Below are 50,115 nucleotides of genomic sequence, written 5' to 3' on the forward strand. Positions count from 1 at the left end.
CCCCCCCACCCCCCCCCCCCCCCCCCCCCCCCCCCCCCCCCCCCCCCCCCCCCCCCCCCCCCCCCCCCCCCGCGGCGGGGCGCGGGGGGCGGGGGGCGGCCCCCCCCCCCCCCCCCCCCCTCCTCCGGGGCGGGGGGGGGGGGGGGGCGCCCGCCCCCCCCCCGACCGCCATGCCGATCATCGGCACCGAGGCGATGCCGAACGAGAACGCGATCGAGGTCAGCAGGAATTCCAGCCGCGCACCGATGCCGTAGCCGGCCAGGATCGCCGTACCGAATTTCGCAAGCATGTGGGTGAAGATCGAGATCGTCAGCACCGATTGCAGCGGCGAGAAGCAGGCGATGGCGCCCACTTTGAGGATGTCGAAAAACATCGCCCATTGGATGCGAAGTCCGCGCAGCTTCGGCGTCACGCGGGCGCGGCCGGAGAACAGGTACCAGCCCATCACGCCGATATTCATGCAATAGGCAATCAGCGCGCCGGCGGCGACGCCGCGCATGCCGAATTGCGGCACCGGACCGAGCCCGAGGCCGAGCGTGCCGCCGAGCACGATCTGCCAGGCCGCAGAATTGAGGATCAACAGCGACGGCAGCTTCATGTTGCCGGTGCCGCGCAGGACGCCCGCCATCGTGTTGAGCAGCCAGGGCAGCACCGCGCCGCCGAAAAACACCTGGGTGTAGGCGATAGCATGCGTCAGCACATCGCCGCGGCCGCCGAGCATTTCCAGAACGCGCGGCCCGAAGATCAGCATGCCCAGCATGAAGACGAGGCCGAAGCTGATGCCGATCAGCAGCGCGTGCGCGGCAAGCGTCCCGGCACGCTCGCGATCGCCGGCCCCGAGCGCGCGCGCGATGGCGGAGGCCACCGCGCCGCCCATCGCACCGCCAGACATGGTCATGGTCAGGATCACTGTCGGAAACACCAGCGCCATCGCGGCCAGCGCTTCCACGCCGAGCCGCCCGATATAGGAGGTCTCCGCAATCACCGTGCAAGTGCCGGCGGAGAGCGCGACCACGTTGGGCCAGGCAAGTCCGAGCAGCGTGCGCAGGATCGGCCCGTCCATCAGCGCGCTCCTCACGGGGCGCGGAGGCGGCGGCAGCGGACGCTCCTGTTCATCGACCGGAATCTCGGCGATGTCTGACATGTCCTCTCCGGGAGAAAGCGCCATTTGCGGCGCGGCAATGCGTAGGTGTGCCAATGAATTGGTTCGCGCGCAGGGCGCAACGAGAGGCTTGTTAGCACGACACGCAGCGATTCCTCCTGCGCCAGGTGCAGGCGTGCCCTGCGGCAGCGCATTTCAGCCCGTGGAATTGCGACTCTCAGTCTCCGTGGGGCCATCCTTCGAGACGCCCGCTTCGCGGGCCCCTCAGGATGAGGTCTTGTTTCGCGGTGACATGTCGGACCCTCATGGTGAGGAGCCCGCGAAGCGGCCGTCTCGAACCACGAGGCCAACGCCCGCACGGCATTACCCAATCGTCCAGACCAATGGCGGACGGCCGGGCGGTGTCGGGGACAGGTGCACGCCGATGTGCCGCCCGCATCCGGCCGCAAGCCCTTCGAACAACCCCGCCAGTACTTTGGCGCAAGCAGGGTGGTTATCGGCGACGCCGTCCATCAACTTCCAGCTCTGCTGACGGATTTCGAACGTGCCTTCGGATTGCGTCGTCTCAGCCACATCGTCCTGCGCGACAAACAGCGCGTCGAGGAACGTCGCGAACTCGCCCGCACCGCCGCGGCCCATCGACAGCGCCGCAGCGACCTCATCGAAATATTGCATCCCGATCAGCTTGCCGGTGAGGTGCAGGAGATAGCCCGCATCCTCCGGACCGAACAGCTGCACCATCACGGGCGCGGCGGTGCGCACATATTCCATCGCATAATTGCGATAGGCTTTTTCCAGTCGCGGTCTTGGCCAGCTTGCGACCGGCAAGGCCGGAGCCGCGGCGGCATCGAACAGCGGCGCTTCGAGATGCCTCGCGAACACGAGGCGCTGGTCGAGCTCGAGCGGTTGGTCATATTGGTGATAGTAGCCTTCGAGCCCGTCCTGGCCGTCGACGCTCTGCTTGGTGCAGACGAACCCCAATCTGGTATCGCCGAGCGCCACACCATTGTTGGCGTGCCAGCCGCGCAGCATCGCGCGCGAGACTTCGCCCGGCACGCCGCAGATGGCAGTGCCTTTCCAGATCCAGCGCGGCGGCGGATAGCGGATCCAGGCTTTGCGGTCGCTCTCATACATGTATTCGACGTGCACGCCGCCGATCCAGTTCGAGAGGTAGTGATATTGCGCGGCGGCGACTGCCGGCGGCAGATGGCTCAGCCCGAGCTTCTCCAGCCCCGGCAGAAAGCGCTCCTGCTGCTGGCGGCGGAACACGCGAAAGACGAACTCCGCAGCATCCGCCGTGCCACGACGCGTGACCACGGTGAGGATCAGGCCGGTGAAATAGGCGTGATAGAGATCGGCAACGGCGCGCCAGCGTTTCCATTGAGCTTCCTGCGCGACGTCTGATGCGGCGGTCATGTTCGCTCCCGATCGTTGTTTTGATGGAGTGTGTCACTGCATCCGGCGACGGACAAGCCGAGCCGCACGCGGGGCGCCCTGCACGCCGGCGCGCCAATTCCGCATCACGAAGTTTGCGCAGGCTTAGTTTTGCGCAGCTTTGGCGGCACGCTCGCGCTCGATGCGCTCGGTGACGTCGCGTGCCATCGCCACCGATCCCTGCACCACGCCAGCGGCGTCCCGCACCAGCGCAAAGGTCATCTCGATGTAGAGCTTGCGTCCGCCCTTGTGCAGCGCGCGGGTCAGTGTCGGTTTGCCGGCAAGCTTCATCGCGCCGCTGGCAAGCGCGGCCTCAAAGCCCTTCCAGTGCGCGGCGCGCAGATGTTCGGGAATGATCAGGTCGAGATTCTGGCCCAGCGCTTCGTCCGCGGAGAAGCCGAACAGCGCGGACGATGCGCGATTCCAGCGCATGATGGTGCCGGAGCGATCCGAATAGATCAGCGCATCCGCGACGTCGTCGAGGATTTTTGCGTCGAGTTCGGATGAATTGGTCATGTCAGCACCTTGTAGCCCGGATGGAGCGCAGCGTAATCCGGGATCGTGCCACAAGTGAGACTTTCCCGGATGACGCTTGCGCTCCATCCGGGCGAGGGGTGATCGCTACACCCGGAAATGCTTGCTCAGCTTCAGCCCCTGCGCCTGATAGTTCGAGCCGATGCGCTGACCGTACATGGCGTCGGGGCGCGCCAGCATCTTTTCATAGACGAGGCGGCCGACGATCTGGCCGTGCTCGAGGATGAACGGCACCTCGCGCGAGCGCACTTCGAGCACGGCGCGCGAGCCCAGCCCGCCGGCGCCGGCATAGCCGAAGCCGGGATCGAAGAATCCGGCATAATGCACGCGGAACTCGCCGACCAGCGGATCGAACGGCACCATCTCCGCGGCGTAATCGGGCGGCACCTGCACCGCCTCTTTCGACGCGAGGATATAGAACTCGCCTGGATCGAGGATCAGGCTGCCGTCGGGGCGGGCCGAGATCGGCTCCCAGAACTCCTCGACGGAATAGCCTGCGCGGCGATCGACGTCGATGACGCCGGTGTGGCGCTTGGCGCGGTAGCCGACGAAGCCCCCGCTCTTCTCGCCGGAAAGATCAACAGAGACGGCGACGCCGCCGGTGAGATCGGCATCGTCGATATCGACGAGACGCTCGGTCGCATGCAGCGCCTCGAGGTCGTCGATGTTGAGGATGGCATCGCCGGTGCGGAAGCGCACCTGGCTCAAGCGCGAGCCCTCGCTGACCAGCACCGGGAACGTCTTCGGGCTGATCTCGGCATAGAGCGGGCCGTGATAGCCGGCACCGATCATGTCGAAGCGGCGGGTGCCGTCGGCGATCACGCGGGTGAAGACGTCAAGCCGGCCGGTCGAGCTCTTCGGGTTGGCGGCCGCGACGATCTCCGGCGGCAGCGCGAGGCTTTCGAGCAACGGCACGATGTAGACGCAGTTGGTCTCCAGCACCGCGCCGTCGGCGAGGCTGAACTCGTGCAGCTTCAACTCGTCGATGCGCTCGGCCACGGTGGCGCCGGGACCGGGCAGGAAGCTGGCGCGCACGCGATAGGCGATGTCGCCGAGACGCAAATCGAGGCTCGCCGGCTGGATCTGGCTTTCGACGAAGTCGTAAGCGGGCAGGATGAGACCGCCCTCCGCCATCGCCGCGATCATGCGGTCGGGCAGGATACCATTGGCGTCGGCGGCAACCGTGAACGTCAACCGGGGGTCCTCAGCAGGGATCAAACACATCCCGACATGCGGGAAATATGAGCGTTTTACGGCTATCCGATGGACGTCTTGACGGAAAGGGCATTGCGGAATATGAGCATGACTTATCCCGTGGTGATTTGAGCCGGCCGGCTTGCAGCCACGTTAAATAAGTCGCTAAACAGGCCGGGGACCTCTGTGATCCCGGCCCGTGGAGATGTTCCAGGCCGGTTTTTTTGTGACCATTTTCGGTGGTCACTTCAGGAGGTCCTATGTCGAAGTCCCCGGCGCCAACCGCCCACTACCGTCCCGAAACCCGCCTGGTCCATTCCGGCACTTTGCGCTCGCAATATGGCGAGACCTCGGAGTCGCTGTTCCTGACCCAGGGCTACGTCTACAACAGCGCCGAGGAGTGCGAGGCGCGGTTCAAGGGCGAGGACCCCGGCTTCATCTATTCACGCTACTCCAATCCGACCATCTCGATGTTCGAGCGGCGCATGATCGAGCTCGAAGGCGCCGAAGCGGCCCGTTCGGCGGCGACCGGCATGGCCGCGGTGACGACCGCGATCCTGGCGCCGCTCAAGGCCGGCGATCACGTCGTGGCTTCGCGCGCGCTGTTCGGCTCGTGTCTCTACGTCGTGCAGGATTTGCTGCCGCGCTACGGCATCGAGACCACGCTGGTCGACGGCCTCGATCTCGACCAATGGCAGCGCGCCATGAAGCCGAACACCAAGACGTTTTTCCTGGAGAGCCCGACCAATCCGACGCTCGACGTGCTCGACATTCCCGGCATTGCCGAGATCGCGCACAGCGGCGGCGCGCGGCTCGTCGTCGACAACGTGTTCGCCACTCCGATCTGGCAGAGCCCGCTCGCGCTCGGCGCCGACGTCGTGGTCTATTCCGCGACCAAGCACATCGACGGCCAGGGCCGCTGTCTCGGCGGCATCATCCTGTCCTCGGAAGCGTTCATCGCCGAGCACATCCACAATTTCATGCGCCAGACCGGCCCGTCGATCTCGCCGTTCAACGCCTGGGTCCTGCTCAAGGGCCTGGAGACGCTCGCCGTGCGCGTGCGCGCGCAGACCGAGACGGCGGCGCGCATCGCGGACGTGCTGGCGAGCCATCCGAAGATCTCACGGCTGGTGTTTCCCGGCCGCGCCGATCATCCGCAAGCTGCATTGGTGAAGAAACAGATGCGCGGTGGCTCGACGCTGGTCGGCCTCGAGGTCAAGGGCGGCAAGCAGGCGGCGTTCCGCGTGCTCAACGAGCTCAAGCTTGCCAAGATCTCGAACAATCTCGGCGACGCCAAGAGCCTCGTCACGCATCCGGCAACGACGACGCATCAGCGCCTCAAGCCGGAAGACCGCGCCGCGCTCGGCATCAGCGAAGGCTTTATCCGCTTCTCGGCGGGGCTCGAGCACGCGGACGATCTGATCGAGGATCTGACCGCGGCGCTGGAGAAGGCGTGAATTATTGTCGTCCCGGCGAAGGCCGGGACCCATAACCACAGGAAGCAGTTTGGCGAAGACCCAGAGTTAAGGGGGGGGAGCGGTACGAACACCGCGCACCATTGATGGATCACGCGGTATGGGTCCCGGCCTTCGCCGGGACGACAAGTCACATCGGCCGGTAGGTCCGCACGTCCGCGGGCACGTTGACGCCGAGCTTGATCTGGCCGACGGAGCGGATGATGTCGTCGCCGAGGAGCTGGGCGAAGCAGGCGTAGCCCCAATCGTTCATGTGCAGGCCGTCGGCGATCACGAAACTCTCGACCGGAAGCGATTGCTTTTCGTGCCAGTCGCGCATCACCTCGAAGCGCGGAAAGATGCCGACGTGACGGAGCTCGGCGACCTTGCCGAGCAGCTTCACCATCTTGCCGGCGCTGTCCGCGCGCTGGTTGACGGCGGGCGAATATTGCGGATCGACCAGCACGACGTCGGCATCGCCGGCGGCCTGGATGCGGCTGATGCCGTCCTCGACCAGTTTGGCGGTATCGCCGGGATCGAGATTGCGCAGCACCGCATTGGTGCCGACCTGCCAGATCACCAGATCCGGATGCACGTCGATCACCTCTTTCTGGAGACGCTTCATCATCTCGGGCGCGTCCTCGCCGCCGACGCCGGCATTGACGACGGTGATGTCGGCGGTCGGATAGTGCCGGCGCAGCTGCGCGGCAAGGCGATTGGGATAGTTGAACTCCGGCGAGCTCGCGCCGAATCCCGCGGTCGAGGACGAGCCGAACGCGACGATGACGACGGGCTGGCCGGCGACGAGCTTGCCCGCGACGTGCGGCAGCGAGCCCATCGCCTTCGCGCCGCCCTTCGGCGACAGGCAGGGCACGCGGCTGAAGACGTCGCCGGCGGATTTCGCGACCTGCTTCACCTTGTCGATGGCGCGCGCCGTGATGCCGCGCTGGTCGGGGGACGTCGCTGCGACTGTGGTCTGGGACGGTGAAGCGGGAGCCGGATCAGCCGACTGCTCCGGGGCCGGCGTTGCCTGTGCGGCCTGCGTCTGCGCGTGCGACTGCGAGGCCGGACTCAGCACCAGCAGCAGCGCTGCTGCGGGCACAGCCAGCCATGCCGTCAGGCAAAAAGGGCGGAGAGAACTCATTAACGCTAGACCTCAATTTTGCTGCTGGGCCGGCTCCAGATGCGCAGCGTCGATCACGAACTGTGCCAACGCCCGGCCGAGGCAATCATGGACCTGTTTCGCCAGCTCAGGCCCGCGCGACGGGCTGAACAGGTCGAACTGCCCCTGATCATTCCACTGCCGCATGATCGCGAACCGATCGAACAGCGGAATATCGTGCTCCTGCGCCACCACCCGCATATTGTCGAGGTATGGCGGCACCGAGATCATGGTTTCGGTACGCGGACTGTACTGCAAGTTCATCAAGACGACGTCAGCCCCTGCCTTTTGCAACGCAACAACCCCTTCGGTCACCGCGCCACGAAAATCATCGGGATCGATGGCTCGGATAGCATCGACGGTCCCGGTCTGCCAGATGACCAAAGTAGGCGTTTTTGCTTCCATCAGCTTAACGAAGCTGGCGGCCGCCTCCTCGGCCGTCTTCTTGCTCTGTATTTCTACGGAGACGTGCACCGTCTCGGACGGCGGCAGCTTGTCCTTCAGGATGGTCTGCATCCGCGCCGGATAAGAGGCGTCCTCGGAAGCCGGGATCGTGGTCGAGCGACTGCCGATGACCAGGATTTCGAGCGGCTTGCCGGCCTTGATGGCATCGGCGACCTTGGGAAGCTGGCTTTCGCTGGTGAGCAGATAGGAGGGCACTTCACAGGCTGCGGGCACGGCTGAAGCAGCCGGCGCAGCATCATCCGCGCGCGCCGGAGGCGCGGCGAGACCACCGCACAGCAGGATCAGGCTCAGGAAAACCTTCGCCTTCATCAGCCCCCTCCCGCCATATCGGCGCTGCCGACGGCGCTTTTGGTTTTCGAACCGCTCTTGTCAGCCACCCGCTTGTACCACGAAATCAGCCAGGCCATGGCCCACATGATCAGGATTCCGGAGAGGCTAATTAGCGCATGCATGACCGGGCCGCCCGAGACTTCGGCCAGGATGAAATGTCCGGCAAAGGCGAGGAAGACGCCGAGACAGAATATCTCCAGGGAATGCGATCCGCACAGGATCAGCGGCCGCAGCCAGGGCGATTTCAGGCCGGGCCAGTCCCGCGGCAGGACGCGCACGGTGAGCGCGGCCAGCGCCAGGAAATGCGTGAAGCGCAGCACGTCCAGGTCGGCCTTGTCGATCGGATACATCCACTGCTCGAGCCGCTTCGGCATGAAGTGGGAGAGCTGCGGCACATACCAGGTCAGCGTCACGTAGAATGCCGCGACCAGATAGGCGATCGCGATCCACATCGTCACCCGCGAAGCCAGGATGCGCGACATCCGTCGCGCACCTCCGAGCGCGCACCATGCCCCGAACACGAACAGCAATTGCCAGGCGAAGGGATTGAAGGCCCAGAAGCCGTTCGGATAGGCCGACAGGTAGAGATCGTATTCCCAGGTCACCGCGTAGAGCGCGACCGAGAGGCCGAGCGTCACGTCGGGGCGCCATTTCATCAGCCACAGGATCAAGGGCAGCGCCAGCATCAGCACGATGTAGAGCGGCAGCACGTCCATGTTGACGGGACGGAAGCGCAGCAGCAGCGCCTGCACGATCGTGACGTCGGGCTGCTTGAGGAAATCCATGATGCCCATCTCTTCGGTGTAGAGCGGGTTCTCGAACCTGGTCGCGACGTAGGAGATTTCGGCAAGGAAGATCGTGAACAGGAAGACGTGGGCGACGTAGATCTGCCAGACGCGCCGCAGGATGCGCGCGGTGGCGACGACGATGCCGGACTCCAGCATCGCCCGACCGTAGACGAAGGCGGCGGTATAGCCGGAGATGAAGATGAAGATCTCGGTGGCGTCGCTGAAGCCGTAATTGCGGATCGTGAACCAGGTCAGAAGGCTCGGCGGCAAATGGTCGATGAAGATCAGCCACAGCGCCAGGCCGCGGAACAGGTCCAGCCGGAGCTCGCGCTCGCCGATGGCGGGCAGCGAAATCGCCGGCGCGGCCGCGCGCCGCTTCGCCCCCGCGGACTTGACCTCCACAGGTTTAGCGGTTCCGGCGATCGTCGATCCCGTCACTTGGTCGGCAATGGTCATCGGGGGCCTAAAAACCCTTCCGCAAATCGCGACGTGGCAAGGAGTGTACCGGTCCGGCCGTCATCTCGCAAAGCGACCGGATCACATGCAAGTACACTTTGACGTACCCTTGGACGTGTACTTCCCTGCGAATTCGGGCGGGACGATGTCGCCAGGACCGCCTCCAGCGTTTGGTTCCAGAGCGGTTTTCGGTATGATGGCAATCATGTACCGCGCCGTGACCCGCCAGATCGAAGTGACCGTCGAGCCGAACTTTGTTCCGGAGCAGTCGTCGGCCGACCGCTCCCGTTATTTCTGGGCCTACACCGTCGTCATCACCAATTCCGGCGACGAGACCGTGCAGCTCAAGACGCGGCACTGGATCATCACCGATGCCACCGGCCGGCAGCAGGAGGTGAAGGGCGAGGGCGTCGTCGGCGAGCAGCCGACGCTCGCCCCCGGCGAACGCTTCGAATACACCTCCGGCGTGCCGCTCACGACCGCCTCGGGCTTCATGACCGGCCGCTACCAGATGGTCAGCGCAACCGGCGAACGCTTCGAGATCGACGTGCCGACGTTCTCGCTGGACAGCCCGGACAACAAGCGGGTGTTGAATTGAGGGTGGCGGCGACGCGACCTTTTGGGGCAGGGCTTCCCCGATAGCGTCCCGACTCTCGTGTCCCGGACAAGCTGCAACGCGCAAGCGTTGCTGCGCGGAGCCGGGACCCAGGGGCGACACGGCCCAATGCGGATAGATGGGCCCCGGCTCTGCAGCGCACCGTCGAAGGGACGCTGCGCCGCGTCCGGGGCACGAGAGCGGATCGTCTTCGCGTTCATCTTCGACTTGCAGACACGCCTTTTCGTTCTCGCGGCCGATTTCGCCCGAGCCTTGCTTCGTCGCACCACCCTCAAATCCAAGAGGGCGCAGGGAAGGCCGGGTGCCGGCTGGCACCCACGGTCTGCTGCGCGAAAGGTGTAGCGCAAGAAGACCGCACAGCAGCATACAGGTGTAGCCAATCACTCGGCCTTCCCTGCGCAGTGGTTGGACGGCTTATGCCGTGCTCTCCCGGGAGCCGAGTTCCTTTTGGCCTCCCTCGCCCTCGCGAAATTCACCGGCATCGCGCCGGTTGGCGCAAGTGCCGCATTCGCCGGGGCTTGACCGTAGCAACGACGGCCAGGACCACACGGTTTTGCCGTACGCACGGCCCGCCATTTCGCCGCAGTTTTCCCAGCCCTGTCGACGGAGCCGGAAACTTACAGACGAGACGAAGCCTGACAGCGCCGCTCGTCGGAACGAAGCCTTGGGCTCACGGAGAGCAATCCGCCCTGCCCACGCCTTTCGCACCCGAACGCTGCCGCGTCCACCGCAAGCCCGGCTCGCGAACATGACGACCACAAGATCGCCCCTCAAGGATGAGCCGGGATGAGCGACATATACGCGATTTCCGAATTTCGGTAAAGTGGAATATTTTTGTGCGTATGGATTGACAGAGGGGCGACACAGAGGAGGTCCCGTAGCCCGGATGGAGCGCAAGCGTAGTCCGGGAAGGTGCCGAATGCCGGGCGAGCGGCCCCGGATTGCGCTGCGCTCCATCCGGGCTACGGGCTAACGTCTCACGCGTCCTCGACGCCCGCCTCATCCGGTGTGAACTCGTACACCGAGCTGCAGAACTCGCAGGTCACGACGACCTTGTCGTCCTTGACCATGGCGGCCCGGTCGTCGGACGAAAAGCTCTTCAGCATCGATGCCACCGCGTCGCGCGAGCAGGAGCATTGCGCCTTCAAGGGCAGCGGATTGAACACGCGCACGCCGCGCTCGTGGAACAGGCGGTAGAGCAGCCGCTCGCCGGACAGCTCCGGATCGATCAGCTCGACGTCTTCGACGGTCTCGATCAGCGAGCGCGCCTCGACCCAGGCATCGTCTTCAGCGACGGCATGCACTTCGACGCCCTCGGGCGCATCGCCGGGATGCAGATCGGCCTGCCGCGCGCGCTCGGGCGCCTTCGGCAGGAACTGCATCAGCATGCCGCCGGCACGCCAGCGATGCTTGCCGCCGTCATTCGAACGCCATTCCTCGCCGACGGCGAGGCGCACGCGGGTCGGGATCTGCTCGGAGCGCAGGAAATATTCGTGAGCGGCGTCTTCGAGGCTGCCGCCGTCGAGCGCGACCAGGCCCTGGTAGCGGCTCATGTCGGGGCCCTGGTCGATGGTCATGGCGAGATGACCGTGGCCCAGCAGCGCGCCGGAAGTCTTGCCGGAATCCTGGACTTCGCCGAGGCGCGCGGCGTCGTAGCGCGCATAGGCGCGCAGGCGATCCGGCGCCTGGTAGTCCACGACCAGGAACGACACCGGACCGTCGGTCTGCGCCTGGAGGATGAAGCGGCCCTCGAATTTCAGCGAGGAGCCGAGCAGCGTAGTCAGCACGATGGCCTCGCCGAGCAGCTTGCCGACCGGCGCGGGATAATCGTGCTTGGTCAGGATCTCGTCGAGCGCCGAACCAAGCCGCACCAGCCGACCGCGCACGTCGAGCGCGTCGACCTCGTAGGGCAGCACGGCGTCATCGATCGGAACCGCGGATGGCGCGCGAACCGGGCCTTCGGGCCCGGTTTTCATGTCAGGGGATTGGGAAACCATGGCGCTTATCTGGGGTCGGAAGGCGGAATTGGAAGGGGGGTTGGGGAACTGTACGAAGCAACCTCAACCTCGGTGTCGTCCCGGACAAGCGCTAGCCGCAGATCCGGGACCCATAACCACAGGATTACGCTACTGCGCGAGATGACAACTCCGAATCCTCGCCAAACGACTTCCTGTGGTTATGGGTCCCGGATCGGCGCTCCGTTCTGGACAACGCTACGCGTTGCCAGAAGCTGCGCTTGTCCGGGACGACGATCATATGTGAGGTGGCCGCCGGGATTCCAGCGAGATCACTTCACCTCGTCGAAGCACCAGGCCAGAATGCCCTTCTGCGCGTGCAGGCGGTTTTCGGCCTCGTCGAACACGACGGATTGCGGACCGTCGATCACCTCGTCGGTGACCTCCTCGCCGCGATGGGCGGGCAGGCAGTGCATGAACAGCGCATCGGGCTTGGCCAGCGACATCAGCTGGGCATTGACCTGATAGGGCTTGAGCACGTTATGGCGGTGCTCGCCTTCCTTGTCGCCCATCGACACCCAGGTGTCGGTCACGACACAATCGGCGCCGCGCACGGCGGCTTCGGCATCCGTGCCGAGCATGATCGGCGCGCCGGTCGCCTTGATGAAGTCGCGCATCGCTTTTTTCGGCGCGAGCTCCGGAGGCGTCGCGACATTGAGCTGGAACTTGAAGCGCTCGGCGGCGTGCGCCCAGGAGGCGAGCACGTTATTGTCGTCGCCGGTCCAGGCCACGGTCTTGCCCTCGATCGGGCCGCGATGTTCCTCGTAGGTCATGAGGTCCGCCATCACCTGGCAGGGATGCGAGCGCCGCGTCAGGCCGTTGATGACGGGGACGGTAGCGTTCGCAGCGAGCTCCAGCAGCGCATCGTGATTGAGGATGCGGATCATGATGGCATCGACGTAGCGCGACAGCACGCGCGCGGTGTCGGCGATGGTCTCGCCGCGACCGAGCTGCATCTCGGCGCCGGTGAGCATGATGGGCTCGCCGCCGAGCTGGCGCATGGCGACATCGAAAGACACCCGCGTCCGCGTCGAGGGGCGCTCGAAGATCATCGCCAGGGTCTTGCCTTCGAGCGGCCTGACCGGCTGATGCGCCTTCTGCTTCGCCTTCATCGCGGAGGACGCGGCCAGCATGCGCTTGAGCTCCGACAGCGGCAGCTCGTTGATATCGAGAAAGTGCTTCGGTGTTTTCTTGGGTGCTTTATCGGGCGACTTGCTCATCAGCTTGCCGCCCGCTTGTTGCCGGACAACGCGGTGCAGGCGCGCTCGAGCCGCCCGACGCTGTCCTCGATCTCGGCTTCGGTGACGATCAAAGGCGGCAGGAAACGCACGACATTGTCGCCGGCACCGACGGTGAGCAGCTTTTGGTCGCGCAAGGCGGCAACGAGATCGCCGGAAGGCACCACGGCCTTGATGCCGATCAGGAGGCCCTCGCCGCGCACTTCGCTGACGACATCGCTATGACGGTCGATCACGGAGGCGAGCTTCTGCTTCAGCAGCAGCGACATCCTCTGCACGTGGTCGAAGAATCCGGGCTTGAGCATGACGTCGAGCACGGCGTTCGCAGCGGCGATCGCGAGCGGATTGCCGCCGAAGGTCGAGCCGTGCGAGCCCGGCGTCATGCCGGACGCCGCTTCCGCGGTCGCAAGGCAGGCGCCGATCGGAAAGCCGCCACCGAGCGCCTTGGCCAGCGACATCACGTCGGGTTCGACGCCAAGGCGGCGGTACGCGAACAGATCGCCGGTGCGGCCCATGCCGGTCTGCACCTCGTCGAAGGCGAGCAACAAACCCTTCTCGTCGCAGAGCTGGCGCAACGCCCTCAAGAAGGCGGGCGTTGCCGAACGCACACCGCCTTCGCCCTGGATCGGCTCGATCAGGATGCCGGCGGTCTGCGGACCGATCGCCTTTTTCACCGCGTCGAGATCGCCATGCGCAACCTGGTCGAAGCCCTCCATCGGAGGGCCGAAACCTTCGAGATATTTTGCCGAACCCGTCGCGGCCAGCGTCGCCAGCGTGCGGCCGTGGAAGGCGCCTTCGAAGGTGATCATGCGATAGCGGTCTGGATGGCCCTTTGCCGCGTGATAGCGGCGCACGACCTTGATCACGCATTCCAGCGCTTCGGCGCCGGAATTGCAGAAGAACACGAAGTCCGCGAAACTTTCATTGCACAGGCGCGCGGCGAGCTTTTCGCCGTCCGGGCTCTGGAACAGGTTCGACATGTGCCAGAGCTTCGTGGCCTGCTCCTGCAACGCCGCGACCAGCGCCGGATGGGCATGGCCGAGTGCATTCACCGCCACCCCTGAGGTGAAATCCAGATAGCGCTCGCCATTGGTCGCGATCAGCCAGCAGCCTTCGCCACGCTCGAAACCGAGGTCGGACCTGGCGAAAACGGGGAGCAAATGCGGCGCTGCGCTGTTAGTCATGACGGTCACTTGAATGTTGCGGACGGCGTGAGCGTGCATTGCGCAACGCACCATCGACCGGCCCGGAAAACGAAACGTGCCGCCTCTTGAGGGCGGCACGCACGACTATCTTAGGCCTGGTGAAACGGGTGTCAATGCCGCCCGGAAAGCCTCGCGAAACGCTGAATCCGTAGTCTTGCGGTGCCGATTTTGCGGGATTTAGCCACGGAACATGTGGAAGCGAGTCGGCGGACTCTTGCGCGGGAGTCACGCCATATTGTAGCGTTTGGATTGTCAGATACGACATCTCGTGCAGTGGTTCTGATCTTTAAGTCCTTATGTACCGGCGTAAACGTTCGGGCGTTCAAGACGCGCCCGGCGAGCCTTAAGGGATTCTGGCGGCACGGGTTTTTGAAGGCTTAGGCATTCGCTGCGAGGCCCCAGGATGGCTGGCGCGCAGCGAGGGAAAGGGTGCAATGACGGTTTTGACCTGGTCCGATGATCGCGTCGAGCAGCTGAAAAAGCTCTGGGAGGCCGGACTTTCGGCCAGCCAGATCGCGGCGGAGCTCGGCAATGTGACCCGCAATGCCGTGATCGGCAAAGTGCACAGGCTCGGCCTTTCGGGCCGCGCCAAGAGCCCATCATCGGCAGCGCCCCGGCCGCGCAAGGCGCGCCCCGCGCAGCACATGATGCGGGTGAGCCGCCCGATCTCGCGCGGCAACACCGCGCTGGCGCAGGCGTTTGAGGTCGAGGCGGAGCCGGATCCGGTCACCTACGACAACGTGGTGCCAATGAGCCAGCGGCTGTCGCTGCTGGAATTGAACGAGGCGACCTGCCACTGGCCGGTCGGCGATCCCTCCAGCCCGGACTTCTTCTTCTGCGGTGGAAGGGCGCTGTCCGGCCTGCCCTATTGCGCCCAGCACTCGCGCGTCGCGTACCAGCCGGCGTCGGATCGGCGCCGCGCACCGGTGAAGCCGGGTCCGCGCTAATCACGGCAAGTCGTCGCGCGAAGACAGTTCAATTGGAGTGTCGTCCTGGCGAAAGCCAGGACCCATACTCCGAGCACGCAGTTGTTGCGCGGAAGGGGTCACTCCGAGTCTTCGCCAAACCACGTTCGGTGGTTATGGGTCCCGGATCGGCGCTCGCTTCGCTCGCTTGTCCGGGACGACGTCGGAGAATTCGGGGACAGCTCGCCAGCAAACAAGCCTGCAACCCTACACCTGCTCCGCCTTCGCGAAGCGATCATCCAGCGCGTAGCCGGCGCCGCGGACGGTGCGGATCGGGTCCTGCTCGCGGCCGAGATTGAGCAGCTTGCGCAGGCGGCCGATATGCACGTCGACGGTGCGCTCGTCGATATAGATGTCGCGGCCCCAGACGCTGTCGAGCAGTTGCTCGCGCGAGAACACCCGCCCCGGGTGCTCCAGGAAGAACTCCAGCAGGCGATATTCGGTCGGACCGAGATCGATCGGCCGGCCCGAGCGCGCCACGCGGCGCTTGTCGCGGTCGAGCTCGATGTCGCCAAAAGCAAGGACGGTGGCGAGCCGCTCCGGGCTTGCGCGCCGCAGCAGGCCCTTCACGCGCGCCAGCAGCTCCGGCACCGAGAACGGCTTGACGATGTAATCGTCGGCGCCGGTCGCAAGACCCCGCACCCGCTCGCTCTCCTCGCCGCGCGCGGTGAGCATGATGATCGGGAGCTGCTTGGTCTCGGGACGGGTGCGAAGCCGCCGGCACAATTCGATGCCTGACAGGCCCGGCAGCATCCAGTCGAGCACGATCAGATCAGGAATGTGCTCCTTGAGACGGGTGTCGGCGTCGTCGCCGCGCATCACCGTCTCGACGTCATAGCCGTCGCCTTCGAGGTTGTAGCGGAGAAGCTCGGTCAGGGCTTCCTCGTCCTCAACCACCATAATGCGTGCGCCCATCGGGTCGTCGCTCCTTAAGTGTTCGGTACCGTGTTGGCGAAGGTCGTCATGTCGCCCTTCGGCCGCTTGTCGGTGATCGCCTGGCCCTCGATCATGTAGAACACGGTCTCGGCGATGTTGGTGGCGTGGTCGCCGATCCGCTCGATGTTCTTGGCGCAGAACATCAAATGGATACAGAACGAGATGTTGCGCGGATCCTCCATCATGTAGGTGAGGAGCTCGCGGAACAGCGAGGTGCAAATGGCGTCGACTTCCTCGTCGCCCTTCCACACCGCCATCGCCGCTGGCAGATCATGCGCGGCATAGGCGTCCAGCACCGACTTGACCTGCTGCTGCACGAGGTCGGTCATGTGCTCGAGGCCGCGGAACAGCTTGAGCGGATGGAAGTCCGTCTCCAGCGCCGCGACGCGCTTACCCATGTTCTTGGCGAGGTCGCCGATGCGCTCGAGATCGGTCGCGACGCGCATGGCACCAACGATCTCGCGCAGATCGACCGCCATCGGCTGGCGGCGGGCGATGGTGAGCACCGCGCGCTCCTCGATGCGCTTCTGCAGCGCGTCGAGCTCGGTGTCGGTTGCGACGACGCGCTGCCCGAGCGGGACGTCGCGGCGGATCAGTGCGTCGACGGACTCGACGATCATGCGTTCGGCGATCCCGCCCATCTCCGCAACCAGGCGGGTGAGTTCCTGGAGGTCGGTGTCGAAAGCCTTTGCGGTATGTTCGGAAGCCATGTCGCGTCTCCTAGCCGAACCGGCCGGTGATGTAATCCTGCGTGCGCCGGTCGGTCGGCGACGTGAAGATCTTGCTGGTATCGTCGAACTCGATCAGCTCGCCGAGATACATGAAGGCGGTCTTGTCGGAGACGCGCGCCGCCTGCTGCATGTTATGGGTGACGATCGCGATCGTGTAATCCTCGGACAGCTCCTGGATCAGCTCCTCGACCTTGGCGGTCGAGATCGGGTCGAGCGCCGAACAGGGTTCGTCGAACAGGATCACCTCGGGCCGCACCGCGACGGTGCGGGCGATGCAGAGGCGCTGCTGCTGGCCGCCGGAGAGCGACAGGCCGGAGGCGTTGAGCTTGTCCTTGACCTCGTTCCACAGTGCGCCGCCGCGCAGCGCCTTCTCGACGCGGCCGTCCATCTCGGACTTCGAGATCTTCTCATAGAGACGGATGCCGAACGCGATGTTCTCGTAGATCGTCATCGGGAACGGCGTCGGCTTCTGGAACACCATGCCGACGCGGGCGCGCAGCAGATTGAGGTCCAGCTTGCCGTCGAGGATATTGGTCTGGTCGAGCATGAGCTGACCGGTGGCGCGCTGGCCGGGATAGAGGTCGTACATCCGGTTGAAGATGCGCAGCAGGGTCGACTTGCCGCAGCCCGACGGACCGATGAACGCCGTGACGCGATTGGCGCCGAGCGTCAGGTTGATGTTCTTCAGCGCATGGTGCTCGCCGTAATAGAAGTTCAGGTTGCGCACCGTCACCTTCGGAGGCGCCTCCGGCAGCGCCGCCGTCTGCGGCAGACCCCCGGCCGCGCTCATCGACGATAATGAAAGATCACTCATTTTGCGGTCCTCTCGGCGCCAAGGATGCGCGCGCCAATATTCAGGGCAAGAACGGTCAGGGTGATGAGCAGCGCCCCGCTCCACGCCAACTGCTTCCAGTAGGCATAGGGGCTCTGCACGAAGTTGTTGATGGTGACAGGCAGGTTCGCCATCGTCTTGTTCAGGCCGAGGCTGAAGAACTGGTTCGACAGCGCGGTGAACAGCAACGGCGCGGTTTCACCGGCGACGCGAGCGGTCGCGAGCAGCACGCCGGTGATGAGACCCGATCGGGCAGCACGATAGGCGATCCGCTTGATCACCAGCGAACGCGGCAGGCCGAGCGCCGAGGCCGCCTCGCGCAACGCGTTCGGCACCAGCAGCAGCATGTCCTCGGTCGTGCGCAGCACCACCGGGATCACGATGACCGCGAGCGCGAGCGAGCCCGCGATCGCGGAGAAGCCGCGCATCGGCACCACCACCGCGCCGTAGATGAACAGGCCGATGATGATCGAGGGCGCCGAGAGCAGGATGTCGTTGATGAAGCGGATCACCGAGGTCAGCTTGTCGTTGCGGCCGTATTCGGCGAGGTAGGTGCCGGCGAACATTCCGAGCGGCGCGCCGATGCCGACGCCGATCACGGTCATGATCAGCGAGCCGACGATGGCGTTGAGCAGGCCGCCCTCGTTCGATCCCGGTGGCGGCGTGTTCTCGGTGAACAGCTGGACATTGAGTCCCGCCAATCCGTTGTAGAGCAGCGTGATCAGGATCAGCGCGAGCCAGGTGACGCCGAAGGCGGTTGCGGCGATGCAGAGTCCGCGGACGACGATGTCCTTGCGGCGGCGGCGTGAATAAATCGGGTTCATGGCGCTAGTTCCCCGCCTTCTTTTCCAGCCGCATCAGCATCAGCCGCGCCGCCGCGAGCACGAAGAACGTCAGCACGAACAGCAGCAGGCCGAGCAGGATCAGGCCGGACTGGTGCAGGCCGTCGCTCTCGGCGAACTCGGATGCGATCGCCGCCGAGATCGTGGTGCCGGGGGCGAAGATCGACGAGGAGATCCGGAACGAGTTACCGATGATGAAGGTCACTGCCATGGTCTCGCCGAGCGCACGGCCCAGCGCCAGCATGACGCCGCCGATGACGCCGACGCGGGTGTAGGGGATCACCACGCTGCGGACCACTTCCCAGGTGGTGCAGCCGACGCCATAGGCGGCTTCCTTCAGGACCGGAGGCACCGTCTTGAACACGTCGACCGAAATCGAGGTGATGAAGGGCAGCACCATGATGGCGAGGATCAGCGCGGCATTGAACAGGCTGAGATAGGACGGGGGACCCGCGAAGATCGCGCCCAGCACGGGCACGCCGTCGAAGATCTTGATCATGAAGGGCTGGAACGTGTTGGCGAGGAACGGACCCAACACGAAGAAGCCCCACATGCCGTAGATGATCGAGGGGATGCCGGCGAGCAGCTCGATCGCCATGCCGATCGGGCGGCGCAGCCATTGCGGGCAGAGCTCGGTGAGGAAGATCGCAATGCCGAGACCCACGGGAATGGCGATCAGCATCGCGATGAAGGAGGTGACGAGCGTGCCGTACATCGGCCCGAGCGCGCCGAGCACCGGCGGATCGGCGGACGGCGCCCAGCGCTGCGTCCACAGGAACGAGACCCCGAATTCCTTCATCGCCGGGAAGGCGCCGACGATCAGCGAAATGATGATGCCGCCGAGGATCAGAAGCACCGAGATCGCGGAGAGCCGCGTGATCCAGTAGAAGGTGACGTCGCCGAGCTTGAACGCGCTCAAGGCCTTGGCGCGGTCGTACGGTCCGGCGTCGTCGATTACATCGCTCTGAACGGCCATCTCTGCCACGCCGGTCCCCTGTACTAAAATATTATACGTTTTTTGTTGGTCCGTGCCCCGGATGCGGCGCAGCGCATCCGGGGCACGAGCGTCGCGAACCTAGCTCTTGATTTCGGCAGCCCAGGTCTTCTCGATCAGCTGAACGACCGGGTCCGGCATCGGGATGTAGTCGAGCTCTTCAGCCGCCTTGTCGCCGTTCTTGAAGGCCCAGCGGAAGAACTTGATGGCTTCCTGCGAGGCCGCCTTGTCGGTGGCGTCCTTGTGCATGAGGATGAAGGTCGCCGCCGTGATCGGCCAGGACTTCTCGCCGGGCTGGTCGGTCAGGATGACGTAGTAGCCGGGAGCCTTGGCCCAGTCGGCGTTGGAGGCGGCCGCCTGGAAGGCTTCGACGGTGGGCTGCACCGGCTTGCCGGCCTTGTTGACGAGACCGGTGTAGGTCAGCTTGTTCTGCTTGGCATAGGCGTACTCGACGTAGCCGATCGAGTTCTTGGTCTGGCTGATGTTGCCGGACACGCCTTCGTTGCCCTTGGCGCCGACGCCGACCGGCCACTCGACCGCGGTACCCTCACCGACCTTGCTCTTCCAGTCCGCGCTGGCCTTGGCGAGGTAGTTGGTGAAGTTGAAGGTGGTGCCCGAACCGTCCGAACGGCGGACCACGGTGATGGCCTCCGAGGGCAGCTTCACGTTCGGGTTCAGCTTCTTGATCGCGGCGTCGTCCCATTTGGTGATCTTGCCGAGATAGATGCTGGCCAGCGTCTCGCCGTCGAACACCATCTCACCGGGCTTCACGCCCTCGATGTTGACGACGGGAACGATGGCGCCCATCACCATCGGCCACTGGACGAGGCCGTCCTTCTCGAGCTGCTCTGCCTTGAGCGGCGCGTCGCTGGCGCCGAAGGTCACGGTCTTGGCCTGGATCTGCTTGATGCCGCCGCCGGAGCCGATCGACTGATAGTTCAGACCGTTGCCGGTCTCCTTCTTGTAGGCGTCAGCCCATTTGGAATAGATCGGGAACGGGAACGTCGCACCGGCACCCGTGATGTCGGCAGCAAAGGCCGCCGTCGTCGATGCGGCAACCAAGCCAGCAGCAACGATCGTTTTGAGGAAATTCATGCTGGTCTCCATACAGGGGAGCGAAGCGCCATCAGCGCCCGATCGCGCTCCCCGTGCCGTCCCTTTAGGAGCGGACAGCTGAGCTTTTACGAAGGTTTGGTGACAGTCGGATGACAGTGTTAAGCGGCTGAAATTGCTGGAATTTAGCTCAGAGCCGCAGGCTTGCCTTGGGGAAAACAGGCGGTGAAAGTGGCGCCCTGTCTGGGCACGCTTTCAATCAAAAGCCGCCCGCGATGACGGTTAAGAATATGTTTCACCAGCGATAATCCGAGGCCCGTGCCGCCCTGCGAGCGGCTGTCGCCGACATCGACCCGGTAGAAGCGTTCGGTCAGCCGCGGCAAATGTTCCGGCGCGATGCCGGGGCCGAAATCGCGGACCAGGACCCGGATTTCCTGAGTTCCATCAGGGGCGGCGCCTGATATCAGCGACACGATGACGCGACCGCCGGAGGCGCCGTATTTGAGCGCGTTCTCGATCAAATTCTCGAACAGGCGGAGCAGCTCCTCGCGGTCGCCCGCGATCAGCACCGGGGTCTCAGGCAGCTCGGTCTCGACCTCGACCTGGCGTTCCCGCGCCAGCGGCTCAAGCCCATCGGCGACCTGCAAGATGATCGGCAGCAGGTCGACCAGGGTGTCGGGCCGCACATGGGCCGACAGCTCCACCCGCGATAGCGACAAGAGATCGTCGATCAGGCGCGCCATCCGGGTGGCCTGATTGTGCATGATGCCGAGGAAGCGCTCGCGCGCCTTGGGATCGTCCTTGGCCTGGCCCTGGAGCGTGTCGATGAAGCCCGACAGCGCGGCCAGCGGCGTGCGCAGCTCGTGGCTGGCGTTGGCGACGAAATCGGCCCGCATCTCCTCGACCCGACGCAGCGGCGTCTGGTCGTGGAAGGTCATCAGCATGCATTTGTCGGCGCCACCGAAGCTCGTCGGCACCGGCACCGGCGTGATGGTCAGCTCCATCCAGCGATCGACCGGGACATGGTCGAGATAGGTCGCGCGCCGCGGCTCGGTGGTCGCGATCGACTCGCGCAGCGCCGTGATGATCTCGGGCGAGCGCAGCGCGAACTGGGCGAGCTCATTCCGGCGCAGCGCCGGCGCGAGCTGGGCGGCCGCGGCGTTGAGATGGATGACGCGGCCGGCGCGATCGAGCAGCACCGCGGGATCGGGCATGCCGGCGACCACTGCGGCGACCGCCGCGCTCTCGACCGGGTTGACGCGGCGGGTCTCCTCGCGCGAGGCGGCGGTATCGTGCAGGCGCCACGGGATCAGCGCTGCGGCGGCGATGCAGAGGAACACCGCAATCGCATGCAGTGCCGACAATTCGCCCAGCGAGACCACCACCGACAGCGCCAGCGCCGCGGCGATCAGGATGACGGTCGAGTGCCGCAGCCGGTCGGACCAGGGCTGGGAGGAGGGAGAAGATGGGGCGTCGATCGCCATCGGGGCGGGCTTCTCCAAAGGACCTTGCGCCGGTCAGGCGCCGCTGTCGCTGCGCTTTCTCACGTAAGCGGCTTCAGGTGCGGGGCCGGGATCGAGCTTGAGCGCCGCCTGTTGCAGGCGTTTCGATCGTGCGCCGATGATAACTTCGCGAAACGTCAGCAAGATTACAGAAATAACGAAAGGGGACAGATAATAGAGGACGCGGAACAGCAGCATCCCGCCCAGCAGCTCCTCGCGGTCCATCTGCCAGAGCCCGACCAGCATGGCCGCGTCGAACACGCCGAGGCCTCCGGGCGAATGGCTGGCAAAGCCGAGCAGCGTGGCCGAGACGAAGATCACCGCGACCACCACGAAGCCGAGATTGGGCTCGTCCGGGACCAGCACGTACATTGCCAGCGCGCAGAAGCCGAGATCGATGATGCCGATCGCGATCTGGAGCAGCGTCAGCGGGCCGCCCGGCAGCATCACGGTCCAGGGCCCGCGGCCGACCATCCGCGGCTGGGTCCAGACCCAGACCACGTAAGCGACCAGCCCGACGATGATCATCATCGCCAGCGTCCGGTTCAGCCACGGCGGAAGCATGTCGATCGAGGCCGCGGCCTCCGGATGATAGGAGATGCCGAGGCCCAGCACCGCGGCATTGCCGAGCCAGAAGGTCAGGCCGGCGAGGAAGCAGATCTTTGCGACGTCGATCGCGTTCAGGCCGTGGGCGGAATAGATGCGGTAGCGCACCGCGCCGCCGGTGAAGACGCTGGCGCCGACATTGTGGCCGATCGAATAGCTGGTGAAAGCGGCGAGCGCGTTGATCCGATAGGGCACGTGGGCGTGGCCGATCGCGCGCACGGCGAACAGGTCATAGAAGGTCAGCGTGAAATAGCCCGCGGCGACGAACAAAGCCGCCAGTGCAATCTGGCTCGGCTCGGTGCTCTTGATCGCCTCGAGGACTTCGTTGACATCGATGCCGCGCAGCATGTGGTAGAGCACATAGCAAGCGATACCGATGACCGCGACGCTGATCACAACTCCAAGCTTATGCAGGATTTGCTTCTGGCGCAGAAACGACATCGCCCTGCGTATGGCTTCCAGCATCTAGACCTCGAACAACGCTTCAGCGGCCGGGGTGGCCGGCGAACAGGCGGACGACGCACGGGCACGCGACGAACCCTCGCTGCCGGTCCCGGCATCGCGCATACCCGCTATCCCTCCACTAGCGCGTTTCCGGGCGGAGTGGAATTCGGCAATTCGAACAAAAACTCGTGCCTTCAATATTTTAGGCAGGGTTGCGGGCTCCTGAAGCACGGTTTGGCGCTTTCGGCGGCAAGACTGACGCGAATCTCCATGGCAATCCTGCGCAGTGGCCATGAAGTTTTGATGATTTCCACCGCACAATGTTCCGTCACGGCTTAAGCCGACGTCAATCTATGGGGTACCCTCGCCTGTTGAAAGAGGGGAGGCCGGAGCGTTTGTTCACGGTTTTCGATGTGCCGGGAAGGCCGCGCAGCGGCGCTCCTGACTTCCGCAGTCAGGGTGCAGGGCAACATCACAGAGCGGCAGGAGGCGCGGTGCGCGCGACCACCCGGTCGCGCAGCCAGGCGCCGATGGCGCCGCCGACGAGGTAGCAGGCGAACATGATCAGGCCGAGGTCGAGCCAGTAGCCGAAGCGGCCGGGGACCACACGCGCGAACGAGGCCGCGACCAGGCCGGCAGCAAGCACGGCGAGCCAGCGCGCGGTCACCTTCGAAGTGCCGTTGCCGCGCTGGACCACCGAGATCCAGCCCATGCAGAAGCCGAGCAGCAGCGAACCTATCAGCCAGCCCAGATGGAACGAGACGAGATAAGGCATCGTCACCTCACCAGAAATTCGATGCGGCGATTCTGCGCCTTGGCGTCTTCGCTGTCATTGCCGGCGACCGGCTGCGTGCTGCCGTAGCCGACCGCGGTGAAGCGGCTGGCAGGCAGGCCGGCCTTGACCAGATAGTCGATCACCGCCTGCGCGCGCTTCTCCGAGAGTGCCTGGTTGAAGGAATCCTCGCCGTCGGCATCGGTATGCCCGGCGACCTCGATATTGGTGGTGGGACATCGCAATGCCGTCTCGATCAGATGATCGAGAATGCCGGCGGAATCCGGATCGATGTCGGCGCGCTTCGCCGCGAAGCGAATCTTGGCCTTGGCCAAGAGCTCGGAGAACAATTGCTGGCACACGGTGCCGTCGACCGGGCCGGCCGCGGGTTTCACCGTGATTTCCGGCTTGTACTGCCAGTTTTTCGGAAAATCCTTGCCAAGGCCTGTGCGGATGTCGTTGGCGGCACTTTCATAAAGCGCATCGCCCGACAGCTTCACCTCGCGGTCGGACACGACCAGCGTGCCGGTCGACAGTCGCGACAGCGCGCCGAGCGCTGCGACCACGGCGAGGCTGAAAGAACCGGGCGCGCCGACGCTGGCCTTGAGATTGTCGACGACCTTTTCGTTGAAGAATTTCCGCGACGCGCTGGTAGCGATGGCCGCGTGGACATTGTTGTCGGGAACGTAGCCGGTCAGCGTCACCTTCGCAGCCACCGGATCCTTGTAGGCCTGAAAGACGTAAGGCGGCGCCTTGACGTCGTTGGCAGCGATCGAAAAGCCCTCGGGCAGGTTTTTCAGCGCCGCAGCGACCGCTTCGCGGCCGCCGAGATCGCGCGCCATCCCCGACAGGGTGACTTTGGTGTCTGTGATCGTGATCTTGCCGTCCTTGAGCTTGCCGATCTGGTCGAGCAGCAGCATCGCAGCCGCCTCGAACCGCGGCGGTGCGCCGCGCGCCAAACCCATCTGATCGGCCACCTCGGTACCGGCGACCTCCTTGCGGGCCGCCTCGGTCAGGCGGCCCTTCATCGACGGCAGGGGCGCGGAGCCTGACAGCGTCACCCGCACCACGTCGCGTTCGGCGTTCCAGACGAAGGGCTTTGCCTCGGGAACGAGGCGGGTCCGGTCGTCGACCAGGCGCACGCCGGGGACGGTCTCGACCGCCACAACCGCGTCGCGGCGCCCCTCCTCGGAAAAGGCGTCCGCAGCCAGGCTGACATCGCGGCCGTCCACCGCGATCCGGGTCTTGTCCAGAACGGTATCCTTTAGCGCCGCCGAGCTTCGGGCGGAAAGGTCCGCCTCGACCGGCAAAGTGTTATTCCAGGCCGCAAATCCCCACATGACGGCCAGGGGGATGAGCCCCGGCCACCATTTGCTGGCCCACCTGAAAAGCTTGTGCATTCGACGACCCGAACTCTGGAACCGGAGACAAAACAAACCCTTGGCAGGCTGTCAAACCGGAAATGACGCCCTTCCGAAGGCCGGGCCTGACAATTGGAATAACTTTTTCTTCAAGGGTTCTTCCGTAAGTTGAAGGTGGAATGCCAAAGTCCGCTAGCGGGTCATGAAACAACTGCGTAACAACGTCATCCGCGCCGGACTGGAAGCACTCTATTTCAGCGGCGCCCACCACCTGTTGCGCCCGCTTTTGTCGGGCGTCGGCGCCATTTTCATGCTGCATCACGTGCGGCCGGCCCGCGCCGCGGCATTCCAGCCGAACCGGCATCTCGAAGTCACTCCTGAATTCCTGCGCGCGACCCTGTGTCATCTGCGCTCGCGCGAGATCGACATCGTCAGCATGGACGAACTGCATGAGCGGCTGGTGCGACGCCGGTTCGACCGCCGCTTCGCCGCCTTCACGCTCGACGATGGCTATCGCGACAATCTCGATTTTGCGCTGCCGGTTCTGCACGAATTTGACGCGCCTCTGGCGGTCTATGTCGCCAGCGATTTCGCAGAGGGCACGGGCCGGCTGTGGTGGGAGGCGCTGGAGGCCGTGATCGCCAAGACCGAGCAGATCGAGGTGACGATCGGCAATGCCGCGCTGCGGCTCGATGCGACGACACCAGCCGCAAAGCAGGCGGCGTTCGACCGCCTGCATGGCTGGTTGCGCGCACTGCCCGGCGAGCACGATCTCAAGCGCGAGATCGAGGCGCTTTGCACGAAGTACGGCGTCGACATGGCCGCGCTGTGCCGCAGCCTCTGCCTGTCCTGGGACGAGGTGAAGACATTTGCCGCCGATCCCCTGGTCACGATCGGAGCGCATTCCGTCAGCCATTGCAATCTCGCCAAGCAAAGCGAAGAGATCGCCACGCAGGAGATGGCCGTGAGCCGCGCGCGGATCGAGCAGGCGCTCGGCCGCAACGTTCAACATCTTGCCTATCCCTATGGCGATCGCGAGGCGGCGGCTGAGCGTGAATTCGCGCTCGCTGCATCCGCCGGCTTCAAGACCGCGGTGACGACGCGGCCCGGCATGCTGTTCGCCGAAAACGCCGGCCACATGACCGCGCTGCCACGCGTCTCGCTCAACGGCAATTACCAGGACACGCGGATTCTGCCGGTGCTGACCTCGGGCGCCGCGACCGCGATGTGGAACGGCTTCCGCAGGATCGCGGCGGCTTAGATCTCTCCGTCTTCGCTGCCCGAACTCAGACGTCGTCCTGGCGAAAGCCAGGACCCATTACCACCGCTGTCCATTTTGCGACGCGCTCGGGCCACAGCTCATTCAAACAACTCTATCCTGGGGTAATGGATCCTGGCTTTCGCCAGGACGACGATGCGGCGCCTTCCTTGACTCCCCTCTGCTCCCCGCTCAAAACGTCGCCAAACACCAAGGGAGGCACCATGTTCAACGATCTGTTCTCGCTCAAAGGCCGCGTCGCGCTGGTGACCGGCGGTTCGCGCGGCATCGGCAAGATGATCGCGGCGGGATTTCTCAGCGCGGGGGCCGCGAAGGTCTACATCACCGCGCGCAAGGCCGGACCTTGCGAGGCCACGGCGAAAGAGCTGTCAGGCCAATATGACGGCGAGTGCATCGCGCTCCCGATCGACATCTCGACGCTGGCCGGCGCCGAGCTGCTCGCAAGCGAATTCGCCAAGCGCGAGCCAAAACTCGACATCCTCGTCAACAATGCGGGCGCGGCCTGGGGCGCGGAGTTCGACGAGTTTCCGGAGAGCGGCTGGGACAAGGTGATGAACCTCAACGTCAAGGCGCCGTTCTTCCTGACCAAGGCGCTGGCGCCTACGCTGCGCGCGGCGGCATCAGTAGAGCGGCCGGCGAAAGTGATCAACATCGCCTCGATCGACGGCATCTTCGTCAATCCGGGCGAGACCTATTCCTACGCGGCGAGCAAGGCGGGGCTGATCCATTTGACGCGGCGCATGGCCGTGAAGCTGATCGGCGACCATGTCGTGGTCACCGCGATCGCACCGGGCCCGTTCAAATCGGACATGAACCGCGCCGCACGCGATCATGCCGACGAGGTCTCGACCCGCGTGCCCGCGGGCCGCATCGGCACCGACGAGGACATGGCGGGCGCGGCGATCTATCTCGCCTCGCGCGCGGGAGATTATGTGGTGGGCGCGACCATCGCGGTGGACGGCGGCATTGTCTACGCGAACCCGGGGATCAAGGGGAGCGGGTGGGATAGTTGAGGCATCGCGCTGCTCGCGGCGCGAACGGAGCGCTCCCTCGCCCCGCTCTTGCGGGGAGAGGGTTGGGGTGAGGGGCTTCTCTCCACACGTGAGATTGTCGCCCGCACCTATACCCCGTCACCCGGATCGCAAGGGCGATCCGACCTCTCCCCGCAAGCGGGGAGAGGTAAAGAAGTTACGACTCGATCCTCACATACTCGAAATCGCCCGGCTTGTTGTCGATGCCGACTTTCGGCGGCGAGATCCATGAGGCGAACTGGCCGGTCTCGGTGACGGGCTGCATCAGCGAGGAGATGAAGTCGCCGTCAGCGGTCGAGGGCAGCCATTCGTCCTTGCGCTTCGCCCAGGTGGCGTCGTCGATCAACAGACCATCCGGCGTCGCGTGGATGCCCTTGAACTCGCCGATGTGGCGGTGGAAGGCCACGTTGGGCAGCTTGAGCTGAAACTGGTAGCCGGAGGTCGAGATCACCTTGTTCCAGCGCAGCATGCCCTTGACGCAATCCTGGCTGTAATCGTCCCGCAGGCGCATGTTGAGCGCGGTCAGCGCCGGCTCGTCCACCAGCTTGATCTCGCCGTCGATGAACTTCAGCACCGGATAGGTGGCGTTCTTGAGCTGATGATCGTCGTCGATCTGGGTCTCGTGATAGCGGCCCTTGATGCCGGTGTTGAAGGCGTTCGCCGCGTTGGTCGAGACTTCCGAACCAAAGAGATCGAGCGACAGCGTATAGTGCAGGTTCAACTTCTTCTGGATGGTCGGCAGGTCGATCACACCGAGCGCGCGGACCTTCGCGATGTCGGTGGGATCGGTGATGCCGGCTTCGCGCATCGCGTCGCAGGTGCGCTGCACGACGCGGGTGATGCCGGTCTCGCCGACGAACATGTGGTGCGCTTCCTCCGTCAGCATGAAGCGGCAGGTGCGCGACAGGGGATCGAAGCCCGACTGCGCCAGCGAGTGCAGCTGCATCTTGCCGTCGCGGTCGGTGAAATAGGTGAACATGAAGAAGGACAGCCAGTCCGGCGTCGCCTCGTTGAAGGCGCCCAGCATGCGTGGCGAGTCGGCGTCACCCGAACGGCGGCGCAACAAATCGTCAGCCTCTTCACGTCCGTCGCGACCAAAGTACTTTTGCAGCAGGTACACCATCGCCCAGAGGTGACGGCCTTCCTCGACATTGACCTGGAACAGGTTGCGCATGTCGTACAGCGAGGGCGCGGTCTTGCCGAGGTGGCGCTGCTGCTCGACCGAGGCAGGCTCGGTGTCGCCCTGGATCACGATCAGACGGCGCAGCATGGCGCGATACTCGCCCGGGACTTCCTGCCAGGCCGGCTCGCCAAAATGCTCGCCGAACGGCACGACGCGGTTCTCTTCCTGGGGAGCAAGGAGAATGCCCCAGCGATAGTCGGGCATCCGCACGTAGTCGAACTTGGCCCAGCCCCGCGGATCAACCGAATAAGCGGTGCGCAAGTACACCAGCGATTCCTGGAAGCCTTCCGGCCCCATGTCTTTCCACCAGTCCATGTAGCCGGGATGCCAGCCTTCCAGGGCTTTGAGCACCTGGCGGTCTTCGGCGAGATTGACGTTGTTCGGAATCTTGGTCGAGTAGTCGACGTTCATGATGTTCATGTTCATGGCCGTGCTCCTTGGTCTGTCCCGTGTCCCGGACGCTGCGCAGCGCGAAGCGGTGCGCTGCAGAGCCGGGACCCATCGTTCGGTCGTCTGGGTCCCGGTTCTGCGCAGCGTCACTTCGTGCCGCAGCGCGCCCGGGACAAGAAAATCGCTACACCCGCGTCATATCGAATTTCGGCTTCTGGCCGCTGCCGTAGCGGCGCAGCGCGCCTTCCTCGCCGACCGCGTTCGGGCGCTGGAAGATCCAGTTCTGCCACGCGGTGAGGCGCGAGAAGATTTTCGATTCCATCGTCTCGGGGCCGACGAAGCGGAGGCTCGCTTCCATGCCGGTGAGGCTGTCGGGCGAGAAGCTGGCGCGCTCCTCCAGGAACACGCGGACCTCGTCGTCCCAGTCGATGTCGTCGAGCGCGAAGGTGACGAGACCGAGCTCTTCGGCCTGCTCGGCGTCCAGCGCGGTGCCCATCGTGGCTTCCGCGCGTTCCACATCGGCCGGATCGGCCTGGAAGCGCGACTGAAGCCGCGTCAGGCCATGGCTCATCGGATAAGGGCCAAAATTCATCGCTGACAGTTCGATCGACGGCGGCGGGCGGTTGTCACCCTGTCGCGTGCCGATCAGCATGTAGGAGCGGTCGGCGGCGAAGACGAGCTCGGCGAGCGTGCCGGCGAAGCAGGAGCCGGGCTCGACCAGCGCCACCAGCGTGCGCGAGGTGACGTCGATGCGCTTCAAGACGCGCTTCCAATAGTGCCTGATTTCGTTGACCAGCCAGTGCGCCTTGTTGGCTTCGAGGAATGCGTCGCAGGCGAGCACATGGGCGCGGTCGCCGTGGCTCTTGAACACCAGCATGGCGGTCTCGAGCTCGTTGATGCGCAGATGCAGGATCGCGTCGTCGAGTTCGCGCGCGACCTGGAGCGGCCAGAACGCGACACCCTGCGCCATCATGCCGTCGATGTCTGCGGGCGGCGCGGCTTCAGGCGCCTTGATCGAGATCGTGGCGATGCGCGCGGTGCGATCGATGTCGACGGTGACAAAGCCGTAGCGGATGCTGGTCTCATCGATGATGCGCTTGAGCGGCGTCAGCGCGATGCCCTTGCCGCTGCCCTTGCGCTTCGAGGCCTGGGCGAATTCCCTCGCGCGCTCGGCGACCTTGCCTTCGAGCTTGCTGTTCGGCGCGATCTCGTCGACCAGGCGCCATTGCACGGCGCGCTTGCCCTTCACGCCTTCTTCGATGGTGCAGAAGAAATCGGCGTGATCGCGGCGCACCTTGCGCTTGTCGACCACACGCGTGAGGCCGCCGGTGCCCGGCAGCACCGCGAGCAGCGGCACTTCGGGCAAGGCGACGGCGGACGCGCCGTCATCGGCGAGCATGATGTAGTCGGTGGCGAGCGCGAGCTCATAGCCGCCGCCGGCGGCCGAGCCGTTCACGACGGTGATGAAGCGCTGGCCGGAGTTCTCCGACGAGTCTTCCATGCCGTTGCGGGTCTCGTTGGTGAACTTGCAGAAATTGACCTTGTGGGCGTGCGTCGAGCCGGCCAGCATGCGGATGTTGGCGCCGGCGCAGAACACGCGGTTCTTGGCCGAGCGCATCACCACGACCTTCACCTCGGGGTGCTCGAAGCGCAGGCGCTGGACCGCGTCGGCAAGCTCGATGTCGACGCCGAGATCGTAGGAATTGAGCTTGAGCAGATAGCCCTCGAACAGGCCGCCATTCTCGTCGACGTCCATGGTGAGGGTGGCGACGTCACCGTCGACCGCGAGCTTCCAGTGCCGGTAGCGGGACGGCTCGGTCTGGAAATCGATGAATGTCGCGCCACCTGCGAGGCGCCGATCTTCCCCGGCCATGGGCCACCCTTGAGCTTGATTATGCGTTTTGGCAGTCGTGCTAGATGCACAATAGTGCATATTTTCGAGCGCGTCTACCCCTTAGGCGAACGAACATGCATTTTGTTTCATGCATGGGATTCAGGGGTGCACAATGGCGCCGAGCGCGATCCATCATGCGGCGCGCCCCTGGAGTCCCTGATCGTCGCGCAAGGCCGCCTTTGCAAATTGCCCGATCGCGTCAAGCGTCGCCCCCGGCGCTTCACGATGCGGGGAATGTCCCGCGCCTGAAATGACTTTCAAATCGACCGGGCAGTAACACTCCTCCTGGGCGATTTCGGCCTGACGCAATGTCCCATATTGGTCGTCCACGCCCTGCAGCATCATGACGGGGACGCGGATGTAGGCGAGAGATTCGGAAATATCCCAATCGCGGAACTTTGGGTCGAGCCAGGCGTCGTTCCAGCCGTAGAAAGCATTGTCGACGTCTTTGTGCCAGCGCGCGAGCTTTGACTTCAGGTCGGTGGTCTCGAAGGTCGTTTTGATCGCGGCGATGGATTTCACCGAGATGTCCTCGACGATGAAATGCGGCGCGATCAGCACGAGGCCGCTGAGGCGATGATCCTGATGCGCGCCGGCATAGATCGTCGCGATCGAGGCGCCGTCGGAATGGCCGAGCAGCAGGCCGCGCTTGAAGCGGATCGCGTCGAGGATTTTCGGCAGCACGTCCAGTGCCTCGCGGTGCATGTAGTCAAGTGGCCGTGGCAACGTCACCGGACTCGATTGGCCATAGCCTGCACGCGAATAGGCGAAAATGCCGGCGGAGGTTGCCTGCTGCAGCTTCTCGGGGAAGTCGCCCCAGAGGCCGACCGAGCCGAGGCCTTCATGCAGCATGACGATGGTGGGTGCATCGGCGGATTGCGGCGCCAGCCATTTGTATTCGAGGCTGGTGTTGCCGATGCTGAGGAAGCCGGTGGGGGCGAGGTTGGTCATGCTGCCGTTTCCGTTCATTCCGTCATTCCGGACAACTCGCGAAGCGAGTTGATCCGGAATCTCGAGATTGCAGTCCACGGCTCGAGATTCCGGGTTCGCGCTTTGCGCGCCCCGGAATGACGGAGCCGCTCAATTCGTCCCGTCCCGCAGCTTGAACCGCTGGATCTTGCCCGTCGCCGTCTTCGGCAGCGAGTCCACCACATCGATCCAGCGGGGATATTTCCACGGGCCGATCTTCTGCTTGACGTGGTCCTTGAGCATCTCCTGCAGGCCCGTCGTCGTCGCGCCGGGGCGCAGCACGACGAAGGCCTTCGGCTTCAGCAGACCTTCCGGATCGGCTTCCGGCACGACGGCAGCTTCCAGCACGGCGGGATGCGTGATCAGCGCGCTCTCGACCTCGAAAGGCGAGACCCAGATGCCGGAGACCTTGAACATGTCGTCGGCACGGCCGCAGAAGGTGTAGCGGCCCTCGGCATCCCTGACATATTTGTCGCCGGTGCGGGTCCAAGGTCCCTCGAACGTGCGGCGGCTCTTGTGGCGCTGGTTCCAGTAGCCTTCGCCGGCGGAGGGCGCATCGACCAGCAGCTCGCCGACCTCGCCGTCGGCGACATCCTGTCCGGCCTCGTTGACGAGCCGCACCGCATAGCCCGGCACCGGCTTGCCGGAGGAGCCGTATTTGATGTCGCCGGGCGCGTTCGACAGGAAGATGTGCAACAGCTCGGTCGAGCCGACGCCGTCGAGAATGTCGACGCCGAAACGCGCCTTCCAGCTGTTGCCGACGGACTCCGGCAGCGCCTCGCCGGCCGAGGTGCAGATGCGCAAAGACTTGCCGCCGCGCTCGCTCTTCATCGCCTCGTCGTTGAGCATCGCCGCGAACAGGGTCGGCACGCCGTAGAAGATCGAGGGACTATAGCGGTTCATCAGGTCGAACATGCGCGCCGGCGTCGGCCGCTCGCTGTTGAGCACCACGGTGGCGCCGACCGACATCGGAAAGGTCAACGCATTGCCGAGACCGTAGGCGAAGAACAGCTTTGCCGCAGAAAGACAAACGTCGTTCTCGCGAATGCCGAGCACCTGCTTCGCATAAGTGTCCGCGGTCGCCTGCAGGTTCGAATGGATGTGGCGCACGCCCTTGGGCATGCCGGTCGAGCCTGACGAGTACAGCCAGAACGCCGGCTCGTCCGGATGCGTCGCAGCGGTGGTGAACCGGTCGCTCTCGTCCGCAATCTCCTCGGCGAGCTGCTTGTGACCGTTCTGCTTGGCGCCGGAGACCACGACATGCTCGAGATCCGGCATGCGGCCGACAACGTCCTTGATGACGGGATAGAGCGCTTCCGAGACGAACAGCACGCGCGCGCGGCAGTCGGCGAGGATGTAGGCGTATTGATCCGATGTCAGCAGCGTGTTGAGCGGCACCGGTACGATGCCGGCGCGGATCGCGCCCAGAAACACGATCGGGAAGTCGACAGTATCAAGCATGATCATCGCCACGCGCTCTTCGCGGCGGACGCCGAGCCGGCGCAGCATGTTGGCGGCGCGCCGCGTTTCGCGCTGGAGCTCGCCATAGGTGAGCCGTGAGACGGTGTCGTCGAAGGCGAGCTTGTTGCTGCGTCCCTCATCGACGTTCCGGTCGAGCAGCCAGGTCACCGCGTTATAGGATCCCTCGCTCACGGACTTCCCCCTGAATTTAGAATTATAATTCATAGAAAGACACTGCATCGGCTTGCTGTCAATGCTATCAGGCATTATGTTTCATTTAAATGCGCCGCAGGACATCCGCTAAAGAAAAGTCCATGACCGACAGTCCCGACGCCGAATCCCGATTTCTCGAACAGCTCGGCCAGCGCGTGCGCACCATGCGCGCGCTGCGCGGCATGTCGCGCAAGGTGCTCGCCAAGGTATCAGGAATATCGGAGCGCTACATCGCGCAGCTCGAAAGCGGCAAGGGCAACGTCTCCATCGTGCTGCTCCGCCGCGTCTCCGACGCGATGGGCGCGCATCTCGAAGACCTGCTTCCCTCGGCCGATCCGACCCCGGATTGGCAGATGTTTCGCGATCTCCTGCGCAAGGCGACGCCGGCGCAGATCGCGCAAGCCAAGGATCTGCTCGCGGGCGGCAGCGCCTCCGCGCCGCGGCGCGCGCCGTTCTGCGGCATCGCGCTGATCGGCCTGCGCGGCGCCGGCAAGTCGACGCTTGGGCGGATGCTGGCGAAGAAGGTCGGCTGGAGTTTTGTCGAGCTCAACAAGGAAGTCGAGCAGCAGAACGGCCTCTCGGTCGCCGAGATCATCGCGCTCTACGGCCAGGAAGGCTTTCGCCGCATGGAGCAGGCGGCGCTGCAACAGCTGCTCGCGCGCAACGAGCTGATGGTGCTGGCGACCGGCGGCGGCATCGTCTCGGAGCCCCTGACCTTCGACCAGATCCTGTCGTCGTTCTACACGATCTGGCTGAAGGCCGAGCCCGAGGAGCACATGGCCCGCGTCCGTCGCCAGGGCGATTTGCGCCCGATGGCCGACGACCGCTCCGCTATGGCGGAGCTGCGCAACATCCTCTTGAGCCGCGAGCCGCTATATGCGCGCGCGACGGCGGTGGTGGACACGGCGGGACTTTCCGTCGATGCCGCCGCGGCGCGGCTGGTTGATGCGGTGCGGCCGGTGCTGCAGAACGAAGCGCGCAGCTTCGGGCTGCGCAGCGTGGCGCTGTAGGTCCGAACTCCCATGAGCGATAGCGACGTCGCAATCTCCATATTCGAGCGGATCGGCGGCAGCGCCACGATCAATCGACTGGTCGATCGCTTCTACGAGCGGATGGATACGCTGCCGGAGGCTCAAATGATTCGGGCGATGCACGCCGCTGATCTCGGCCTCATCAGGGACGTGCTGAAGCGCTATCTCACCGAATGGACCGGCGGCCCGAAACTCTACTCGCCCGAGAAGGGCCACCCACGGCTGCGCCAACGCCACATCGGCTTTGCCATCGGCGATGCCGAGCGGGACGCGTGGATGCTCTGCATGCGCGGCGCGCTTGAGGAAACGGTTGTGGACGTTGCCGCGCGGCAGGACCTCGACAAGGCGCTGTCCGGCCTCGCCGACTGGATGCGCAACCGGTAGCGATTTTTGCACAGGCGCGCAGCCCGGATGAGCGAAGCGACATCCGGGGCTTCACGATGACTTTCCCGGGGTATCGCTTCGCTCACCCGGGCTACAAGAGTTGCGACCGCACGGCTTCCGCGCCCTCATGCAGCAGCGGCAAAAATCGCTCGATCAACTCCTGAGCCGGCACCCGGTCGACATGGGCGCCCATGTTGATGGCGGCGACGATGACATCGTCATAACGACGCACCGGGACTGAGATCGAGCGGAAATGCGGCTCGGCCTCGCGATCGACCAGCGCGTAACCCTGCGCGCGATCGGCGACGATGCGCGCGAGCAGTGCCTTGGGATCGGTCACCGTCTGCGGCGTCAGCGCCTCGCGCTTCATCGCTTTCAGCCGTGCAGCCAGTTCGGCATCGGTGAGTTGGCCGAGCATGGCGCGGCCGACCGAGGTGCAGAAGGCCGGCAGGCGGTAGCCGATGTCCAGCCCACCTGAAAACATGCGCGCCGGACTGCTGCGCGCGATGAACACGACCTCATCGCCGTCGAGCACCGCGAGCGAGGAGATTTCGTTGGCCGCTATCGCAACGCGATCGAGCACCGGTTGCAGGACCGTGACGAGCTGGCTGGACCGCAGATAGGACGCCGCCAGCGTCAGCACATGTGGCGTCAGCGAGAACAGCTTCCCGTCGCCGCTGACAAAACCGCCGCGCTGAAGCGTGAACAGCATGCGTCGCGCGGTCGCGCGCGGCAGGTCCGCGGCACGGGCGAGATCGCTGAGTGTCATCGGACCCGCCGTCGCTCCGAAGCACTGCAGCAGCCGCAGGCCGCGATCGAGGCTTTCGACGAAATCGGTCGCGCGCTCGTCGTTCTCGTTCCGCTTCAGCTTGGGCATGGTCTCGGGACGATCCTGCAAAATAGTGCTTGCCGCGTGTCCAAGGCATGTCATAATTCGCCCATTCGTTCAATAGGCGAACAAACGCCGCTCCACAAAGGATGCACTCGCCATGATGAGCCAGGAGCAGAACGACCTGATCACCCGCACCGGTGCGAAGGACCCCTGCGGGAAGCTGATGCGGAGCTACTGGCAGCCGGCGGCGCTGGTGGACGAGCTCGACGGCGATCGACCGATCCGCCCCGTCAGACTGCTCGGCGAAAACCTGGTGCTGTTCCGCGACGAGAGCGGGCGTTACGGCCTGATCGATCGCCACTGCGCGCATCGCGGCGCCGATCTCGCCTTCGGACGGCTCGAGCATGGCGGCCTGCGCTGCGCCTTCCATGGCTGGCTGTTCGACGCGACCGGCCAATGCATCGAAACGCCGGCGGAGCCGAAGGATTCAAAACTCTGCCAGAACGTCCGCCAGCGCTCTTATCCCGTGGTGGAGAAGAGCGGCATCCTCTGGGCTTATCTCGGCGAGGGCGAACCGCCGGCCTTTCCGGAACTCGACTGTTTCGTCGCGCCTGATACCCACACCTTTGCGTTCAAGGGGCACATGGCCTGCAACTGGCTACAGGCGCTCGAAGTCGGCATCGATCCCGCGCACGCCTCCTATCTGCATCGCTTCTTCGAGGACGAGGACACCTCGACGGCCTACGGCAAGCAGTTCCGCGGCGCATCGGCAGGCTCCGACTTGCCGATGACGAAGATTTTGCGCGAGTACGACCGCCCGATCATCAATGTCGAGCACACCGAATACGGCCTGCGGCTGATCGCGCTGCGCGAGATCGACGAGGAGCGCACCCATGTGCGCGTCACCAACCAGCTCTTCCCGCACGGTTTCGTCATCCCCATGAGCACGGAGATGACGATCACGCAATGGCACGTGCCGGTCGACGACGAGAACTGCTACTGGTACGCGATCTTCACCAGCTACGCGAAACCCGTCGACAAGCAGAAGATGCGCGACCAGCGGCTCGAGCTCTATGAGCTGCCGGACTACAAATCTCGCAAGAACAGGACCAACGATTACGGCTTCGACCCGCACGAGCAGCAGACGGCGACCTATACCGGCATGGGCACCGACATCAACGTCCACGACCAGTGGGCGGTGGAATCGATGGGCGCGATCCAGGACCGCACCAGGGAGCACCTCGGCACGAGCGACAAGGCGATCGTGCAGTACCGCCGCCTGCTGCGGCAGGAAATCGAGAAGGTCGCAGGTGGCGAGAAGCCGATGCTGCATCTCGACGAGGCCACCGCACGTTCAATCCAGGGCCCGGCGACCATGGACGGCATCGGGCCGACCCGAGGCTGGGAGATCTACTGGATGGAAGTCGACGTCAAGCGCCGCCGCAGCGCGCCGTGGACCGCGCCGGTGCCGAAGGAGATCGCGGACAAGGTGCACCGGCTGACGGCGGCGGAGTAGCGCAGAATGCAAGTCCCTCCTTCGTCATTGCGAGCGAAGCGAAGCAATCCAGAATCCCATCGCGGAGATAGTCTGGATTGCTTCGCTGCGCTCGCAATGACGGAGTATATGAAAACAACTTCGCGTCCAACGACTAGGGGAGTCGCAAAGTGACTTTCGTCGCGCGTCATGCGCTGTGGTCGGATGAGCAGAAGGACGCTGCGACGCGCATACGCCGCATCGTCGAGGAAAAGAACCTCGAGGTCATCCGCCTCGCCTTCCCGGACCAGCACGGCATTTTGCGCGGCAAGACCATCGTCGCGGCCGAGGCGATCGCTTCGCTGGAGAGCGGCTGCTCCATCACCACCACCATGCTCGCCAAGGACACCTCGCACCGCACGGTGTTTCCGGTGTTCACGTCAGGCGGCGGCTTCGGCATGAAGGAAATGGAAGGCGCGGCAGACGTGCTGATGGTCGCCGATCCCACCAGTTTTCGCGTTTTGCCATGGGCGCCGACCACGGGCTGGGTTCTCTGCGACCTCTATTTCAACGACGGCCGTCCCGTGCCGTTCGCGACCCGCGGGCTCTATCGCAAGGTGCTCGACGAGCTCGCAAGTCGCGGCCATGATTTCGTGGCGGGCCTCGAGGTCGAATTCCACATCTTCAAGCTCGACGATCCGCATATGCGGCCCGAGGACGCTGGACAGCCCGGCACGCCGCCCTCGGTGAGCCTGCTCAGCCACGGCTATCAATATCTCACCGAGCAGCGCTTCGATCAGATGGAGCCGGTGCTGGAGATCTTGCGCCGTGACATCGTCGCGCTCGGATTGCCTTTGCGCTCGGTCGAGGTCGAATTCGGGCCGAGCCAGTGCGAGTTCACGTTCGCGCCGAAGAAGGGGCTGGAGCCCGCCGACAACATGGTGCTGTTTCGCTCCGCCGTGAAGCAGATCGCGCACCGCCACGGCTATCACGCCACCTTCATGTGCCGGCCGAAGCTGCCGAACTTGTTCGCGAGCGGCTGGCATCTGCACCAATCGGTCGTCTCACGCGCGAGCGGCGACAATTTATTCATGGCCAAAGACGGCGGCGAGCCGCTCAGCGCGTTCGGCCGCGCCTGGCTTGCGGGCCTGCTCGACCACGCCCGCGCCTCGACCGTGTTCACCACCCCGACCATCAACGGCTACAAGCGCTACCGCTCCTATTCGCTGGCGCCGGACCGCGCCATCTGGGGCCGCGACAATCGCGGCGTGATGATCCGCGTGCTCGGCGCGGCCGGCGATGCCGCCACGCGCATGGAAAACCGCATCGGCGAGCCCGCCGCCAATCCCTATCTCTACATGGCCTCGCAGATCCTCTCCGGCCTCGACGGCGTCGACCGCAAGCTCGATCCCGGCCCGTCGGCCGATGCGCCCTACGAAACCAAGGCGCCGCTCTTGCCGAAGTCGCTGCGCGATGCGGTCAGCGCGCTGAAGGACGATCCGTTCTTCCGCGAAAAGCTCGGTGCCGAGTTCGTCGATTATTACACCCACATCAAGAATGCCGAGATCGACCGCTTCCTGTCCGAGGTGACCGACTGGGAGCACCGCGAATATTTCGAGATATTTTGAGCCGCCGCCAACCGGCCGCCGATCCCCGCAACGCAGCCGGATTTTCCAGGAGTACCATGATGCGGTTGCGCCCGGCGGTCCTGCTATTTTCCCTGATCCTGTCCGCGCCAGCCTTGTCCGCGCCAGCCCTGGCCGACTGGCAGGCGAGCACCGTGCCCGCCCCCGGCCGCGTCAGCGAAATTGATTTGGCGGATAGCGACGTCCGAATTGCAGTTGGCACGAATTGGTACCAATTCGACGCGAAAGCGATGCGCATGGTGCCCGCCGCAGCGCTCGAACATCCGGCGCCGCCGACCGGGGCCCTTGCGGATGGGCGCATCGCGACAGGCCGCGACACCGTCGCGCGTGCTTGGCTCGCCGAGCCGACCGAACGCTATCGCCACGGCGTCCTCGGCGATGCCATCGAGGCCGGCAGCCTGGTGATCGAGCCGCGCGAGGGCGGACAACGCACGCTGCGCCTGGATGGTGACGCCGTGTTCGAAGACTTGGAGCCGCGCGTCGCTGCGATCGGTGGCCGCGAAAGAATTGTGCTGGTCAAATCCTATCTGAAGCGCGGCTCCGCGCTGGTTGTCATCGATCCCGTCTCGACGGCCATCGTTGCGGAGACGCCTCCGATCGGCCACGCTTATGCCTGGCTCAACCCGGCCGGCATCGCCGATTTCGACGGCGATGGCACCACGGATATCGTGCTTGTCCGCCAGCCTCATGTGGTCGGGATTCTCGAAATGTGGTCGTGGCGGCATGATCGTTTGGAAAAATCGACGGAAATTTCCGACGTATCGAACCATTTCATCGGCTCGCGATCGCTGCACATGAGCTTTACGGCCGATTTTGATGGCGACGGCCATCCAGATCTCGCGGTACCGGACCTCGAACGGCGAACGCTGCGGCTCATCGGGTTCGTCGCAGGCCCGCATGACATCGCGCGCATCAGGCTTCCGGCAAGGATCGCGACGAATATCGGCGGCGTGAAATACCGCGATCGTCCCGCACTCGTGTTCGGCCTCGAGGATGGCCGGCTGATGTTGGTCCACGATTAGGATCGCCGGGGCGCCGAGCCAACGACCGCTACTCCGACAGGCCCTCACGCCGGCGTGAGCCGGTTTCGCGCCGGTGCTTCCGACGAAACCTTTGACCTTGCCGACGAAGTCATTTTTCCGCCCGCGCGAAGATGGCCGGAAACGATGGAGGGTTACGATGCCGGGATTGATCAACAACGGAGTTCGATCATGTGGGATCATCTGTTCAGCTTGATTTATCGCCTGTCCTGCCGTGCCACCCTGATCGAAATCGGGATGGGCCGCTCGTCGCGATAGAGGCCCTGCGAATTAGGTAAGACGGATTGACCAGGTAACGGAGGGTGTCATGCGAAAGCTGATCCTGATCGCGGCAATGTCGCTGCTGGCAAGCCAGGCCTATGCCGGCGGACCACGAAGCCTTAGCCTTGCGGCGACAAATGCGAGCCCGCAGACCGCCGAGCAGCCGGCAACGACAGCAGCCACGCCGCCACAAGCTCCGGCGGCAGCGCCCACGAATGTCCAGACGGCGACCACAGTCCCAACTTCAACGCCCCCGGCAGCGACTGCGACGACAACCGCGATCGCTCCGGCCGCAACCCAGTCCAGTGCCGCGCCGGTTGCCAGCGCGAGGGAAACGGCCAAGCCGAAACGTCGCCAGCCATCCACCGAGGCCCGCGTGATCCGCGAACTGCATCGGCATGGGATTTACTGGTGATTGCCACCGTCGTCCTGGCGAAAGCCAGGACCCATCACCCCAACAAGGCGTTTGGCGAAGACTGCCGTTCGGTACTTATACTGCCCACAATAGATAGACCTCGCGGTATGGGTCCTGGCTTTCGCCAGGACGACACCAAGGGAAGCGGCCACGGCGTACCTCACCTCACCGCCCAGCCTCAAATTCCCAGATATTTGTGCTGCAGATCCGGCTCAGCCAACAGCTCGTCCGAGGTGCCGCTCCACACCGTCTTGCCGCGCTCGATGATGGTGTGGCGGTCGCAGATGCGGGCAAGGTGGTCGACGTTCTTGTCGACGACCAGGATCGATTGTCCCCGACTCTTGAGCAGCGACAGGCAGCTCCAGATCTCTTCGCGGATCAGGGGCGCCAGGCCTTCGGTCGCTTCATCGAGGATGAGGAGCTTCGGATTGGTCATCAGCGCGCGGCCGATGGCGAGCATTTGCTGCTCACCGCCGGAGAGCTGGTTGCCCATGTTGGAGGCGCGCTCGGCGAGACGCGGAAACATCACGTAGATCGCCGCCAGCGTCCAGGGATTGCGGCTGTCGAAACGATCGGCGGCGGCCGCGACAAGGTTCTCGCGCACGGTGAGGTTCGGGAAGATCTGCCGCCCCTCGGGGACGAGGCCGACACCGAGTTGCGCAATCCTGTAGGATGGTTGCGTCCGAACTTCCGAGCCCGCAAAGCGGATGCTGCCTGCACGCGCCGGCGTCAGGCCCATGATGGAGCGGATGGTCGTGGTCTTGCCCATGCCGTTGCGGCCCATCAGCGAGACCATCTCGCCTGATTTGACCGACAGCGACAAGCCGAACAGCACCTGGGACAGGCCGTAGCAGGTCTCGATGCCGTCGACCTCGAGCAGCGTGTCACCCACCACTTTTTCATCCATGGTGCGTCACCACATGCGCCTCGCCAAGATAGGCGCGCTTGACGTCCTCGTTCGCCCGGATCGCGGCCGGATCGCCGGAGGCGATGACGCGGCCGTAGACCAGCACCGAGATGCGGTCGGCGAGCGCAAACACCGCCGGCATGTCGTGCTCGACCAGTACGATCGAGACCTCTTTGCGCAGCTCCTGCAGCAGCTGCACCATGCGCTGGGACTCGGTGACGCCGAGGCCCGCCATCGGCTCGTCGAGCAGTAAAAGCTTCGGCTTGCTTGCCAGCGCAACCGCCAGCTCGATCTGGCGACGCTCGCCATGACTGAGCCTCGACACCAGCACATCGGCACGATGAGCGAGACCGACGCGGTCGAGCGCGGCATGCGCGGCATCGCGCAGGCCCTTCTCCTTGCGTGCATCGGCGAAGAAGCGGAACGAGGTGCCGGCATGCGCCTGCGCCGCGAGCGCGACATTGTCGGCGGCGGTGAAATCGAGCAGCAGCGAGGTGATCTGGAACGAACGTGCCAGGCCCAGCGCGCAGCGGCGATAGGCCGGCAGATAGGTGATGTCGCGCCCCGCCAGCGAGACGCTGCCGGAATGCGGCTCCAGATGTCCGGTGAGCTGGCTGATCAGCGTGGTCTTGCCGGCGCCGTTCGGGCCGATGATGGCGTGCAGCTCGCCCGCCGCGACGTCGAGCGAGACGTTGTCGGTCGCAATGATGCCGCCGAAGCGACGCACCAGCCTGTCGACGCGGAGCAGCGGTTCAGCCACGGTTGAACCTCCCGAGCAGGCCCATGATGCCGCCGCGGCCGAACAGCACGATCAGCAGCAGCATTGGGCCCATGATCAGCGCCCAGTATTCGGTGAGCTGCGACAAGAACTCTTCCAGCAGCAAATACACCACCGCGCCGAGGACCGGACCGAACAGCGTGCCCATGCCCCCGAGGATCACCATCACCATGAGGTCGCCGGAGCGAGTCCAGTACATCACGGCCGGGCTGACGAAATCGGTGTTGTTGGCGAGCAGCGCGCCGGCAAGGCCGCACATCATGCCCGAGATGACGAAGCAGACCAGCTGGTAGCGCTTCGAGGGAAAGCCGATCGCCTGCATGCGCTGTTCGTTGGAGCGCAGGCCCTGCAGGACGAGGCCGAAGCGCGAATTGGCGATGCGCCAGATCAGGAAAACCACGCCGAACAGGCATGCGAGGCAAAGATAATAGAACTGCGTGCGGTTCGACAGATTGATCAATCCGGAGAAGTCGCTGCGCTTGTAGACGGTGAGGCCGTCATCGCCGCCATAACGCGCCAGCCCCGAGGCGACGTAATAGGCCATCTGCGCGAAGGCGAGCGTGATCATGATGAAGTAAACGCCACGCGTGCGAAGCGAGAGCGCGCCGATCACGACGGCGTAAGTCGCGGAAGCCGCAAGCGCGACCGGAAACTGGATGAAGCCGCTTCCCACGCCTTCCTGCGCCAGCATGCCGACCGCGTAGCCTCCGATGCCGAGATAGGCGGCGTGGCCAAAACTCATCATGCCGCCAAAACCCATGATGAGGTTGAGGCTCGCGGCCGCCAGCGCCAGGATGACGATGCGCGTGAACAGCGTCAGGATGAAGATGTTGCCTGAGAGTTGCGAATAGAGCGGCAGCAGCACGAGGCCCGCCAGCATCAGGGCCGTGACGGCCTTGCTCACAGTGAATGACTTCATCGACGGTTGGCCGGAAACAGCCCCTCCGGCCGCACCACCAGCACGATCGCCATCAGCAGATAGATCAGCATGGACGACAGCGCGGGCGCGGCGGTGGAGGCCGCGGCGCCGCTCAGCACCTGCCGCAACAGATTGGGCAGGAAGGCGCGGCCGAGCGTGTCGATCATACCGACGAAGATCGCGGCCAGGAACGCGCCGCGGATCGAACCGATGCCGCCGATCACGATGATGACGAAGGCGAGGATCAGGATGTTCTCGCCCATGCCGATCTGCACGGTGAGGATCGGCGCCTGCATCAACCCGGCAAGACCGGCGAGCGCGGCACCGAGGCCGAACACCAGGGTGTAGAGCAGCTTGATGTTGATGCCGAGCGCGCCGATCATCTCGCGATTGGAGGCGCCGGCGCGGATCAACATGCCGATGCGGGTGCGCATCACGCCGAGATAGAGCAGCAACGCAACCAGCAGCGCCACGACGATGATTGCGAGGCGATAGGCGGGATAGTGGATGCCCGGCAGGATCGGCACTGGCACCGTGAGCCAGGCCGGCAGCGGCAGCGCAAGCCCGGCCGGGCCCCAGATCAGCCGCACGGCTTCGTTGAAGAACAGGATCAGGCCGAAGGTCGCGAGTACGTGGTCGAGATGGTCGCGTCCGTAGAGATGCCGCAGCGCGGTCATCTCGAGCACGATGCCGAGCACGAGGGTTGCGCCGAGCGCCAGCAGCGCGCCGAGCAGGAAGCTGCCGGTCCAGGCTGCGAAGGTCGCGGCGAAATAGGCGCCCATCATGTAGAGCGAGCCGTGCGCGAGGTTGACGAGATCCATGATCCCGAACACCAGCGTCAGGCCGGCGGCGAGCAGGAACAGCAGCAGGCCGAACTGCAATCCGTTCAAGAACTGTTCGACGACGAGCAGCATCAAAACTCTTTCAGGCGCACGCAGGTTCGCGCCGATGTTCGAACACGGTCGCCATCAGTGAAAGAGCTCCCCCTGCCTGTACAAGGCGGAAAAATGGGTAATGGCAGTATCGTTCCGAGGCAAGAGCGATTCGACACCCAACCTGCACTTTGTTGCATGCCGATGCATCCGATCGATCTCGGCCCTGCAATCGGCCTTGCAAGAAGACTGCCGCGCAGGATGGGTCAACCTGCCGCACCCAAAGCGGATCACCCTCCCTCCGTTGCCGGAGAGAGGGTGTGAGTTCGTCGCAACTTTGAGAAGGCTACGCCTAGTGCGATGTCATCTGCCGGGGAAAGTCATCCGGCTCGGCGAGCACGCTGTTGGCCGTCGAGGCCTCCAGCGCCGCCATCCGGAACAGATAGGCGAGCGTCGCCAATCCGGTGTCTTCCGCCATCTGCGCGAGCTCGAGCGCCATGTCGGACATGTAGCCGAGATTTTCGTCCTTGATCTGCGCCATGATCTGGCTGTCCCGCATCATGTTCGACATCTCAGGCGCTCTTCCGTTGCGCGGCAGCGAGGCCGCAGAGGTTGGCACGGGCGACGGCGTCCAGACGCGGGCCGTCCTGTTGCACGACGCTTGTCATCCCGAGACGGTCACACACGACATCGAGCGACTCTTGACGGACCTCGATCGTGGCCGCCATCGTCCAGGAATTCTCGACCAGCGCCGGCAATCCCAGCGGCGTGACGACGAATCCGATCTCGTGGAAGCGCGGCAGCCACCAGGTCTCCATGACAAGACAGAGACGCTCGATGCCCTGATCGAGACAGAACTCCTGCGCCGCCGCCATCAATTGCCAATTGAACGCGCCGTCGCGGCGCTCGCGCGAAACGAAGAAGCGTGACCATTCCCATACCAGCGGGTTCGAGGGGCAGCCGCGCACCGCGGCGAGATGCGGGAAAACCTCGCTCATCATCGTCGGCCTGGTGGTAGGATAAAGACGGGAGCCGCCGAGCACCCGGCGATTTTCGAGAGCCAGCAGGTAGACCGCGTCCTCATTGTCGTAGGCGTCGACCTCGCGGCCATCGGGCTTGCGCAGCGCCTCCCATTTCCGCTCCTCGACAAAAATCTCGTGACGCAACCTGAAATGTTGCTCGAGAACGTCCTCGTAGAGGTGCCGGTTGACGGCAGAAATCACATGAATCATTTATTCCCCCATTTTTCGAAATAATGGGGAATCCTCACGGAAAACGGCCAAACCGACTACTGGGAAATTTCCCAGTAGGCGTGGATTTCAGGGGGTGATGATTCTGTGGCGGATTGCGATCGCGACCGCATGCGTCCGGTTGACGGCACCAAGCTTGCGCGCGGCAGTTGCAAGATGCTCTTCGGCGGTGCGCTGCGTGATATGCAGGATCTCGCCGATCTCCCAGGCCGACTTGCCCTGCGAGGCCCAGGCAAGCACCTCCCGCTCGCGCGGGGTAAGACGCATCGATCGATGCGGCGCCGGATTGAGAAGGCGGCGAATGTGATCGAAGCCGTACATCCCGATCAGGTGCAGCGCCGGCTTGCTGCGCGCATTGAGATCGAGGTGAACGCCACCGAGCGAGACGCCGGCCTCGTAGCCGGTCAATCCATGGATCGGCACGACGAAGCCGCGCGACATGCGGAAATCGGCAGCGCGCCGCATCACCTCCACAGCGCCCGGCTCCAGCTCCGGATCGTACGGCGCCTCAGACCACTCGAAAGGATTCACCGTCTGTCGGCATTTGCGGATCACGGGATCCACGCGGTCGTAGCCTTTTTGGGTATAGAGGCTGAACCACTCCGCCGGCCACTTCTTGGCGAGCACCATCTGGGAAAAGCGCTGATCGGGATTCGGCAAGCCGGTGACGATGATGTGCTCGAAGCCGTAGCGCCCGAACGCGGTCGCAAGCGCATCCATGGCGTCCGGAACCTTGGTATAGGCTCCAAGCCCCTCAATGAAGTCGAGCGCTTCCCGGCCATAATCCACGGCGGACATCGGTGCGTTTCCTGACCCTCGCTGTGCGATATAGCACGTCTTTGGGCACTGCCTCAATTCATGGTTTCCGTAGTTTCCCGGTATCCCATTGACCCCGAAGGCTTGATCTACTTGTGGAAGAAGTGACGTCAAGATACACCTACGATGTCTGAAGCGGGGAACCACGATGGAAGACGAGGACATCGCCCTCAACAGCGTGCTCGGCCTGGAACTCAACCGCGTATTTTTCGCCGTCCGCGAAACGGCAAACAAGCAGAAGATCATCGAGTTCGCACGCGGGGTGCTGCAAAGCGAGCGCGGCAAGCCGGCAGAGAGCGCCACGCCGGACGGACCGGCGAGTTAGCACGCAATTGCGGCAACCGACGCCGCTGCGACAGCTCGTGCGCCGACGGCGCCCTGCCATTTGAACGCGCAGATTTTAGTCGAACACGCGCACAGCGAAGTTGGCTTTCCTTTTCCCTTGTGAGCAGGTTGGTGAATCAGCCACGGTCTCTTGCCCCGGACGCAGCGCAGCGTCTCTTCGGCCGTACGCTGCAGAGCCGGGCTCACCCAGCCGCAACTTACCCTTTGGCTTTCTCGCCCCGGCTCTGCACCGCAACGCTAAACGCGTTGCGGCGTGTCCGAGACACGAGAGTCCCGTGCACATCAACGCTCACTTGCCGCTGGATGATGTCACGCCTCCCGTGAGATGATCGCCGCCGCGATCCTCTTTCGGGATGTTCAGGACATGATGACGCTGCGCCAGGTTGAAGTGATCCGGGCCGTGATGGTGACGGGCACCATTGGCGGTGCGGCGAAGCTGCTGAACGTTTCGGCGCCGGGCATCAGCCGCCTCGTCAAATACACCGAGCGCTCGCTCGGCATCCGCTTCTTCCAGCGCCAGAACGGACGCTATTTCCCTACCCCGGAAGCCGAGAACATCTTCGAGCAGATCAACGGCGTCTACAAGAAGGTCGACGACCTCTCCGAGATCATTTCCAAGATCGGACGCGGCGGATTGTCGGAATTGCGCATCGGCTCGGTGCCGAGCATTTCGCAAGTCATGGTGCCGCGCGCGATCGAGCGGGTCCGGCGGCGCTATCCGGATCTCGGCATCGACATCAACATCCTCAAGCTCGAGGAAGCCATCGACTATCTCCTGCTCGGCCGCGGCGAGTGCGTTGCGATGAGCTACCGGCTCGAACATTCCGGGCTCGATTTCTTGCCGCTCGCCTCCGGCGAACTCTATTGCATCGTGCCGCCGGGCCACGAGCTCGCCGGCCGCAAGCAGGTCTCCGCCGCCGAGATCACGCGCTATCCGCTGATCGGCATCGATCCCAACGACCCCTACGGCCGGATCATGGCCGAGATCTTCGCGCGCCACCGGCTCGCGTACAACATCACCATCCGCGCCCGCTTCGGCACCACGGTCTGCGCGCTGGTGAAGGCGGGGCTCGGCATCGCCATCATCGACCAGTTCACGGTAGCCCATGGGGGCTATCCCGGCATCGAGCTGATCAAGATCACCGAGCCGACGCGATTCGACACCTATATCGCGGTGAAGCGCGGCGCGCCGCTGTCGCTTCATGTCGAGTATTTCATCGAGTCCCTGCGCGCGGAGATGCGCGCGGTCGAGCCGACGCGGGCCAAAGGCAGGGCCGCGCCGCCACGGGGGCGGAAGAGATAACATTATGTTAGGTTTGGAGGACAAAAGGGTAATTGTGTTAGGCCGAGGAAAGACTATCGTTCCTAGGGGAAGCCCCTTGGAATTGGGCGGATCTCCCCGCTAATGGCCGGGATCAAACGCTCCCAACGAGACGATAGCGAACCATGTCAAAGCGCGGACCCGCCGCATCCAAAAAGCTCCTGACCGGCCTGATCGGCGCACCCATCGCGCATTCCGCCTCCCCTGCCATGCATGAGCGCGCCGCGGAGGGGCTTGGCCTGCGCGGACATTATCAGCTTATCGAAGTGGCCGGCGCCGGCTCGGCCGAGCTCGCCATGATGCTGGAAGGCGTGCGGCGGCTCGGCTTTGCCGGCGTCAACGTCACTTTTCCCTACAAGGAGGCGGTGGTCCCGCTGCTCGATGAACTGGCACCGGGGGCGGCCGCCATGGGGGCGGTCAACACCGTCGTTGTCAGGAACGGCCGGCTGATCGGCCACAACACCGACACGACGGGCTTTGCGCGCGCCGTCGCGCCGCTGCTGGCACGCTCTGGAAACGCGGTCGCCGTGATCGGCACCGGCGGCGTCGGCAAGGCGATCGCCTTTGCGCTGGCAAGCCTTGACGTGACCGACATCCGCATCTTCGACAGCGAGCCGGCACGCGCCGAAAAACTCGCCGCGCTGCTCGTCAAGCAGGGTGGCGCCAGGGTCGCCGCAAGCGTCGAGGCCGCGCTCGACGGCGCAACGGGCCTCGTCAACGGCACGCCGGTCGGCATGCTGCCGAACCGGGAAACGCCGGTCGCGCCGACGCTGCTGCGTCAAAGCCTGTGGGTCGCCGACGCCGTCTATTCGCCGCTCATCACGCCGCTGCTGGCGGCTGCCCAAGCCAAGGGCGCGCGGATCATGACCGGCCGGGAGCTTGCGATCTACCAGGCCGCCGACGCTTTCGAGCTGTTCACGGGCCTTGCCCCATCGACCGAGATCATGGGAGAGGCTTTTGACGAGGTGATGGCGGCCCGAAGCTCAGCCTATCACGCAGCGTAAACCAAGCGGCCGGACACAAGGCCGCGGACACCATCACGAAACAGGAGGAGAGACCATGAAATCGACTTTGCTGGCGGGCGCCCTGCTAGCCTTCGCGACTGCAACCAGTGCCCACGCCCAGGCGATCAAGCTTGCCGACGTCGCCGAGCTTTCCGGGGGCGGCGCCACCGTCGGCACCAATTGGAAGAACGGCATCGACCTCGCGATCGAGGAGATCAACGCCAAGGGCGGCGTGCTCGGCCGCAAGCTCGAAGTCACTCATGCCGACTCGCAGTCCAACCCGGGCGTCGCGCGCGCGCAGGTGCAAAAGGCGCTCGACGCCGAGCCCTATGTGCTGCTCGGACCCGGCTATTCCGGCTCGGTGAAGGTGACCGCGCCGCTGGCGGCCGAGGCCGGCATCGCGCAGATCATGGGCGGCGAAGCCGCCGAGCTGACGCAAGGCGGAAACAAATTCCTGTTCCGCACCTCGTTCGGCCAGCAATCGTCGATGCCGAAGGTCGCCAAATACATTCACGACGACATGAAAGCGAAGTCAGTCGCGGTGGTCTGGGTCAACAATGACTTTGGCCGCGGCGGTCGCGATGTCGTCATCAAGGAGCTCGACCGTCTCGGCTCCAAGGTCGTCGCCGATCTCTCCACCGAGGCGGGCCAGGCCGATTTCGCCGCCGACGTCGGCAAGATCAAGGCCGCCAATCCCGACGCCGTGTTCGTCTATTTGAACGAGGAAGAGAGCGCACGCATCCTCAAGGAGCTGAAGCGCCAGGGCGTCACCGCGCCGCTGATGGGCGAGACCACGCTGATCGGGCAGAAGGTGATCGAGCTCGCGGGCGATGCCGCCAACGGCGCGCGCGGCCATGTCGGCCTCACCACCGATGCGCCGGTCGACCTGATCAAGGCGTTTCGCGACAAGTTCGCGAAGAAGTACAATTACGTGCCCGACCATAACGGGCTGAAAGGCTATCTCGCGGTCTACATGGTGAAGGCCGCGACCGAAAAGATGGGCAAGGTCGACTCCAAGGCGTTCGCCGACACGCTGCACGGCCTGACCATCAAAGCCGCGGACGAGCCGGGCATCCTAATGGACGTCACCTTCAGCGACACCGGCGACATCGACCGCCAGAGCTTCTTGGTCGAGGTGGTCGAAGGCAAGCAGGTCGTGAAGCAGGTGCTGCCGAAGGTGAAGTGAGGTGTTCTTCGCCTCTCCCCGCGTGCGGGGAGAGGTCGGAATTTGCGCAAGCAAATTCCGGGTGAGGGGGAGCCTCCACGAGTCCAACTCTCAGCGACCTCGCGGAGGGGGGGGGGGGGGGGGGGGGGGGGGGGGGGGGGGCGGGGGGGGGGGGCCGCCCCGCGGGGGGGGGGGGGGGGGGAG

Annotated in this window: 48 protein-coding genes and 1 riboswitch; of the genes, 16 read left to right on the forward strand and 32 right to left on the reverse strand. The window is 64.6% G+C overall.

Annotated features, from left to right (window positions below; genetic code table 11):
* The 4 genes from AC0L2J_RS22955 to AC0L2J_RS22970 form a co-directional block, all read right to left on the reverse strand.
* Window positions 1-1,144, reverse strand: a 1,144-nt coding sequence (locus AC0L2J_RS22955) for an MATE family efflux transporter (RefSeq protein WP_473394634.1), incomplete at its 3' end; no start/stop codon positions are given.
* Between the two features lie 321 nt (window positions 1,145-1,465).
* A complete protein-coding gene (locus AC0L2J_RS22960) occupies window positions 1,466-2,518 on the reverse strand; it encodes a hypothetical protein (protein WP_473394636.1) in 1,053 nt (350 codons plus the stop codon).
* A 123-nt stretch (window positions 2,519-2,641) separates the two neighbouring features.
* Window positions 2,642-3,052 (reverse strand): PAS domain-containing protein, encoded by a 411-nt coding sequence (locus tag AC0L2J_RS22965; RefSeq protein WP_473394637.1) that lies wholly within the window; start codon window positions 3,050-3,052, stop codon window positions 2,642-2,644.
* Window positions 3,053-3,157: 105 nt separating this feature from the next.
* On the reverse strand, window positions 3,158-4,294 hold the full coding sequence (locus AC0L2J_RS22970) for a 2'-deoxycytidine 5'-triphosphate deaminase (protein ID WP_007615675.1): 1,137 nt from the start codon (window positions 4,292-4,294) through the stop codon (window positions 3,158-3,160).
* A gap of 80 nt (window positions 4,295-4,374) precedes the next feature.
* Window positions 4,375-4,454, forward strand: a riboswitch (SAM riboswitch).
* A 70-nt stretch (window positions 4,455-4,524) separates the two neighbouring features.
* Between AC0L2J_RS22970 and AC0L2J_RS22975 the strand changes: the two genes are divergently transcribed.
* Entirely contained in the window at window positions 4,525-5,721 is a 1,197-nt protein-coding gene (locus AC0L2J_RS22975; RefSeq protein ID WP_007615678.1) for an O-succinylhomoserine sulfhydrylase, read from the forward strand.
* A gap of 148 nt (window positions 5,722-5,869) precedes the next feature.
* On the opposite strand, the gene AC0L2J_RS22980 is transcribed toward AC0L2J_RS22975, so the two are convergent.
* The 3 genes from AC0L2J_RS22980 to AC0L2J_RS22990 are packed head-to-tail and all read right to left on the reverse strand — an operon-like array spanning window position 5,870 to window position 8,919.
* The gene (locus AC0L2J_RS22980) at window positions 5,870-6,862 is read right to left on the reverse strand and encodes an SGNH/GDSL hydrolase family protein (protein ID WP_007615680.1); all 993 of its coding nucleotides are present in this window, start codon (window positions 6,860-6,862) and stop codon (window positions 5,870-5,872) included.
* 12 nt (window positions 6,863-6,874) lie between these two features.
* Entirely contained in the window at window positions 6,875-7,654 is a 780-nt protein-coding gene (locus AC0L2J_RS22985; protein ID WP_007615682.1) for an SGNH/GDSL hydrolase family protein, read from the reverse strand.
* Window positions 7,654-8,919, reverse strand: a complete 1,266-nt coding sequence (locus AC0L2J_RS22990; protein ID WP_007597863.1) for an OpgC domain-containing protein — start codon at window positions 8,917-8,919, stop codon at window positions 7,654-7,656. Before AC0L2J_RS22990 ends, AC0L2J_RS22985 begins: the two co-directional genes overlap by 1 nt.
* Before the next feature lie 205 nt (window positions 8,920-9,124).
* Here AC0L2J_RS22990 and apaG point away from each other — a divergent pair, with 205 nt between their 5' ends.
* Window positions 9,125-9,517 carry a Co2+/Mg2+ efflux protein ApaG gene (gene apaG, locus AC0L2J_RS22995; protein WP_026233080.1) on the forward strand — a complete coding sequence of 131 codons (393 nt, stop codon included), beginning with the start codon at window positions 9,125-9,127 and terminating at the stop codon, window positions 9,515-9,517.
* 995 nt (window positions 9,518-10,512) lie between these two features.
* On the opposite strand, the gene AC0L2J_RS23000 is transcribed toward apaG, so the two are convergent.
* From AC0L2J_RS23000 to AC0L2J_RS23010, 3 genes are all read right to left on the reverse strand, one after another.
* Window positions 10,513-11,532, reverse strand: coding sequence for an Hsp33 family molecular chaperone (locus tag AC0L2J_RS23000; protein WP_035974513.1), 1,020 nt, complete (start codon window positions 11,530-11,532; stop codon window positions 10,513-10,515).
* A gap of 290 nt (window positions 11,533-11,822) precedes the next feature.
* On the reverse strand, window positions 11,823-12,770 hold the full coding sequence (gene argF, locus AC0L2J_RS23005) for an ornithine carbamoyltransferase (RefSeq protein WP_007615686.1): 948 nt from the start codon (window positions 12,768-12,770) through the stop codon (window positions 11,823-11,825).
* Window positions 12,770-13,972, reverse strand: coding sequence for an aspartate aminotransferase family protein (locus AC0L2J_RS23010; RefSeq protein ID WP_007615687.1), 1,203 nt, complete (start codon window positions 13,970-13,972; stop codon window positions 12,770-12,772). Before AC0L2J_RS23010 ends, argF begins: the two co-directional genes overlap by 1 nt.
* A gap of 455 nt (window positions 13,973-14,427) precedes the next feature.
* Between AC0L2J_RS23010 and AC0L2J_RS23015 the strand changes: the two genes are divergently transcribed.
* Window positions 14,428-14,940: a GcrA family cell cycle regulator gene (locus AC0L2J_RS23015; RefSeq protein WP_007597869.1), complete on the forward strand. Its 513-nt coding sequence runs from the start codon at window positions 14,428-14,430 to the stop codon at window positions 14,938-14,940.
* Window positions 14,941-15,165: 225 nt separating this feature from the next.
* Here the strand turns inward: AC0L2J_RS23015 and phoB are convergent, their stop codons facing one another.
* From phoB to AC0L2J_RS23065, 10 genes are all read right to left on the reverse strand, one after another.
* Complete coding sequence (phoB, locus tag AC0L2J_RS23020; protein WP_007597871.1) at window positions 15,166-15,873, reverse strand: phosphate regulon transcriptional regulator PhoB; 708 nt, start codon at window positions 15,871-15,873, stop codon at window positions 15,166-15,168.
* Between the two features lie 14 nt (window positions 15,874-15,887).
* A complete protein-coding gene (gene phoU, locus AC0L2J_RS23025) occupies window positions 15,888-16,604 on the reverse strand; it encodes a phosphate signaling complex protein PhoU (RefSeq protein WP_007615688.1) in 717 nt (238 codons plus the stop codon).
* Between the two features lie 10 nt (window positions 16,605-16,614).
* Window positions 16,615-17,439, reverse strand: a complete 825-nt coding sequence (gene pstB / locus AC0L2J_RS23030; protein WP_007615689.1) for a phosphate ABC transporter ATP-binding protein PstB — start codon at window positions 17,437-17,439, stop codon at window positions 16,615-16,617.
* On the reverse strand, window positions 17,436-18,281 hold the full coding sequence (gene pstA / locus AC0L2J_RS23035; protein WP_007615690.1) for a phosphate ABC transporter permease PstA: 846 nt from the start codon (window positions 18,279-18,281) through the stop codon (window positions 17,436-17,438). The genes pstB and pstA overlap by 4 nt, the downstream gene beginning before the upstream one ends.
* Before the next feature lie 4 nt (window positions 18,282-18,285).
* Window positions 18,286-19,275: a phosphate ABC transporter permease subunit PstC gene (gene pstC, locus AC0L2J_RS23040; protein ID WP_007615692.1), complete on the reverse strand. Its 990-nt coding sequence runs from the start codon at window positions 19,273-19,275 to the stop codon at window positions 18,286-18,288.
* A 99-nt stretch (window positions 19,276-19,374) separates the two neighbouring features.
* Window positions 19,375-20,388, reverse strand: a complete 1,014-nt coding sequence (gene pstS / locus AC0L2J_RS23045; protein ID WP_007615694.1) for a phosphate ABC transporter substrate-binding protein PstS — start codon at window positions 20,386-20,388, stop codon at window positions 19,375-19,377.
* 143 nt (window positions 20,389-20,531) lie between these two features.
* A complete protein-coding gene (locus AC0L2J_RS23050; RefSeq protein WP_473394638.1) occupies window positions 20,532-21,830 on the reverse strand; it encodes an ATP-binding protein in 1,299 nt (432 codons plus the stop codon).
* Between the two features lie 33 nt (window positions 21,831-21,863).
* Entirely contained in the window at window positions 21,864-22,919 is a 1,056-nt protein-coding gene (locus tag AC0L2J_RS23055) for a lysylphosphatidylglycerol synthase domain-containing protein (protein WP_473394639.1), read from the reverse strand.
* Between the two features lie 451 nt (window positions 22,920-23,370).
* Window positions 23,371-23,673 carry a hypothetical protein gene (locus AC0L2J_RS23060; protein ID WP_007615705.1) on the reverse strand — a complete coding sequence of 101 codons (303 nt, stop codon included), beginning with the start codon at window positions 23,671-23,673 and terminating at the stop codon, window positions 23,371-23,373.
* A 2-nt stretch (window positions 23,674-23,675) separates the two neighbouring features.
* Complete coding sequence (locus tag AC0L2J_RS23065; RefSeq protein ID WP_007615706.1) at window positions 23,676-25,070, reverse strand: OmpA family protein; 1,395 nt, start codon at window positions 25,068-25,070, stop codon at window positions 23,676-23,678.
* 163 nt (window positions 25,071-25,233) lie between these two features.
* On the opposite strand from AC0L2J_RS23065, the gene AC0L2J_RS23070 reads away from it, so the two are divergent.
* Window positions 25,234-26,292, forward strand: coding sequence for a polysaccharide deacetylase family protein (locus AC0L2J_RS23070; protein ID WP_473394640.1), 1,059 nt, complete (start codon window positions 25,234-25,236; stop codon window positions 26,290-26,292).
* 221 nt (window positions 26,293-26,513) lie between these two features.
* On the forward strand, window positions 26,514-27,323 hold the full coding sequence (locus tag AC0L2J_RS23075) for an SDR family oxidoreductase (protein WP_007615711.1): 810 nt from the start codon (window positions 26,514-26,516) through the stop codon (window positions 27,321-27,323).
* 175 nt (window positions 27,324-27,498) lie between these two features.
* Here the strand turns inward: AC0L2J_RS23075 and boxB are convergent, their stop codons facing one another.
* From boxB to AC0L2J_RS23095, 4 genes are all read right to left on the reverse strand, one after another.
* Window positions 27,499-28,950, reverse strand: a complete 1,452-nt coding sequence (gene boxB / locus AC0L2J_RS23080; RefSeq protein WP_473394641.1) for a benzoyl-CoA 2,3-epoxidase subunit BoxB — start codon at window positions 28,948-28,950, stop codon at window positions 27,499-27,501.
* A gap of 148 nt (window positions 28,951-29,098) precedes the next feature.
* Window positions 29,099-30,787: a 2,3-epoxybenzoyl-CoA dihydrolase gene (gene boxC / locus AC0L2J_RS23085; RefSeq protein WP_473249961.1), complete on the reverse strand. Its 1,689-nt coding sequence runs from the start codon at window positions 30,785-30,787 to the stop codon at window positions 29,099-29,101.
* Window positions 30,788-30,940: 153 nt separating this feature from the next.
* Window positions 30,941-31,759, reverse strand: a complete 819-nt coding sequence (locus tag AC0L2J_RS23090; RefSeq protein WP_473394642.1) for an alpha/beta fold hydrolase — start codon at window positions 31,757-31,759, stop codon at window positions 30,941-30,943.
* Between the two features lie 129 nt (window positions 31,760-31,888).
* Window positions 31,889-33,430 carry a benzoate-CoA ligase family protein gene (locus AC0L2J_RS23095; protein ID WP_473394643.1) on the reverse strand — a complete coding sequence of 514 codons (1,542 nt, stop codon included), beginning with the start codon at window positions 33,428-33,430 and terminating at the stop codon, window positions 31,889-31,891.
* Between the two features lie 89 nt (window positions 33,431-33,519).
* Here AC0L2J_RS23095 and AC0L2J_RS23100 point away from each other — a divergent pair, with 89 nt between their 5' ends.
* Entirely contained in the window at window positions 33,520-34,461 is a 942-nt protein-coding gene (locus AC0L2J_RS23100) for a helix-turn-helix transcriptional regulator (RefSeq protein WP_083843292.1), read from the forward strand.
* 12 nt (window positions 34,462-34,473) lie between these two features.
* Window positions 34,474-34,866 carry a group II truncated hemoglobin gene (locus AC0L2J_RS23105; protein ID WP_473394644.1) on the forward strand — a complete coding sequence of 131 codons (393 nt, stop codon included), beginning with the start codon at window positions 34,474-34,476 and terminating at the stop codon, window positions 34,864-34,866.
* A 91-nt stretch (window positions 34,867-34,957) separates the two neighbouring features.
* Here AC0L2J_RS23105 and AC0L2J_RS23110 read toward each other — a convergent pair whose 3' ends face one another.
* Window positions 34,958-35,743: an IclR family transcriptional regulator domain-containing protein gene (locus AC0L2J_RS23110; RefSeq protein ID WP_473394645.1), complete on the reverse strand. Its 786-nt coding sequence runs from the start codon at window positions 35,741-35,743 to the stop codon at window positions 34,958-34,960.
* A 112-nt stretch (window positions 35,744-35,855) separates the two neighbouring features.
* On the opposite strand from AC0L2J_RS23110, the gene AC0L2J_RS23115 reads away from it, so the two are divergent.
* The 5 genes from AC0L2J_RS23115 (at window position 35,856) to AC0L2J_RS23135 (ending at window position 40,534) form a co-directional block, all read left to right on the forward strand.
* Complete coding sequence (locus tag AC0L2J_RS23115; protein ID WP_473394646.1) at window positions 35,856-37,214, forward strand: aromatic ring-hydroxylating dioxygenase subunit alpha; 1,359 nt, start codon at window positions 35,856-35,858, stop codon at window positions 37,212-37,214.
* Between the two features lie 149 nt (window positions 37,215-37,363).
* On the forward strand, window positions 37,364-38,800 hold the full coding sequence (locus AC0L2J_RS23120; protein WP_473394647.1) for a glutamine synthetase family protein: 1,437 nt from the start codon (window positions 37,364-37,366) through the stop codon (window positions 38,798-38,800).
* A 56-nt stretch (window positions 38,801-38,856) separates the two neighbouring features.
* Complete coding sequence (locus AC0L2J_RS23125; protein WP_473394648.1) at window positions 38,857-39,840, forward strand: FG-GAP repeat domain-containing protein; 984 nt, start codon at window positions 38,857-38,859, stop codon at window positions 39,838-39,840.
* Between the two features lie 54 nt (window positions 39,841-39,894).
* Window positions 39,895-40,116 (forward strand): hypothetical protein, encoded by a 222-nt coding sequence (locus tag AC0L2J_RS23130; protein WP_473394649.1) that lies wholly within the window; start codon window positions 39,895-39,897, stop codon window positions 40,114-40,116.
* Window positions 40,117-40,165: 49 nt separating this feature from the next.
* The gene (locus tag AC0L2J_RS23135) at window positions 40,166-40,534 is read left to right on the forward strand and encodes a hypothetical protein (protein WP_473394650.1); all 369 of its coding nucleotides are present in this window, start codon (window positions 40,166-40,168) and stop codon (window positions 40,532-40,534) included.
* 178 nt (window positions 40,535-40,712) lie between these two features.
* Here AC0L2J_RS23135 and AC0L2J_RS23140 read toward each other — a convergent pair whose 3' ends face one another.
* The 7 genes from AC0L2J_RS23140 to AC0L2J_RS23170 all read right to left on the reverse strand — a co-directional run bounded on the left by AC0L2J_RS23140 (window position 40,713) and on the right by AC0L2J_RS23170 (window position 46,058).
* Window positions 40,713-41,441: an ABC transporter ATP-binding protein gene (locus tag AC0L2J_RS23140; protein ID WP_473394651.1), complete on the reverse strand. Its 729-nt coding sequence runs from the start codon at window positions 41,439-41,441 to the stop codon at window positions 40,713-40,715.
* Window positions 41,434-42,201: an ABC transporter ATP-binding protein gene (locus AC0L2J_RS23145; protein ID WP_007615741.1), complete on the reverse strand. Its 768-nt coding sequence runs from the start codon at window positions 42,199-42,201 to the stop codon at window positions 41,434-41,436. Before AC0L2J_RS23145 ends, AC0L2J_RS23140 begins: the two co-directional genes overlap by 8 nt.
* Window positions 42,194-43,138 carry a branched-chain amino acid ABC transporter permease gene (locus AC0L2J_RS23150; RefSeq protein ID WP_473394652.1) on the reverse strand — a complete coding sequence of 315 codons (945 nt, stop codon included), beginning with the start codon at window positions 43,136-43,138 and terminating at the stop codon, window positions 42,194-42,196. The genes AC0L2J_RS23145 and AC0L2J_RS23150 overlap by 8 nt, the downstream gene beginning before the upstream one ends.
* Window positions 43,135-44,052 carry a branched-chain amino acid ABC transporter permease gene (locus AC0L2J_RS23155; protein WP_007615745.1) on the reverse strand — a complete coding sequence of 306 codons (918 nt, stop codon included), beginning with the start codon at window positions 44,050-44,052 and terminating at the stop codon, window positions 43,135-43,137. Before AC0L2J_RS23155 ends, AC0L2J_RS23150 begins: the two co-directional genes overlap by 4 nt.
* Window positions 44,053-44,362: 310 nt before the next feature.
* Window positions 44,363-44,581 carry a hypothetical protein gene (locus AC0L2J_RS23160; protein WP_473249950.1) on the reverse strand — a complete coding sequence of 73 codons (219 nt, stop codon included), beginning with the start codon at window positions 44,579-44,581 and terminating at the stop codon, window positions 44,363-44,365.
* Window position 44,582: 1 nt separating this feature from the next.
* Entirely contained in the window at window positions 44,583-45,242 is a 660-nt protein-coding gene (locus tag AC0L2J_RS23165; protein ID WP_007615749.1) for an acyl-homoserine-lactone synthase, read from the reverse strand.
* Window positions 45,243-45,329: 87 nt separating this feature from the next.
* The gene (locus AC0L2J_RS23170) at window positions 45,330-46,058 is read right to left on the reverse strand and encodes a helix-turn-helix transcriptional regulator (protein WP_007615751.1); all 729 of its coding nucleotides are present in this window, start codon (window positions 46,056-46,058) and stop codon (window positions 45,330-45,332) included.
* A 166-nt stretch (window positions 46,059-46,224) separates the two neighbouring features.
* Between AC0L2J_RS23170 and AC0L2J_RS23175 the strand changes: the two genes are divergently transcribed.
* The 4 genes from AC0L2J_RS23175 to AC0L2J_RS23190 all read left to right on the forward strand — a co-directional run bounded on the left by AC0L2J_RS23175 (window position 46,225) and on the right by AC0L2J_RS23190 (window position 49,932).
* Window positions 46,225-46,401: a hypothetical protein gene (locus AC0L2J_RS23175; RefSeq protein WP_007615752.1), complete on the forward strand. Its 177-nt coding sequence runs from the start codon at window positions 46,225-46,227 to the stop codon at window positions 46,399-46,401.
* A gap of 384 nt (window positions 46,402-46,785) precedes the next feature.
* Window positions 46,786-47,724, forward strand: a complete 939-nt coding sequence (locus AC0L2J_RS23180) for a LysR family transcriptional regulator (RefSeq protein WP_473394653.1) — start codon at window positions 46,786-46,788, stop codon at window positions 47,722-47,724.
* 143 nt (window positions 47,725-47,867) lie between these two features.
* On the forward strand, window positions 47,868-48,746 hold the full coding sequence (locus AC0L2J_RS23185; RefSeq protein ID WP_473394654.1) for a shikimate dehydrogenase: 879 nt from the start codon (window positions 47,868-47,870) through the stop codon (window positions 48,744-48,746).
* Between the two features lie 55 nt (window positions 48,747-48,801).
* The gene (locus tag AC0L2J_RS23190) at window positions 48,802-49,932 is read left to right on the forward strand and encodes an ABC transporter substrate-binding protein (RefSeq protein WP_473394655.1); all 1,131 of its coding nucleotides are present in this window, start codon (window positions 48,802-48,804) and stop codon (window positions 49,930-49,932) included.
* The last annotated feature ends 183 nt before the right edge of the window (window positions 49,933-50,115 follow it).

Source organism: Bradyrhizobium sp. MV1.5 (genome assembly GCF_055807615.1).

Coding starts and splice junctions, on each gene's coding strand:
- AC0L2J_RS23050 (WP_473394638.1), bottom strand. CDS start 21,830: ATGGCGATCGACGCCCCATCTTCTCCCTCCTCCCAGCCCTGGTCCGAC.
- AC0L2J_RS22980 (WP_007615680.1), bottom strand. CDS start 6,862: ATGAGTTCTCTCCGCCCTTTTTGCCTGACGGCATGGCTGGCTGTGCCC.
- AC0L2J_RS23055 (WP_473394639.1), bottom strand. CDS start 22,919: ATGCTGGAAGCCATACGCAGGGCGATGTCGTTTCTGCGCCAGAAGCAA.
- AC0L2J_RS23165 (WP_007615749.1), bottom strand. CDS start 45,242: ATGATTCATGTGATTTCTGCCGTCAACCGGCACCTCTACGAGGACGTT.
- AC0L2J_RS23010 (WP_007615687.1), bottom strand. CDS start 13,972: ATGACTAACAGCGCAGCGCCGCATTTGCTCCCCGTTTTCGCCAGGTCC.
- AC0L2J_RS23135 (WP_473394650.1), top strand. CDS start 40,166: ATGCGAAAGCTGATCCTGATCGCGGCAATGTCGCTGCTGGCAAGCCAG.
- AC0L2J_RS22960 (WP_473394636.1), bottom strand. CDS start 2,518: ATGACCGCCGCATCAGACGTCGCGCAGGAAGCTCAATGGAAACGCTGG.
- AC0L2J_RS23140 (WP_473394651.1), bottom strand. CDS start 41,441: ATGGATGAAAAAGTGGTGGGTGACACGCTGCTCGAGGTCGACGGCATC.
- AC0L2J_RS23070 (WP_473394640.1), top strand. CDS start 25,234: ATGAAACAACTGCGTAACAACGTCATCCGCGCCGGACTGGAAGCACTC.
- AC0L2J_RS23170 (WP_007615751.1), bottom strand. CDS start 46,058: ATGTCCGCCGTGGATTATGGCCGGGAAGCGCTCGACTTCATTGAGGGG.
- AC0L2J_RS23185 (WP_473394654.1), top strand. CDS start 47,868: ATGTCAAAGCGCGGACCCGCCGCATCCAAAAAGCTCCTGACCGGCCTG.
- AC0L2J_RS23100 (WP_083843292.1), top strand. CDS start 33,520: ATGCGCCGCAGGACATCCGCTAAAGAAAAGTCCATGACCGACAGTCCC.
- pstS (WP_007615694.1), bottom strand. CDS start 20,388: ATGAATTTCCTCAAAACGATCGTTGCTGCTGGCTTGGTTGCCGCATCG.
- phoU (WP_007615688.1), bottom strand. CDS start 16,604: ATGGCTTCCGAACATACCGCAAAGGCTTTCGACACCGACCTCCAGGAA.
- pstA (WP_007615690.1), bottom strand. CDS start 18,281: ATGAACCCGATTTATTCACGCCGCCGCCGCAAGGACATCGTCGTCCGC.
- AC0L2J_RS22965 (WP_473394637.1), bottom strand. CDS start 3,052: ATGACCAATTCATCCGAACTCGACGCAAAAATCCTCGACGACGTCGCG.
- pstB (WP_007615689.1), bottom strand. CDS start 17,439: ATGAGTGATCTTTCATTATCGTCGATGAGCGCGGCCGGGGGTCTGCCG.
- AC0L2J_RS23090 (WP_473394642.1), bottom strand. CDS start 31,759: ATGACCAACCTCGCCCCCACCGGCTTCCTCAGCATCGGCAACACCAGC.
- AC0L2J_RS23075 (WP_007615711.1), top strand. CDS start 26,514: ATGTTCAACGATCTGTTCTCGCTCAAAGGCCGCGTCGCGCTGGTGACC.
- phoB (WP_007597871.1), bottom strand. CDS start 15,873: ATGGGCGCACGCATTATGGTGGTTGAGGACGAGGAAGCCCTGACCGAG.
- AC0L2J_RS23105 (WP_473394644.1), top strand. CDS start 34,474: ATGAGCGATAGCGACGTCGCAATCTCCATATTCGAGCGGATCGGCGGC.
- AC0L2J_RS22990 (WP_007597863.1), bottom strand. CDS start 8,919: ATGACCATTGCCGACCAAGTGACGGGATCGACGATCGCCGGAACCGCT.
- AC0L2J_RS22970 (WP_007615675.1), bottom strand. CDS start 4,294: ATGTGTTTGATCCCTGCTGAGGACCCCCGGTTGACGTTCACGGTTGCC.
- boxB (WP_473394641.1), bottom strand. CDS start 28,950: ATGAACATGAACATCATGAACGTCGACTACTCGACCAAGATTCCGAAC.
- AC0L2J_RS23190 (WP_473394655.1), top strand. CDS start 48,802: ATGAAATCGACTTTGCTGGCGGGCGCCCTGCTAGCCTTCGCGACTGCA.
- AC0L2J_RS23060 (WP_007615705.1), bottom strand. CDS start 23,673: ATGCCTTATCTCGTCTCGTTCCATCTGGGCTGGCTGATAGGTTCGCTG.
- AC0L2J_RS23110 (WP_473394645.1), bottom strand. CDS start 35,743: ATGCCCAAGCTGAAGCGGAACGAGAACGACGAGCGCGCGACCGATTTC.
- boxC (WP_473249961.1), bottom strand. CDS start 30,787: ATGGCCGGGGAAGATCGGCGCCTCGCAGGTGGCGCGACATTCATCGAT.
- AC0L2J_RS23160 (WP_473249950.1), bottom strand. CDS start 44,581: ATGTCGAACATGATGCGGGACAGCCAGATCATGGCGCAGATCAAGGAC.
- apaG (WP_026233080.1), top strand. CDS start 9,125: ATGTACCGCGCCGTGACCCGCCAGATCGAAGTGACCGTCGAGCCGAAC.
- AC0L2J_RS23015 (WP_007597869.1), top strand. CDS start 14,428: ATGACGGTTTTGACCTGGTCCGATGATCGCGTCGAGCAGCTGAAAAAG.
- AC0L2J_RS23065 (WP_007615706.1), bottom strand. CDS start 25,070: ATGCACAAGCTTTTCAGGTGGGCCAGCAAATGGTGGCCGGGGCTCATC.
- AC0L2J_RS23000 (WP_035974513.1), bottom strand. CDS start 11,532: ATGGTTTCCCAATCCCCTGACATGAAAACCGGGCCCGAAGGCCCGGTT.
- AC0L2J_RS23150 (WP_473394652.1), bottom strand. CDS start 43,138: ATGAAGTCATTCACTGTGAGCAAGGCCGTCACGGCCCTGATGCTGGCG.
- argF (WP_007615686.1), bottom strand. CDS start 12,770: ATGAGCAAGTCGCCCGATAAAGCACCCAAGAAAACACCGAAGCACTTT.
- AC0L2J_RS23155 (WP_007615745.1), bottom strand. CDS start 44,052: ATGCTGCTCGTCGTCGAACAGTTCTTGAACGGATTGCAGTTCGGCCTG.
- AC0L2J_RS23115 (WP_473394646.1), top strand. CDS start 35,856: ATGATGAGCCAGGAGCAGAACGACCTGATCACCCGCACCGGTGCGAAG.
- AC0L2J_RS23125 (WP_473394648.1), top strand. CDS start 38,857: ATGATGCGGTTGCGCCCGGCGGTCCTGCTATTTTCCCTGATCCTGTCC.
- pstC (WP_007615692.1), bottom strand. CDS start 19,275: ATGGCCGTTCAGAGCGATGTAATCGACGACGCCGGACCGTACGACCGC.
- AC0L2J_RS23180 (WP_473394653.1), top strand. CDS start 46,786: ATGATGACGCTGCGCCAGGTTGAAGTGATCCGGGCCGTGATGGTGACG.
- AC0L2J_RS22985 (WP_007615682.1), bottom strand. CDS start 7,654: ATGAAGGCGAAGGTTTTCCTGAGCCTGATCCTGCTGTGCGGTGGTCTC.
- AC0L2J_RS23175 (WP_007615752.1), top strand. CDS start 46,225: ATGGAAGACGAGGACATCGCCCTCAACAGCGTGCTCGGCCTGGAACTC.
- AC0L2J_RS22975 (WP_007615678.1), top strand. CDS start 4,525: ATGTCGAAGTCCCCGGCGCCAACCGCCCACTACCGTCCCGAAACCCGC.